The organism is Pseudomonas sp. PA27(2017) (assembly GCF_001945445.1).
GTDB lineage: Bacteria > Pseudomonadota > Gammaproteobacteria > Pseudomonadales > Pseudomonadaceae > Aquipseudomonas.
Window position 1 is genome coordinate 1 of record NZ_MSXW01000012.1, and the last position, 57671, is coordinate 57671.

General features: G+C 63.8%; 49 protein-coding genes, 2 tRNA genes and 2 pseudogenes (1 of these 53 running past the window's edge). 19 read left to right on the forward strand and 34 right to left on the reverse strand.

Annotated elements, in window-relative coordinates; translation table 11 throughout:
- Positions 1-727: 727 nt before the first annotated feature.
- On the forward strand, positions 728-1489 hold the full coding sequence (locus BVH06_RS05345; protein ID WP_075932408.1) for an SDR family NAD(P)-dependent oxidoreductase: 762 nt from the start codon (positions 728-730) through the stop codon (positions 1487-1489).
- A 24-nt stretch (positions 1490-1513) separates the two neighbouring features.
- Here the strand turns inward: BVH06_RS05345 and BVH06_RS26230 are convergent, their stop codons facing one another.
- Positions 1514-2353 (reverse strand): methyl-accepting chemotaxis protein, encoded by an 840-nt coding sequence (locus tag BVH06_RS26230; protein ID WP_371915268.1) that lies wholly within the window; start codon positions 2351-2353, stop codon positions 1514-1516.
- Between the two features lie 273 nt (positions 2354-2626).
- Positions 2627-3508 (reverse strand): annotated as a pseudogene (locus BVH06_RS26235) (cache domain-containing protein); the annotation flags it as partial.
- A gap of 184 nt (positions 3509-3692) precedes the next feature.
- Between BVH06_RS26235 and BVH06_RS05355 the strand changes: the two are divergent.
- Both BVH06_RS05355 and BVH06_RS05360 read left to right on the forward strand, forming a co-directional pair.
- On the forward strand, positions 3693-4211 hold the full coding sequence (locus BVH06_RS05355) for a GNAT family N-acetyltransferase (protein WP_075932406.1): 519 nt from the start codon (positions 3693-3695) through the stop codon (positions 4209-4211).
- Complete coding sequence (locus BVH06_RS05360; protein ID WP_075933458.1) at positions 4208-4738, forward strand: GNAT family N-acetyltransferase; 531 nt, start codon at positions 4208-4210, stop codon at positions 4736-4738. The genes BVH06_RS05355 and BVH06_RS05360 overlap by 4 nt, the downstream gene beginning before the upstream one ends.
- Here the strand turns inward: BVH06_RS05360 and BVH06_RS05365 are convergent, their stop codons facing one another.
- From BVH06_RS05365 to BVH06_RS05375, 3 genes are all read right to left on the reverse strand, one after another.
- On the reverse strand, positions 4739-5005 hold the full coding sequence (locus tag BVH06_RS05365) for a DksA/TraR family C4-type zinc finger protein (protein WP_075932404.1): 267 nt from the start codon (positions 5003-5005) through the stop codon (positions 4739-4741). It lies immediately after the preceding gene.
- Positions 5006-5134: 129 nt separating this feature from the next.
- A complete protein-coding gene (locus BVH06_RS05370) occupies positions 5135-5998 on the reverse strand; it encodes an oxaloacetate decarboxylase (RefSeq protein WP_075932623.1) in 864 nt (287 codons plus the stop codon).
- Between the two features lie 186 nt (positions 5999-6184).
- On the reverse strand, positions 6185-6943 hold the full coding sequence (locus BVH06_RS05375; protein WP_075932403.1) for an ABC transporter substrate-binding protein: 759 nt from the start codon (positions 6941-6943) through the stop codon (positions 6185-6187).
- A 270-nt stretch (positions 6944-7213) separates the two neighbouring features.
- On the opposite strand from BVH06_RS05375, the gene BVH06_RS05380 reads away from it, so the two are divergent.
- The 5 genes from BVH06_RS05380 (at position 7214) to BVH06_RS05400 (ending at position 11695) form a co-directional block, all read left to right on the forward strand.
- On the forward strand, positions 7214-7942 hold the full coding sequence (locus BVH06_RS05380; protein ID WP_075933459.1) for a VC0807 family protein: 729 nt from the start codon (positions 7214-7216) through the stop codon (positions 7940-7942).
- 12 nt (positions 7943-7954) lie between these two features.
- Complete coding sequence (locus tag BVH06_RS05385) at positions 7955-8395, forward strand: YqaA family protein (protein WP_075933460.1); 441 nt, start codon at positions 7955-7957, stop codon at positions 8393-8395.
- Between the two features lie 190 nt (positions 8396-8585).
- A complete protein-coding gene (locus BVH06_RS05390) occupies positions 8586-9557 on the forward strand; it encodes a YbhN family protein (RefSeq protein WP_075932400.1) in 972 nt (323 codons plus the stop codon).
- A gap of 67 nt (positions 9558-9624) precedes the next feature.
- The gene (locus BVH06_RS05395) at positions 9625-10890 is read left to right on the forward strand and encodes an Hsp70 family protein (RefSeq protein WP_075933461.1); all 1266 of its coding nucleotides are present in this window, start codon (positions 9625-9627) and stop codon (positions 10888-10890) included.
- Between the two features lie 79 nt (positions 10891-10969).
- On the forward strand, positions 10970-11695 hold the full coding sequence (locus BVH06_RS05400; RefSeq protein ID WP_075933568.1) for a bifunctional 2-polyprenyl-6-hydroxyphenol methylase/3-demethylubiquinol 3-O-methyltransferase UbiG: 726 nt from the start codon (positions 10970-10972) through the stop codon (positions 11693-11695).
- Between the two features lie 154 nt (positions 11696-11849).
- Here the strand turns inward: BVH06_RS05400 and BVH06_RS05405 are convergent, their stop codons facing one another.
- Positions 11850-14168, reverse strand: a complete 2319-nt coding sequence (locus tag BVH06_RS05405; RefSeq protein ID WP_075933462.1) for a YgiQ family radical SAM protein — start codon at positions 14166-14168, stop codon at positions 11850-11852.
- A 198-nt stretch (positions 14169-14366) separates the two neighbouring features.
- Here BVH06_RS05405 and BVH06_RS05410 point away from each other — a divergent pair, with 198 nt between their 5' ends.
- Complete coding sequence (locus BVH06_RS05410) at positions 14367-16217, forward strand: diguanylate cyclase domain-containing protein (protein ID WP_075932397.1); 1851 nt, start codon at positions 14367-14369, stop codon at positions 16215-16217.
- Positions 16218-16221: 4 nt separating this feature from the next.
- Here BVH06_RS05410 and dnaB read toward each other — a convergent pair whose 3' ends face one another.
- From dnaB to rnr, 7 genes are all read right to left on the reverse strand, one after another.
- Complete coding sequence (gene dnaB / locus BVH06_RS05415) at positions 16222-17616, reverse strand: replicative DNA helicase (RefSeq protein WP_075932396.1); 1395 nt, start codon at positions 17614-17616, stop codon at positions 16222-16224.
- Between the two features lie 121 nt (positions 17617-17737).
- Positions 17738-18184 carry a 50S ribosomal protein L9 gene (gene rplI, locus BVH06_RS05420; protein ID WP_013793171.1) on the reverse strand — a complete coding sequence of 149 codons (447 nt, stop codon included), beginning with the start codon at positions 18182-18184 and terminating at the stop codon, positions 17738-17740.
- Between the two features lie 21 nt (positions 18185-18205).
- Complete coding sequence (locus BVH06_RS05425; RefSeq protein ID WP_075932395.1) at positions 18206-19099, reverse strand: hypothetical protein; 894 nt, start codon at positions 19097-19099, stop codon at positions 18206-18208.
- Positions 19100-19135: 36 nt separating this feature from the next.
- Positions 19136-19366 (reverse strand): 30S ribosomal protein S18, encoded by a 231-nt coding sequence (rpsR, locus tag BVH06_RS05430; protein WP_003246847.1) that lies wholly within the window; start codon positions 19364-19366, stop codon positions 19136-19138.
- 28 nt (positions 19367-19394) lie between these two features.
- Complete coding sequence (gene rpsF / locus BVH06_RS05435; RefSeq protein ID WP_042553836.1) at positions 19395-19817, reverse strand: 30S ribosomal protein S6; 423 nt, start codon at positions 19815-19817, stop codon at positions 19395-19397.
- Between the two features lie 203 nt (positions 19818-20020).
- Entirely contained in the window at positions 20021-20770 is a 750-nt protein-coding gene (gene rlmB / locus BVH06_RS05440; protein ID WP_075932394.1) for a 23S rRNA (guanosine(2251)-2'-O)-methyltransferase RlmB, read from the reverse strand.
- Entirely contained in the window at positions 20767-23262 is a 2496-nt protein-coding gene (gene rnr / locus BVH06_RS05445; protein ID WP_075933463.1) for a ribonuclease R, read from the reverse strand. Before rnr ends, rlmB begins: the two co-directional genes overlap by 4 nt.
- A gap of 202 nt (positions 23263-23464) precedes the next feature.
- Here rnr and BVH06_RS05450 point away from each other — a divergent pair.
- Positions 23465-23551, forward strand: a tRNA-Leu gene (locus BVH06_RS05450).
- An 83-nt stretch (positions 23552-23634) separates the two neighbouring features.
- Positions 23635-23721, forward strand: a tRNA-Leu gene (locus tag BVH06_RS05455).
- Between the two features lie 94 nt (positions 23722-23815).
- On the opposite strand, the gene BVH06_RS26240 is transcribed toward BVH06_RS05455, so the two are convergent.
- From BVH06_RS26240 to BVH06_RS05515, 13 genes and pseudogenes are all read right to left on the reverse strand, one after another.
- Entirely contained in the window at positions 23816-24700 is an 885-nt protein-coding gene (locus BVH06_RS26240; RefSeq protein ID WP_371915269.1) for a methyl-accepting chemotaxis protein, read from the reverse strand.
- Positions 24674-25378, reverse strand: a pseudogene (locus BVH06_RS26245) (HAMP domain-containing protein); the annotation flags it as partial. The gene BVH06_RS26240 and the pseudogene BVH06_RS26245, both read right to left, overlap by 27 nt.
- Before the next feature lie 546 nt (positions 25379-25924).
- Positions 25925-27217 (reverse strand): adenylosuccinate synthase, encoded by a 1293-nt coding sequence (locus BVH06_RS05465; RefSeq protein ID WP_075932391.1) that lies wholly within the window; start codon positions 27215-27217, stop codon positions 25925-25927.
- Between the two features lie 79 nt (positions 27218-27296).
- Entirely contained in the window at positions 27297-28481 is a 1185-nt protein-coding gene (locus tag BVH06_RS05470) for an ATP phosphoribosyltransferase regulatory subunit (protein ID WP_075932390.1), read from the reverse strand.
- 347 nt (positions 28482-28828) lie between these two features.
- Positions 28829-29698 (reverse strand): protease modulator HflC, encoded by an 870-nt coding sequence (gene hflC / locus BVH06_RS05475; protein WP_075933464.1) that lies wholly within the window; start codon positions 29696-29698, stop codon positions 28829-28831.
- Positions 29698-30888, reverse strand: a complete 1191-nt coding sequence (gene hflK / locus BVH06_RS05480) for an FtsH protease activity modulator HflK (RefSeq protein WP_075932388.1) — start codon at positions 30886-30888, stop codon at positions 29698-29700. Before hflK ends, hflC begins: the two co-directional genes overlap by 1 nt.
- Before the next feature lie 97 nt (positions 30889-30985).
- Positions 30986-32287: a ribosome rescue GTPase HflX gene (hflX, locus tag BVH06_RS05485; protein WP_075932387.1), complete on the reverse strand. Its 1302-nt coding sequence runs from the start codon at positions 32285-32287 to the stop codon at positions 30986-30988.
- A 14-nt stretch (positions 32288-32301) separates the two neighbouring features.
- Positions 32302-32562, reverse strand: coding sequence for an RNA chaperone Hfq (gene hfq / locus BVH06_RS05490; protein WP_013793183.1), 261 nt, complete (start codon positions 32560-32562; stop codon positions 32302-32304).
- Between the two features lie 111 nt (positions 32563-32673).
- Positions 32674-33630, reverse strand: coding sequence for a tRNA (adenosine(37)-N6)-dimethylallyltransferase MiaA (gene miaA / locus BVH06_RS05495; protein ID WP_075933465.1), 957 nt, complete (start codon positions 33628-33630; stop codon positions 32674-32676).
- 226 nt (positions 33631-33856) lie between these two features.
- Positions 33857-35731 (reverse strand): DNA mismatch repair endonuclease MutL, encoded by a 1875-nt coding sequence (gene mutL / locus BVH06_RS05500; protein WP_168172888.1) that lies wholly within the window; start codon positions 35729-35731, stop codon positions 33857-33859.
- On the reverse strand, positions 35728-37158 hold the full coding sequence (locus BVH06_RS05505) for an N-acetylmuramoyl-L-alanine amidase (protein WP_218189125.1): 1431 nt from the start codon (positions 37156-37158) through the stop codon (positions 35728-35730). Before BVH06_RS05505 ends, mutL begins: the two co-directional genes overlap by 4 nt.
- Positions 37159-37166: 8 nt before the next feature.
- Positions 37167-37634, reverse strand: coding sequence for a tRNA (adenosine(37)-N6)-threonylcarbamoyltransferase complex ATPase subunit type 1 TsaE (gene tsaE, locus BVH06_RS05510; protein ID WP_075932383.1), 468 nt, complete (start codon positions 37632-37634; stop codon positions 37167-37169).
- Positions 37622-39121, reverse strand: a complete 1500-nt coding sequence (locus tag BVH06_RS05515) for a bifunctional ADP-dependent NAD(P)H-hydrate dehydratase/NAD(P)H-hydrate epimerase (protein ID WP_075933467.1) — start codon at positions 39119-39121, stop codon at positions 37622-37624. Before BVH06_RS05515 ends, tsaE begins: the two co-directional genes overlap by 13 nt.
- A 58-nt stretch (positions 39122-39179) precedes the next feature.
- On the opposite strand from BVH06_RS05515, the gene queG reads away from it, so the two are divergent.
- Entirely contained in the window at positions 39180-40250 is a 1071-nt protein-coding gene (queG, locus tag BVH06_RS05520) for a tRNA epoxyqueuosine(34) reductase QueG (RefSeq protein ID WP_075933468.1), read from the forward strand.
- Here queG and orn read toward each other — a convergent pair whose 3' ends face one another.
- Complete coding sequence (gene orn, locus BVH06_RS05525) at positions 40251-40793, reverse strand: oligoribonuclease (protein WP_075933469.1); 543 nt, start codon at positions 40791-40793, stop codon at positions 40251-40253.
- A gap of 27 nt (positions 40794-40820) precedes the next feature.
- Positions 40821-41612 (reverse strand): class I SAM-dependent methyltransferase, encoded by a 792-nt coding sequence (locus tag BVH06_RS05530; protein ID WP_075933470.1) that lies wholly within the window; start codon positions 41610-41612, stop codon positions 40821-40823.
- 383 nt (positions 41613-41995) lie between these two features.
- Between BVH06_RS05530 and rsgA the strand changes: the two genes are divergently transcribed.
- On the forward strand, positions 41996-43027 hold the full coding sequence (rsgA, locus tag BVH06_RS05535; RefSeq protein WP_075933471.1) for a small ribosomal subunit biogenesis GTPase RsgA: 1032 nt from the start codon (positions 41996-41998) through the stop codon (positions 43025-43027).
- 28 nt (positions 43028-43055) lie between these two features.
- On the opposite strand, the gene motB is transcribed toward rsgA, so the two are convergent.
- On the reverse strand, positions 43056-44096 hold the full coding sequence (motB, locus tag BVH06_RS05540; protein ID WP_075933472.1) for a flagellar motor protein MotB: 1041 nt from the start codon (positions 44094-44096) through the stop codon (positions 43056-43058).
- 5 nt (positions 44097-44101) lie between these two features.
- Positions 44102-44953, reverse strand: coding sequence for a flagellar motor stator protein MotA (gene motA, locus BVH06_RS05545; RefSeq protein ID WP_075932376.1), 852 nt, complete (start codon positions 44951-44953; stop codon positions 44102-44104).
- Positions 44954-45074: 121 nt separating this feature from the next.
- Here motA and BVH06_RS05550 point away from each other — a divergent pair, with 121 nt between their 5' ends.
- From BVH06_RS05550 to BVH06_RS05570, 5 genes are all read left to right on the forward strand, one after another.
- Entirely contained in the window at positions 45075-46586 is a 1512-nt protein-coding gene (locus tag BVH06_RS05550) for an HDOD domain-containing protein (RefSeq protein ID WP_075933473.1), read from the forward strand.
- A 66-nt stretch (positions 46587-46652) separates the two neighbouring features.
- Complete coding sequence (locus BVH06_RS05555; RefSeq protein WP_075933474.1) at positions 46653-47468, forward strand: rhodanese-like domain-containing protein; 816 nt, start codon at positions 46653-46655, stop codon at positions 47466-47468.
- A gap of 57 nt (positions 47469-47525) precedes the next feature.
- Entirely contained in the window at positions 47526-48383 is an 858-nt protein-coding gene (gene asd, locus BVH06_RS05560; protein ID WP_168172890.1) for an archaetidylserine decarboxylase, read from the forward strand.
- Positions 48384-48512: 129 nt separating this feature from the next.
- Positions 48513-50309 carry a molecular chaperone gene (locus BVH06_RS05565; protein WP_075933475.1) on the forward strand — a complete coding sequence of 599 codons (1797 nt, stop codon included), beginning with the start codon at positions 48513-48515 and terminating at the stop codon, positions 50307-50309.
- A gap of 64 nt (positions 50310-50373) precedes the next feature.
- The gene (locus tag BVH06_RS05570) at positions 50374-52437 is read left to right on the forward strand and encodes an EAL domain-containing protein (protein ID WP_075932371.1); all 2064 of its coding nucleotides are present in this window, start codon (positions 50374-50376) and stop codon (positions 52435-52437) included.
- Between the two features lie 286 nt (positions 52438-52723).
- Here BVH06_RS05570 and serB read toward each other — a convergent pair whose 3' ends face one another.
- Entirely contained in the window at positions 52724-53932 is a 1209-nt protein-coding gene (gene serB / locus BVH06_RS05575) for a phosphoserine phosphatase SerB (RefSeq protein ID WP_075933476.1), read from the reverse strand.
- A gap of 179 nt (positions 53933-54111) precedes the next feature.
- Between serB and BVH06_RS05580 the strand changes: the two genes are divergently transcribed.
- Positions 54112-55644 carry an AhpA/YtjB family protein gene (locus BVH06_RS05580; protein WP_075933477.1) on the forward strand — a complete coding sequence of 511 codons (1533 nt, stop codon included), beginning with the start codon at positions 54112-54114 and terminating at the stop codon, positions 55642-55644.
- A gap of 320 nt (positions 55645-55964) precedes the next feature.
- Here the strand turns inward: BVH06_RS05580 and BVH06_RS05585 are convergent, their stop codons facing one another.
- The 3 genes in view from BVH06_RS05585 to ssuC are tightly spaced (at most 51 nt apart) and all read right to left on the reverse strand, a layout consistent with a single transcriptional unit that may run on beyond the window.
- Positions 55965-56180 carry a molybdopterin-binding protein gene (locus BVH06_RS05585; RefSeq protein ID WP_013793202.1) on the reverse strand — a complete coding sequence of 72 codons (216 nt, stop codon included), beginning with the start codon at positions 56178-56180 and terminating at the stop codon, positions 55965-55967.
- 51 nt (positions 56181-56231) lie between these two features.
- Entirely contained in the window at positions 56232-57044 is an 813-nt protein-coding gene (gene ssuB / locus BVH06_RS05590) for an aliphatic sulfonates ABC transporter ATP-binding protein (protein ID WP_075932368.1), read from the reverse strand.
- A protein-coding gene (ssuC, locus tag BVH06_RS05595) for an aliphatic sulfonate ABC transporter permease SsuC (RefSeq protein ID WP_075932367.1) crosses the window boundary here: on the reverse strand, positions 57041-57671 show its 3' portion. It continues 161 nt past the right edge of the window; only the last 631 of its 792 coding nucleotides appear in the window; its start codon lies beyond the right edge, outside the window; its stop codon occupies positions 57041-57043. The genes ssuB and ssuC overlap by 4 nt, the downstream gene beginning before the upstream one ends.

Consider the following 57671-nt stretch of genomic DNA (forward strand, 5'->3'; position numbering starts at 1 on the left):
CTTAGCGGATGAGTGTGGAGGGGCGCAGCGCAATCTACGTCGCAAGCTCAAGGCTTAAGGGTGGACACGGCTTGCAGCTCCTCCCCCCGATGATCAGTCGGGAACCATAACCTCACTGAAAGGCTGTAGTCGAGATACAAGGGTGGACCGGGTCGCGTAGACGACGCTTCACCTACGCGGCCCGCCCCGTCCACCGCCCCGTGATCGCAACGGTGGATGAAAAGAGCGTCAGCTACGCGCCCCGATCCACCCTACGTAGCGAACGGCCGCTTCTGCCTTGTAGTTGCCGCTTCATGCGCAGATAAGACTTTGAACAGGCTCTGAGAACTTGGCCCGTTTTTGTGGGAGCCGCGACCTCGCGGCGAATTAGTCAGGCACCGCCGATAGGCGGTCAGGCTGCAATCGTTTCGCCCCGAGGTCGGGGCTCCCACAGGTTGGTTTGAGTTGCCGCTTCTGCCTTGTAGCTGCCTCTTCATGCGCATACAAGACTTTGAACAGGCTCCAAGAGCCTGTTCAAAGTGGTAAAAGGCCGCCACTGTACCTACGCGGCAGCTGCCCAAGCCGGTTATTCTTACCGCCCGCCCACCCCACTTTCACCTGCCGGCCAACCCGCAGGCGCCAGGGTGGCGACGATCCGCGTCGACGAGCCCACTCCGGCAGTCGATCAGCACGAATCGCCCAGGCCACTGGCCGGCGGTGTTCACTGACGACAGACAAGAGGCAGAACATGACCCAGGTAGTTTTCATCACCGGCGCCACTTCCGGCTTTGGCCGCGCCACCGCTCGCCGCTTTGCCGAGGCCGGCTGGGCGCTGGTGCTTTCCGGCCGCCGCCAGGAGCGCCTGGAGGAACTCAAGGCCGAGCTACAAGGCAAGGTGCCTGTGCATATCGCCACCCTCGACGTGCGCGATGCCACTGCCGTGCAGGCCCTGGTCGACAGCCTGCCGGCGCCGTTCGACAAGATCCACGCGCTGATCAACAACGCCGGCCTGGCCCTGGCGCCGGAAGCCGCGCAGAAGGTGGCGCTGCAAGACTGGCACACCATGATCGACACCAACATCACCGGCCTGGTCAACGTCACCCACGCGGTGCTGCCCAAGCTGCTGGAAACCGGCAAGGGCGCCAGCATCATCAACATCGGTTCGGTAGCCGGCGAGTGGCCGTACCCGGGCGGCCACGTGTACGGCGCCAGCAAGGCATTCGTAAAACAGTTCAGCTTCAACCTGCGCTGCGACCTGGTGTCCACCGGCGTGCGCGTCACCGACATCGCCCCGGGCATGGCGGAAACCGAGTTCACTCTGGTGCGCACCAAGGGCAACCAGGCGGCCTCCGATGCGCTGTACAGCACCACCACGCCATTGAGCGCGGAAGATATCGCCGAGCAGATCTTCTACGTCGCCACCCTGCCTGCCCATATCAACATCAACCGCCTGGAAATCATGCCCAGCCGTCAGGCCTGGGGCCCGTTCGCGGTCGACCGCGACAAGTAAGCGATTGACGGGCTCGCCTGCCCGTCACTTGGACCCCTGACTCATCCGCGCGAGCCGCTGGGACAGCTCCTCGATGGCCCGGCCCAGCTCGCGCAAGGTTCCGGAATCCCGTGCGCCCTCTTCGCTGGCGCCGTGAATACGCACGGCCAGCTCGCTGATTTCCTGGGTCACGTGGCTTTGTTCCTGGGCCGCGACGGCGATCTGCTGGGCGCGCTGCACGATATCCTCGAAGCCATTGACCGTGCCTTCCAGGGTGACCGCGACGCCATTGGCCTGCTCGACCGCTTCGTGGGTACGTCGCACGCCTGCCTGCATGGTGGCGACGGTCTGGCCCGACGCATCGCGCAGTTGGCCGATCATCACCTGAATCTCGTTGGCGGACGCTTGAGTACGGCCGGCAAGGGTACGCACCTCATCCGCCACCACGGCGAAGCCGCGCCCCTGCTCCCCGGCGCGCGCCGCCTCGATCGCCGCGTTGAGTGCCAGCAGGTTGGTCTGCTGGGAAATCGAAGTAATCACCTCGAGCACGCTGCCGACCCGCTCGATGTCGCTGCCTAGACGGCCAATAGCCGCTTCGGCCTGACCGATCTCCTCCGCCAGCGCCTGAATCGACGCGCTGTTACTGCTCACGTTCACCTGGCCTGCACGCGCCGACAGCAGGGAGCGGTCTGCGGTATCCGAGCAATCTGTGGTATTGCCGGCCACTTCCTGGGCACTGGCCGACATCTCGGTGATGGCGGTAGCCAACAAGGCATTGTCTTCACGCTGGGTTTCGGCCCGCTCGGCGATGGCCTGCGACAGGCTCGCCAGCTCGGCAGCCTGGCGCTCGAGCACGCGCGATTGTTCCGATATATCGAGCAGCATGTTGCGCAGCGAACCGGCATAGCGATTCACCGCCGAGCGCAACGCACCGATTTCGTCACTTCGACCGACGGGCAACTCGCTTCCACCACCCTCACCGAGCTGCTCGATCTGCGCGGTGGTTTCTTCGATCTGCGCCAGCAAACGACGCCCGGCGAGCCACGCCAGGCCAAGCAGTACGGCCAGCAAAGGCAGCAGGAAGAGCAGAAGTTCTCCGGTCAGGCGGTCACTCAGGCCAGCGACCTGGCCCTCGGGCGTGACGAGCCCGAGCTGCCAGCCAGTATCCCCCAAGGGCGCGAAGCTGACGTAGGAGCGGCCCTGTAGGCGCACGTCGAAATCGAGCATGCTGGTCGTTGTGCCGCCGCGCGCGGCCTGCAAGGCAGCCTGCAACGGTGCGATCGCAGAATCGCGCTCCACCAGCCCGGCCAGTGTCGGCAGCCCATCGGTGGCCTTGGCACCCGGGAAGAACAGCAGGTTACCGGCCTGATCGACCACGAAGGCATAGCCGCCGGTGACGTTGCCGCGCTCACTCAGGAAAGTGGCCAGGCCGTCGAGGCGCAGATCCACTGTCGCCACGCCGGCAAACTTTCCAGCCAACTGATAGGGAACGCTGCAGGTGGTCATCGCCACACTGGTCACCGGGTCCAGATAACCGTCGGACCATACGCAGCGACCGGGTGCAGACGAGCGCGCCGAGCTGTACCAAGACTCCTGCTGATAGGGCGGCGCGGAGGCGGCGTTGTAATCGTCACTGTACTCGAGGCCGCCGCTCGCACTGCGCGCCCAGAAGAAGCTGCGCAGCGCCACGCCGCTCTCGAAGGCACCCGGTTCGGGCCACAGGCCGCCACCGGCGATGGCGGCATTACCCTGGCTGTCGATCACCCCCGGCAGCACGCCTCGCACCAACTCGGCATCGCGCGGCAACGCCTCGGCCAAATGCGCCAGGCCAGCCGTGGTGCCCTGAATTTCGCTGAGCTGCAGTGCCAGCTGACGCGCCAGCGCGGCGGCGGCCTGCTCGGCGGATGTCACCCCGACCGCCATCAGCTGTGGCTTGCCACGCAGCGCCATGACCGAGTAAACCGCCAGGGCAGTCAGGCTTAGCAACAGCAGTACACCTACGGTCATCCGCTTGGCCACAGTCACCGGAAACAATGCCATGTCGTTCTCCGCTGTTATCGGATCGGGGCGTTTCACCAACCTGCACGATTATTCATACTAGGCGATCTGCCATTACAGCAAGCGGTTTCGGCGACGAACCGCTCAAGCGCAGGCAATTCACGTTTGCCTACGGCGAGCTTGTCGCACGATACTGACCGCCACGACATACACTCCGAGCCTGCCCATGTCCCTTGCGATACGTAACGCCGTTGCAGACGACCTGCCCGCCCTGCTCGCCATCTACAACGATGCCGTGCTCAATACCACGGCCATCTGGAACGAGCGCCCCGTGGATCTGGCCAACCGCCAGGCCTGGTTCGATGCGCGTGCCGCACAGGGCTATCCGATTCTGGTGGCGGTCGACGAGGCACAACAGGTGCTGGGCTACGCCTCGTTCGGCGACTGGCGGCCCTTCGAGGGTTTCTGCAACACGGTCGAACACTCCGTGTACGTGCGCCACGACACTCGCGGCCAGGGCCTCGGTCCGCTGCTGATGCAGGCGCTGATCGAGCGGGCTGGGGAGGTCGGCAAGCACGTGATGGTCGCCGCCATCGAAAGCGGCAACGCCGCCTCGGTGCGCCTGCATGAGCGTCTGGGTTTCAGCATCACCGGGCAGATGCCTCAGGTCGGCTGCAAGTTCGGCCGCTGGCTGGACCTGACCTTCATGCAGCTGATCCTGACTCCACAGCGCAGCACGCCATGAGTCTGCAGATTCGCCAGCTCGACGAGGCCAGTTTCGACGCCTGTCGCCAGGGTCTGATCGCCCTGTTGCTCGATGCGGTGGCCAGCGGCGCCTCCGTCGGTTTCCTGGCCGATATCGACACCCAGCAGGCGGACGCCTACTTCGACGACGTGCGCCGCGCGCTTTGCAGCGGCGCGTTGGCGATCTGGGTCGCTGAAGAGGATGAAAAAGTGCTGGGTTCGGTGCAGCTTAGCTTGTGCCTGAAACCCAACGGTTTGAATCGCGGCGAAGTGCAGAAACTGCTGGTGCTGGGCAGCGCGCGCCGCCGCGGTATCGCCCGCTTCCTGATGCAGCAGCTCGAAGCCCATGCCGGGCAGTTGCAGCGCGGCCTTCTCTACCTGGATACCGAGGCTGGCAGCGACGCGGAGAATCTCTATCGCGCCCTGGGCTACACCAGCATCGGCGGCCTGCCCGATTACGCCTGCGGGCCGGACGGCCAGTACCGGGCCAACGCCATCTACTACAAGACCCTTACTCGACCCAGCTGACTACCGCAGCTGGCTGTCCTTGCTGCCGCGACGGTTGAAACCTCCGGCCTTGGCCTGTTCCTGATCGGCCTGGGCCTGGCAGTTCACGCACAGTCGCACGCCGGGAACGGCCTGGCGTCGCGCTTCGGGAATCGGCGCCTCGCATTCTTCGCAATGGGTCAGGCTTTCGCCTTTGGGCAGTTGACTGCGCGCGCGCTGCACGGCGTCTTCGATGGTGCTGTCGATCTGTTCCTGCACGGCGCCGTCTTGCGCCCAACCGGTGGCCATGTCGCTCTCCCGAAAAAAGGTGCTGATCGGAAGATAGGAGCGCGCGGGCGGGGTTGGCAAGGGGCAGCCGACGGCGGACGAATCGGCTCGCGTTGCGCGGCCGCTGTCCGGCGTGGCAGGTGAAGCGGGTTACTCCTTGACGTTCATGAACTCGTCGGCCCAGGCCACGTAGTCCTCGGGCTGGGTGTACTTGTGCGCGAGCTCCGAGGCACTCAGGTCACTGGCGACGGCGTTGCGCTGCTCGCGCAGGCAGTCGTAAGTGGCCTTGATGGCCGCGAAGTAGGCCGCATGGCCGTTGACCACGATGCGCACGCCCAGCTTGGCGAGGCGCTCATTGTCGCGCAGCTTGGGATTGCCGTAGGTCACCAGCATCAGCGGTACGCTAAGGTGCTCGGCGATCTTCTCCAGGTGCTCGAAATCCTCGACACCGACCATGCAGATAGCGTCGGCACCAGCCTTCTGATACGCCACGGTCCGCTTGATGACTTCCTCGACGCTGAGCACACCGGCGTTGGTACGGGCGATGATCGCCAAGTCCGAATCGACCCGTGCTTCCAGGGCAGCACGTACCTTGCCGACGCCTTCGGCAACACTGATCAGGTCGGTCGACTTGCGGTTGAATTGGGCAGGCAGCAGGGTGTCTTCGATGGTCAGCGCGGAGATACCGGCGCGCTCCAGTTCGACCACGGTGCGCATCACGTTCAGGGCGTTGCCGTAGCCGTGGTCAGCGTCGGCGATCACCGGCAGGCGAGAAACCCGATGGATGCGGGTGGCCTGCTCGACGAACTCGCTCAGGGTGATCAGCGCGAAATCCGGCGCTGCCAGCACCTGCAGCGAGGCGACCGAGCCGCCGAGGATACCGACCTCGAAGCCGAGGTCGCCGGCGATGCGCGCGGACATCGGGTCGAAAACCGAGGCGGTGTGGTAGCAGGCGCCCGAAGCCAGCAGGGTGCGGAAGGCGCGCCGCAGTTCATGATGGGAAGCACGTTGCATGTTGGTCATAGGCATTGTCCAAACGTCGAATGAATCGGGTGCCCGACGGCCTTGTCCCCTGCCGTCTGAAGCGAATTCTTGTGTCGTGCTGCGACCGATGGGCCAGGTGCCGGCAACTGCGCAGGCTGCCGCGCGGGTGCGTCGGCCTTCGGCTGATGCAGGCGTCGCAGCAAATTTCCCGCCAACTCAGCGCAGGGCGGTAGGTGGCTCTACATCGGGCAGCCACTGGCGGAAAATCGCCGAAAAGCTGCCATCTCGGCGCATTTCCGCCAGCGCTTCCTGCCAAGCCGCCACGATGGCCGGGTCGGTATCGCGGGAAAACGCGATGTAATACGACGACTCCATGAACACCATCTGCGGCTGCACGTCCGCCGGTTCGAGACCGGCCGGGGCGAGCATGTCACGCAGCAGGATGTCCTCGAGCAAAATCAGGTTACCGCGGCCATGGGCGAACAGCGTGACCATGGTCTGCGGCGTCGGCACGCCGTACAGGTTCTGCAGCCCCCTGGCCTGCAGCGCCTCGTAGCTGTACCACTGTTTGGGTACCGCCAGCGGGCCGCTGGCCGCCACATCGTCGAGGCTGTCGACCTGCATCCCACTCGACTTAAGCGAGTAGAAGCGCACCTTGCCGTGCAGGATCGGCCCAACCCAATGGAAGCGCGACTCACGCTCGGGCGTGCGCACCATGGCGAACAGCGCCACGTTCGGGCCACGCTGGGCCAGGGTGTAGGCGCGGGTCCAGGGCATCATCTCGATCTGCGCAGTGGCACCGGTTCGCTTGATCAGCTCACGCACCACATCGACACCGAAGCCGCGTAGCTCGCCATCTTCCATGAACGCCGTGGGCGGGCCCGGCTCGGTGAGGATGCGCAGCTCGGCGTTTGCGCGTGCGCACAACAGCAGCAACGCGAGAAACAGAACACCATGGCAACGCAGCGGGCCCATCTGGCCATCCCCATGAACGCTTCAACAAAATCGGCTGCCGGGCAGTAAAACAGCACCGGCGGGTCGCCGCCGCTCACCTTGCAACTAAAGTGGGCAATTTTACCCCAGTGACCGGCCAATTTCAGCAAGCAGCGATGCCATCGCGGCACTGATCGGTCAGTTGCCTCGCCCGACCAGCGAAGAACTTTGTGGTGGTTGCACCGACAATCGGGCTGGCGCCAGCGCCCCAGTCAGGCGATCATCGGCGCTCGCCCATTTACGCGCATCGACATGACCGACACCACGCAAACACCTGCAGCACCGCACAAACCCCGCCCGTTCATCGACCTGCTGATCAGCATCGTGATCCCGTCGCTGATCCTCATGAAGCTCAGCGGCGAAGCCCGCCTGGGCCCGGATGGCGCGCTGGTGCTGGCCCTGGCATTCCCGCTGGGCTGGGGTGCGTTCGAGCTGGTCAAATACCGCAAATTCAACTTCGTCGCCCTGCTCGGCCTGGTCAGCGTGATCCTCACCGGTGGCATCGGCTTGCTGCACCTGGACAACCAGTGGCTCGCCATCAAGGAGGCAGCGATTCCCGGGCTGATCGGCATTGCCGTGCTGGTATCGACGCGAACCCGCTACCCGCTGATCCGCACGCTGCTGTTCAACAAGACGGTACTCAACGTCGACAAGATCCACGACCGTCTGGAGCAGGGCGGCCATACCGGGCGCTTCGAAGCACGCCTGCTGCGCGCCACCTACTGGCTCAGCGGCACTTTCTTCTTTTCCTCGGCGATGAACTATGTACTGGCCAAATGGATCGTCACCAGCCCGGCCGGCAGCGAGGCCTTCAACGACGAACTGGGCCGCATGACCCTGCTCAGCTACCCGATGATCGCCATTCCGTCGATGATCATGCTGATGGCCATCTTCTACTACCTGTGGCGCACCATCCATGACCTCACCGGCCTCAAGCTGGAGGAGATCATGGCCAACGCCGAAGCAGACAAGAAGCCCTGACAGCCCATAGCATTGCCGGATTTATACGCCTATCTCGGGCTGTTCGCCGCCGCCTTCGGTGCGGCGACACTACTGCCCCTGCAGTCCGAGGCACTTCTCGTGGCGCTGTTGCTCGGCGGCGCGCAGCCAGCCTGGATGCTGGTACTGGTCGCCAGCCTGGGCAACGTGCTGGGCTCGCTGGTCAACTGGTGGCTGGGCCGCTACCTGGAACGTTATCGCAACAGGCGCTGGTTTCCGGTCAGTGATCGGCGCCTGCAACAGGCACAGCAATGGTACGGCCGCTACGGGCGCTGGTCGCTCCTGCTAAGCTGGCTGCCGGTGATCGGCGATCCACTGACCCTGGTCGCCGGTATCATGCGTGAACCACTGTGGCGCTTCACGCTTATCGTCACTCTGGCGAAAACCCTGCGTTATACCCTGTTGACCGCGGCCACGCTGGGTTTGGTGCTGTAACAAGAAACACTCGGTAACGGGCTGCAAAACGGTGCCAGTTGAGCAACCGGCCCGCCTCCGGGATACTGCGCACCCTGTACGACCACAACCTACCAGGTCTTACCTCAGGGAAAGGGTCTGAACGATGGATGCGACAGCTCATCGAATGCACAATCGACTGCTCGCAAAGACGTGAAACAGGGGATCGCCGTTGCAAGGTACAAAACCCACGATAAAACGCAGTGACCTGATCTGGACGCTGATCGGGTTGTGCGCCGTGGTCGGGTCCTGCTTCCTGCTCTACCGCGAAGTGCGCAACATTTCCCTCGACGAAATCGCCGGCAGCCTCAGGGCCATTCCGCACCTGAACTGGATTCTCGCAGCCGCCGCCACCCTGGGTGCCTACTCGGCGCTCGCCTGGTACGACCGCATCGCCATCGCCCACCTGGGCAAGAAGATCTCCTGGCGCTTCATCACCCTGTGCTCCTTCACCACCTACGCCCTGGCCCACAATATCGGCGCGTCGGTGTTCTCCGGCGCCGTGGTGCGTTATCGCGCCTACCGCACCAAGGGCCTGACGCCCCATGAAATCGGCATCCTGATCGTTTTCTGTTCCTTCACCTTCGCCCTCGGCACCCTGCTGGCCAGCGGCTGCGTGCTGGTGCTGCAGCCGGATCTGATCCACCGCGTGCTGGACGTCACCCCGCTGGTCTCGATAGCCGTCGGCGGGTTCCTGTTGCTGCTGGTAGGCCTCTACGTGCTGGGCTCGTGGCTGCAGTTCAAGCCCTGGACGTTCGGCAAGCTGCATGTCGAGTACCCGCGCCTGCGCATCGTTGGCCGCCAGTTGCTGGCAGGCCCGCTGGAGCTGGCTTGCGCCGCGGCGATCATCTATTTCGCCCTGCCCGAAGCTTACAATCCCGGCTACATGGTGGTGCTCGGCGTATTCCTGGCGTCCTTCTCCCTGGCCCTGCTGTCCCACGCACCGGGTGGCCTGGGTGTACTGGAGGTCAGTTTCCTGGCAGCCCTGCCGGAAATCCCTGCCTCGGACGTGCTGGCGGCGCTGATCGTGTTCCGCGGCTTCTACCTGCTGCTGCCCTTCGCCCTGTCGCTGATCGTCGTACTGGGCTTCGAATGGGGCCAATGGCGCGAGCGCCGCGAAGTGCAAAATCCGCCACTGCCCTGACGAAGCGGCAGCGCTGCACGATCATTTCGCCTAGAATGCGCGGCCGTTTTTTCAGGAGCCGCGCGACATGCCACTATCCACCCCTGCCCGCGCCTGCGGTATCGACTTCGGCACCTCCAACTCCACCGTCGGCTGGCTGCGCCCGGGCGGCGAGACGCTGATCCCGCTGGAAGACGGCAAGATCACCCTGCCCTCCGTGGTGTTCTTCAACCTCGAAGAGCGCCGCCCCGTCTACGGCCGCCTGGCCCTGCACGAGTACCTGGAAGGCTACGAAGGCCGCCTGATGCGTTCGCTCAAGAGCTTGCTCGGTTCCAAGCTGCTGAAGAGCGAAACAGCGGTGATGGGCAGCGCCCTGCCGTTCAAGGACCTGCTCGGTTTCTTTATCGGCGAGCTGAAAAAGCGCGCCGAAGCGGTCGCCGAACGCCCCTTTGAAGCCGTGGTACTGGGCCGCCCGGTGTTCTTCGTGGATGACGACCCGCTGGCCGATCAGGAAGCCGAAAACACTCTGACCGCCGTGGCGCAGAAGCTCGGCTTCAAGGACGTGTCCTTCCAGTACGAGCCGATTGCCGCGGCCTTCGACTACGAATCCACCATCGAGCGCGAAGAGCTGGTGCTGATCGTCGACATCGGCGGTGGTACCTCGGACTTCTCCCTGGTGCGCCTGGCACCGGAGCGCCGCCAGCTCGTTGAGCGTCAGGGCGACATCCTGGCTACCGGCGGCGTGCATATCGGCGGTACCGACTTCGACAAGCAGCTCAGCCTGCAAGGCGTGATGCCGTTGTTCGGCTATGGCAGCCGGATGAAGAGCGACGCGCTGATGCCCACCAGTTTCCACCTCAACCTGGCGACCTGGCACACCATCAACGTCGTCTACTCGGCTGCCTCGCAGCGGGCGCTGCAGAACATGCGCTATGACATCGTCGACCCGACCGGCATCGACCGCCTGTTCAAGCTGATCGAGCAACGCGCCGGCCACTGGCTGGCGATGCAGATCGAAGAAAGCAAGATCGCCCTGACCGAGCAACAGCAACACCTCATCGACCTGCAGCGTATCGAGGCGGGCCTGAGCGCCGAGCTGACCCGCGGGCTGTTCGAGGACAGCATCTCGGCACTGCTCGAACGCATCCGCGGTAGCGTGACCACGCTTCTCAGCGATGCAGGCGTGGGCCTGGAGCAGGTCGACACGGTGTTCTTCACCGGCGGCTCCAGCGGCGTGCCGGCCCTGCGCCAGAGCGTCGCTGCGCTGCTGCCCAACGCCAGGCATGTGGAAGGCAACACCTTCGGCAGCATCGGCAGCGGCCTGGCTATCGAGGCCAAGAAACGTTACGGCTGACACAGGTCGGCAACGTGCCGGTACCGACGAGGATGGAATGCTTTATATTTCCATACCTCATTTCCAGGGAATGGTCATCATGCACACGCTAGAACGCATTTACCCGCTGAAGATGGATGAGCGCTTGGCTGCCGACCAGGCAACCCTCGACCTGCACCTGCAGCGTTACGGGTTCGCCAGCCGCTCCCTGCGGGGTCAGCGGGTGCTGGATATGGCCTGTGGTTGCGGCTACGGCAGCGCCATGCTGGCCGAGCAGCATCCGGACAAGCAGGTGGTCGGCATCGATATCGACCCCGAAGCGATCGCTTACGCCCAGGCCAACTATCAGCGCGAGAACCTGCGTTACCAGTGCGCCAATGCAGAAACCTTCGCCGACGACGCGGGCTTCGACAGCATCGTCAGCCTGGAAACCATCGAGCACCTGCCCAGCCCGCAACGCTTGATCGGCAATTACGTACGGCTACTGGCCAAAGGTGGGGTAATCATCGCCTCCGTACCGACCACACCGACCCTGGACGGCAATCCCCATCACCTGCATGACTTCAGCCCGCGCAGCTTCTTCGCCCTGTTTCGCCGCCATGGCCTGCGGCCAGGGGCACGCTTCGAGCAGATCCAGCGCTGGGAGTTTTCCGGGCTGTTCAAAAAACCGCAGAAAGCGGCTCGCGAGCATCGCTCCGAAGGAGTCGGCAACGCCGTACTGGCTTACTACCGTCGGCACCCGCTGTACCTGTTCAAGCGCCTTTTCTCGATCCTGCGCTACGGCCTCAGCAACCGCTACCTGACTTGCCGGTTCAGTGCCGACTAGTCAGGGCTGAACAAGAAGGTAAGTGACGAAAGCTGTCCCTAACCCACTTGTGGGAGCGGGCGGGGACGCCCAGTCCATGCCGCGAAAAAGTCACGGGCATGGCCCGTTCCCACAGGCAAAAGCAACAATGCCTGCTTTTGCCTTGAACCGCCCTTTAACGCGGTACCGCAGGCTTCTTCGCCGGTTTCTTGCTCTTGCCTTTGCCAGCCCCTGCACGCTCGCGGGCAGCCTGCTGGTTACGTGCTTCAGCGGCGGCCTTGGCCTGCTCGCGCTTGTCCCAGGGTTTGCTGCCATCACTACCACGCGGCGGCAGGCCGGTGTGCTGGGTGAGAATGCGTCCACCCGCCGGTTTGCCGCCGCCATTGCCAGCGACCTTCTTGCTACCGGCCGGCGTGGAGTTCTTGCGCCGGGCACTCTGGTACTCATCGGCCTTCGGCTGATAGGTCGGGATCAGCTGATGCTTGCCATCACCGATCAGATCCGCACGGCCCATGCGCTGCAGCGCCTCGCGCAACATCGGCCAGCCTTTTGGATCGTGGTAGCGCAGGAACGCCTTGTGCAAACGCCGCTGCTCTTCGCTCTTGACGATGGTCACCGCGTCGCTCTTGTAGGTGACCTTGCGCAGCGGGTTCTTGCCTGAGTGGTACATAGCCGTGGCCGTGGCCATCGGCGACGGGTAGAACGCCTGCACCTGGTCAGCACGGAAGCCGTGCTCCTTGAGCCACAAGGCCAGGTTCATCATGTCTTCATCGGTAGTGCCGGGGTGGGCTGCGATGAAATAAGGAATCAGGTACTGCTCCTTGCCCGCTTCCTTGGAGTACTTCTCGAACATGCGCTTGAACTTGTCATAGCTGCCAATGCCCGGCTTCATCATCTGGTTGAGCGGACCTTCCTCGGTGTGTTCCGGGGCGATCTTCAGATAACCACCGACGTGGTGGGTGACCAGCTCCTTGACGTACTCCGGCGACTCGACGGCCAGGTCGTAACGCAAGCCCGACGCGATGAGGATCTTCTTCACGCCCGGCAACGCACGGGCACTGCGGTACAGCTGGATGAGCGATGAGTGATCGGTGTTCAGGTTCGGGCAGATGCCAGGGAACACGCAAGACGGCTTGCGGCACGCGGATTCGATTTCCGGACTCTTGCAGGCGATGCGATACATGTTCGCGGTCGGGCCGCCCAGGTCGGAAATGACGCCTGTGAATCCAGGCACCTTGTCGCGAATTTCCTCGATCTCACGAATGATCGACTCTTCGGAACGGTTCTGGATGATGCGACCTTCGTGCTCGGTGATCGAGCAGAAGGTACAGCCGCCGAAGCAGCCGCGCATGATGTTCACCGAGAAGCGGATCATGTCGTAGGCCGGGATCTTTTCCTTGCCATACGCCGGATGCGGAATGCGCGCATAGGGCATGCCGAACACGTAGTCCATTTCCTCGGTGGTCATCGGAATGGGGGGCGGGTTGAACCACACGTCGATTTCGCCATGCTTCTGCACCAGCGCACGGGCGTTGCCCGGGTTGGTTTCCAGGTGCAGCACGCGGTTGGCGTGAGCGTAGAGCACCGGATCGTTGCGCACCTTTTCCATGGACGGCAGACGAATCACCGTCTTGTCGCGGGTCATCTTCGGGCTGGCGAGAATCTGCACGACCTTGGCTTCGTTCGGGTCCTCGACCTCCCCCTTCTCCTGCTCGATGGCGCAGGCCTGGGTGTCCTGGGTATTCACGTACGGGTTGATGATCTTGTCGATCTTGCCCGGGCGGTCAATGCGCGTAGAGTCGACTTCGTACCAGTCCTTCGGCGTATCACGGCGAATGAACGCGGTGCCGCGCACATCGGTGATGTCTTCGATCTTCTGGCCGTAGGACAGGCGCTGGGCAACCTCGACGATGGCTCGCTCGGCATTGCCGTAGAGGAGAATATCGGCAGCTGCGTCGATCAGAATCGAGTTGCGCACGCGATCCTGCCAGTAGTCGTAATGGGCGATGCGGCGCAACGATGCCTCGATGCCACCGAGCACGATCGGCACGTGCTTGTACGCTTCCTTGCAGCGCTGGCTGTACACCAGGCTGGCGCGATCCGGACGCTTGCCCGCCAGGCCGCCCGGTGTATAGGCGTCGTCGGAGCGGATCTTCTTGTCCGCGGTGTAGCGGTTGATCATCGAGTCCATGTTGCCGGCCGCCACGCCGAAGAACAGGTTCGGCTCGCCGAGCTTCATGAAGTCGTCTTTGGACTGCCAGTTCGGCTGGGCGATGATGCCCACGCGAAAGCCCTGGGCTTCCAGCAGACGGCCGATGATCGCCATGCCGAACGAAGGATGGTCGACGTAGGCATCACCGGTAACGATGATGATGTCGCACGAATCCCAGCCGAGCTGATCCATCTCCTCCCTGCTCATCGGCAGGAAAGGCGCCGGGCCGAAACACTCGGCCCAGTATTTGGGATAGTCGAACAGCGGCTTGGCGGCTTGCATGGCGGTAACCGTTTTTGATCAGGAATTTCACGGGGCGCGGAATATAGCACAAATTTTAACCAAACCCGACTGCCACGCTAGGTTGTACCGGGCATCCGATAGCAGGTATCGCGCTTCGCTTTGGTCATTCAAAAGCACAGCGTTCGGTGTACGCTTAGGCTTACACAACAAGACCCGCTCGCCTCCAGGAGCCCCCGCTTGCAGCGCCTAGCCACATTCCTGTCGCAGATCCTGATCCTGGCGACCCTGAGCCTTTCGGCGCAGGCCGAGGTCATCAGCCTGACGGCCAGCAGCAGCGGCCAGAGTCTCAACGGCCAGGTGGAATTGCTCGAAGATCCCGGCGCGGCGCTGAGCATCGACGACATGGCCGACCCGGCCGTGCAGCAGCGCTTCACGCCCGCCAACGGCAAGGCCAGCGTTGGCCAGAACCCCAACCCCTGGTGGGTCAAGGTGACTCTGCGCGCAGAGACCATGGCGCCCAGCCAGTGGTGGCTGGAAGTCGCCTCGGTCACCCTGCTCGACCTGCAGTTGTACTTTCCAGACGGCCAGGGAGGCTGGCAAAAGCGCCAGTCCGGGGAGAAGGTGAGTTTCGCCGAGGGTCGCGACCATCCCCACCGCCGCATGCTGTTGCGCCTGCCAGAACTGGGCGAGCAGCCACTCACCTTTTACCTGCGCAGCTATGACCCGGCCGGCAACTCCTTTCCGCTCAAGGTCTGGCAACTGGACGACTTGAAAACGCAGGCCGCCGGGGAAAATCTCTGGCTCGGCGTGATCTACGGCGTGATCACTGCGCTGCTGCTCTACAACCTGTTCATCTTCCTGGCACTGCGTGACAGCGCCTACTTCTGGTACGTGGTGACCACCGCCGGCGCGCTGTTGATGATTCTCGGCATGACCGGCCATGGCTTCCAGTACCTGTGGCCCGGCTCGGCGGTGCCCTTCTGGCTCGATCGCATCAGCGTGCCGGCACTGTGGGGCTTCGGTGCCTGCCGCTTCACTCAGAAACTGCTGCAGACCCGCCGTTTCCTGCCCTGGGCTCATCATTTGCTGACCATCAGCTGTGCCCTGTACCTGACCGCCGTCGCGGCCGACGCCTTTGGTCTGCGCGCGGTTGGCGCCTGGATTTTCGTGCTGCTGGCGATCACCACCATCCCCACCGCCATCTGGGCTTCGCTGAAGCGCTGGCGCCAGGGCTACTTTCCGGCCTGCCTGTACTTCTGCGGGTACGGCATGATCCTGGCGAGCGTCAATCTGCTGTTGCTGCGCGCTACCGGCATCATTCAGCCAGCGGCCTGGAACAGTTATGTGTTTCCGGTCGCGGTGGCGCTGGAGTCGATCTTGTTCTCGTTCGCCCTCGCCTACCGCATCCAGTTGCTGAAGAACCAGCGGGCTGAAGCGCTGCAGCGCGCCGACGAGGAAAAAGGCGCGCGCCTGGCCCAGGTACAGGCCAGCGCCGATGATCTGCAACTGGCCGTGGACCGGCGTACCGCCGAACTGAAAAGCGCCAACCTGCAACTCTCCCAGCAGAAGCAAGAATTGCGGCATGCCGCCTTTCACGATGCCCTGACCGACCTACCCAACCGCCGCCATCTGGTGGAGCAGTGCGAGAGCGCCTTGCGCGGTGCGCGGCAGAGCGATGAAAACCTGGCACTGCTGCTGATCGACCTGGATCACTTCAAACCGATCAACGACCAGCACGGCCACGATGCCGGCGACATGCTGTTGCAGCACATCGGCCGAAGGCTGCGCGAGCATGTGCGCGGCAGCGATACGGTGGCGCGCCTGGGCGGGGATGAGTTCGCGGTATTGATCGGCGGCGCCGATGCCCAGCACTACGCCAGGGATGTCGCCGAACGCCTGCTCGCCGAACTGGCTCGGCCAGTGGACTATGCCGGCCACGCCCTGACCGTCAGCATCAGCATCGGCGCGGCGTTCTATCCCCAGCATGCCGAGCAGTTCGCCGGCCTCTACAAGGCAGCCGACCAGGCGCTCTATCAGGCCAAGGCAGCCGGCCGCTCGGGTTACGCGGTGTTCCAGCCGGCCGGCTGAGCCGTCACTCGTCGTCGAACTGGTAGCTGCCGGGCGCCAGGTTCTCGAAACGCGAGTACTTGCCGAGGAAGGCCAGGCGCGCGGTCCCCAGGGGGCCGTTACGCTGCTTGCCGATGATGATTTCGGCGACGCCCTTGTACTCGGTCTCCGGGTGGTAGACCTCGTCCCGGTATACGAAAAGGATGATGTCGGCGTCCTGCTCGATCGCCCCGGATTCACGCAAGTCGGAGTTGATCGGGCGCTTGTTGGGCCGCTGCTCCAGACCCCGATTGAGCTGCGAGAGGGCAATGACCGGGCAGTTGAATTCCTTGGCCAGCGCCTTGAGCGAGCGCGAGATCTCGGAAATCTCGTTGACCCGGCTATCACCGCTGGAGCCGGGAATCTGCATCAGCTGCAGGTAGTCGACCATGATCAGGCCGATCTCGCCGTGCTCGCGGGCCAGACGCCGGGTGCGTGCGCGCATTTCGCTGGGCGAGATACCGGCGGTGTCATCGATGAACAGTTTGCGGTCATTGAGCAGGTTGACCGCCGAGGTCAGCCGCGGCCAGTCGTCATCGTCCAGGCGGCCGGCACGCACTTTGGTCTGGTCGATGCGACCGAGGGACGCCAGCATACGAATCACGATGGATTCGGAAGGCATCTCCAGGGAATATACCAGGATCGACTTGTCGCTGCGCATCAGCGCGTTTTCCACCAGGTTCATGGCGAAGGTGGTCTTACCCATCGACGGACGACCGGCGACGATGATCATGTCGGCCGGCTGCAGGCCGCTGGTCAGGTTGTCCAGGTCGGTGAAGCCAGTGGACAGGCCGGTGATCGCGTCACCGTTGTTGAACAGCTCGTCGATGCGGTCGATGGCCTTGACCAGGATGTCGTTGATGCCCACCGGGCCACCGGTCTTCGGTCGCGCTTCGGCGATCTGGAAGATCAGCCGCTCGGCCTCGTCGAGAATTTCCTCGCCGGTACGGCCTTCGGGTGCGTAGGCACTGTCGGCAATCTCGTTGCTGATGCCGATCAGTTTGCGCAGAGTGGCGCGCTCGCGAATGATCCCCGCGTAGGCCTTGATGTTGGCCACCGACGGCGTGTTCTTGGCCAGCTCGCCCAGATACGCCAGGCCGCCGACCTGCGACAACTGCCCTTCCTTGTCGAGCTGCTCGGACAGGGTAACCACGTCGAACGGCTGGTTGCGCTCGGCGAGCTTGAAGATGGCGCGAAAGACCAGGCGATGGTCATGGCGATAGAAGTCGCCATCGGACACCTGATCCAGCACGCGCTCCCAGGCGTTGTTGTCGAGCATCAAACCACCGAGCACCGCCTGCTCGGCCTCGATCGAGTGCGGAGGCACCTTCAGGGCTGCGGTTTGCAGGTCGTACTGTTCGGGGATGCTGATGTCGTTCATGGGCGCCTGGAAAGAATGCTTGCGGTGAAAAACAAAGGGCACGGTACCGCTTTCGCAATACCGTGCCCGATGTTAGCGGGAAGGCACCTGAGTGCAAACCCGCTAAGCAGTTCGCTGAGAATTAAGCAGCGACTACGACAACCTTGACGGTTGCTTCGACGTCGCTGTGCAGGTGCACGGCTACGTCGTACTCGCCAACCTGGCGAATGGTGCCGTTCGGCAGACGCACTTCGGCCTTGGCCACTTCAACGCCGGAGGCGGTCAGGGCGTCAGCGATGTCGTGGGTGCCGATGGAACCGAACAGCTTGCCTTCATCGCCAGCGGTAGCGGTGATGGTGACTTCCAGCTCAGCCAGCTGAGCAGCGCGAGCTTCGGCGGACGCCTTCTTCTCGGCAGCAGCTTTTTCCAGCTCGGCGCGACGTGCTTCGAAAGCAGCGACGTTGGCTTCGGTGGCAGCGGTAGCTTTGCCTTGCGGCAGCAGGAAGTTACGGCCGTAACCGGCTTTAACGTTCACTTTATCGCCCAGGTTGCCCAGGTTGGCGATTTTTTCCAGCAGGATGACTTCCATTTGGGTGTTACCTCTTAACTTTTAACCTTCACCGTTGGCGGGACCCGAACCGGGCTTGTCCGCCAGACGACCACGAAAATCAAACAGACTGTCGACGATGGCTAACACCACCAGCAAGGGAAAGGTCAGCTGCATGAACAGCAGCAGCGTGATGTACATACCGACCAGCCAGAACTTCGACAGTCGGCCCTTGGCAACCAGCCCGTGCAACAGGGCGACGCCTGCGAACGCCAGCGGAACACTGCACAACGGTGTCAGCATGGCCATCTCGACACCCAGACTGGGCCCGAGCAGCATGCCGACCAGCAGCAACATCGCCAGCATCGGCGGAAATCTCAGCTCACGAAACTCGGAGCCGAAACCTCCAGGGTTGTACAACGCCGCTTGCCAGAACCGCCCAAGCATCAGGCTCAGCAAGCTGACCACCTGCAGCAACGCTGCCAGCAATCCGGTCAGGATCGGTGCAATGAGACTCTGCAGAAGCGCCTGATCGTCCACCGACATCTGCTGGTGAACCCCATCGAACATCTGCGGCAGCAGCTTGCTCAGCTCCTGCGCCATGGCTTCGATGGGCTCGCGGAACGTCGCCCCCAAAACCAGTCCATACACCAGGCCCAGCGCGATGCTGAACAACAGCACCCGCCTCCAGGACGGATTGGCGCGCAGCACGCACGCCAGCCCCAGCGCGCCCAGCAGCACCAGCAAGGTGCGCGGTTCGCCGAAGTACCACCAGCCAATGGCCGGCAGCAACGCCCAGGCGAGGATGCCGATGGCATCACTCAGGCCGCGCCGCAGAAGCACCAGGCTTCCCGCGGCGGCACTCAACCAGAACAGCAGCGGCAAAGCTGCAGAACCGACCACCACGAGGGTGGCCTGCATACGGCCGCGCATGATGAATTCTGCCAAGGCGCGCATGCGATATATCCCTTACTACTTGTCGAACGTCAGATCTTAACGGCCGTGGCTGTCGGTGTAGGGCAGCAGGGCCAGGAAGCGGGCGCGCTTGATAGCGGTAGCCAGCTGACGCTGATAACGAGCCTTGGTACCGGTAATACGGCTAGGAACGATTTTGCCGGTTTCCGAGATGTAGGCTTTCAGAGTGTTGAGATCTTTGAAATCGATCTCTTTCACGTCTTCAGCGGTGAAACGGCAGAATTTACGACGACGGAAGAAACGTGCCATGGGATTGGCTCCTCAATAGATCCGGTGATTACTCGTCAGCGTTGTCGCTGTCGTTGTTGTCGCTGTCATCGCCGTCGTTGGACTCGGCGTTTTCAGGACGTTCACGACGCTCACGGCGCTCACTGCGGTTTTCTTCGGCCTTGAGCATCTCGGATTGGCCGGTAACGGCCTCTTCGCGACGGATGACCAGGTTACGGATCACGGCATCGTTGTAGCGGAAGTTGTCTTCCAGCTCGGCCAGGGCCTTGCCGCTGCACTCAACGTTCAGCATCACGTAGTGAGCCTTGTGAACGTTGTTGATGGCGTAGGCCAGTTGACGACGGCCCCAATCTTCCAGACGGTGAATTTTGCCGCCGTCTTCTTCGATCAGCTTGGTGTAACGCTCGACCATGCCGCCGACTTGCTCGCTCTGGTCCGGGTGAACCAGAAAGATGATTTCGTAATGACGCATGAATGCTCCTTACGGGTTGTAGCCTGCCGCGAAATGCGGTCAGGCAAGGAGTGAATGACACTGTTGACTTGCTGAAACGCAGAGGCGCAAAAACGCCTGCCATGACAGCAAGGGGCGACATTCTAGAGAAGCCCCCTGGTGCACGCAAGGCGATTTGGCGATTTTTTGAACAGCTGATCGCCGACGCTGTGTCGGCGATAGTTTCAGCCTTTGCCCGAGCGACGCTGGCGCAACGCCTCGAACAGACAGATGCCAGTGGCGACCGACACGTTGAGACTGCTGACACTACCCGCCATGGGCAGTTTGACCAGGTAATCGCAGTGCTCGCGGGTGAGGCGGCGCATGCCTTTGCCTTCGGCGCCCATGATCAGCACCGTAGGGCCGGTCATGTCCTGCTGGAACAGCTCCTGCTCGGCTTCACCAGCCGTACCGACGACCCACAGGCCACGCTGCTGAAGTTTTTCCAGGCTGCGCGCCAGGTTGGTCACCGCAACCAACGGGATCACCTCCGCAGCCCCGCAGGCGACCTTGCGCACCACCGGAGTGAGGGTGGCCGACTTGTCCTTGGGCACGATCACCGCCAGCGCACCTGCCGCATCGGCGGTGCGCAGGCAGGCGCCGAGATTGTGCGGATCGGTCACGCCGTCGAGCACCAGCAGCAACGGCGGGCCTTCACAACGGTCGAGCAACTCCTCGAGCATCGCCTCGCCCCACACCTGGCTCGGGCTGACCTCGGCGACCACGCCCTGGTGCACGCCCTCGACCCAGGCATCCATTTCACGGCGCTCGCACTGACCGACGGCGACTCGCGCCTGGCCGGCCAGTTCGAGCAGCGGCTGCACACGCGGGTCACTGCGACCATCGGCCAGCCAGATCTGCTTCACACGCTTGGGGTGATGACGCAGTAACGCCTCGACGGCATGCACGCCGTAGATCTTTTCCAGCTGACTCATGACTTGGCCTTGCCTTTCGACGGCCCCTTGCGGTGGCGGCTCGGCTTGCCGCCCCTGTCCGTCGTCTTGCCGCCTCCTTTCTTGCCGGAGGTCTTGGACTCGTCGAGCAACGCCTTCTTCACGTCACGGCTTTTCTGCACGTCGGTGTTGCCAGCCGGCGCATTGCGCGAGCCCCGGCCACCGCGGCTGTCGCTGCCGGTTTCGCGGCGCTTGCGGGCAGCAGGCGCCTGCTCGACGCCTTGAGCCATTTCGAAATCGATCTTGCGCTCGTCCAGATCGACGCGCATCACGGTGACCGACACGCTGTCGCCCAGGCGATAGTTGCGACCGCTGCGCTCGCCGGCCAGGCGGTGGTGCACCGGGTCGAAGTGGTAGTAATCCGCCGGCAGCGCGGTGACGTGCACCAGGCCTTCGACATAGATGTCCTTGAGCTCGACGAACAGGCCGAAACCGGTCACGGCGGTGATCACGCCCGGGAAGGTTTCACCGACGCGGTCCTTCATGAACTCGCACTTGAGCCAGTTGACCACGTCACGGGTGGCTTCATCGGCACGCCGCTCGGACATCGAGCACTGCTCGCCGAGCTGCTCGAGCATCGGCTCGTCGTACGGATAGATGCGCGCCTTGGGCATGCTCACGGCACCGGCACGCTCGACGTGCGGCGTGTCCTGCTTGGAGCGGATCACGCTGCGGATCGCGCGGTGGATCAGCAGATCCGGGTAGCGGCGAATCGGCGAGGTAAAGTGCGCGTAGGCGTCGTAATTGAGGCCGAAGTGCCCCTGATTGTCGGCGCTGTACACCGCCTGGCTGAGCGAGCGCAGCATCACCGTCTGGATCAGGTGGTAATCCTCGCGACCGCGGATGCTTTCCAGCAGCGCCTGATAGTCCTTGGGCGACGGGCCGTCCTTGGACTTGCCACGGTGCAGGGAAAGACCCAGCTCGCCGAGAAACGCCTTGAGCTTTTCCAGGCGCTCCGGTGGCGGACCATCGTGCACGCGGTACAACGCCGGAATGCCGTGCTTCTGCATGAACGCGGCGGTGGCCACGTTGGCGGCCAGCATGCATTCCTCGATTAGCTTGTGGGCATCGTTGCGCTGGGTCGGGCGGATCTCCGCGATCTTGCGACCCGAGCCGAAGATGATGCGCGTCTCCTGGGTTTCGAAGTCGATCGCGCCGCGCTCGTGGCGCGCGGTGAGCAGCACCTGATAGAGCGAATACAGTTGCTTGAGGTGCGGCAGCACGTCCTTGTACTCGCTGCGCAGGGCCTTGCCTTCGCTGCTCTTGGGCTGCTCGAGCATGGCACTGACCTTGTTGTAGGTCAGGCGCGCATGGGAGTGGATCACCGCCTCGTAGAACTTGTAGTCGGTCATCTTGCCGGTCTTGGAGATCGAGATCTCGCAGACCATGGCCAGGCGATCGACTTTGGGGTTCAGCGAGCACAGGCCGTTGGACAGTTCTTCCGGCAGCATGGGAATGACCCGCTCGGGGAAATACACCGAGTTGCCGCGCACCTGGGCTTCGGCATCCAGCGCCGAGCCGACCTTCACGTAGTGGGAAACGTCGGCGATGGCCACGTAAAGCTTCCATCCGCCGGAGAACAGGCGCCAGTTGCCGCCATTCTTCTCGCAATACACCGCGTCGTCGAAGTCCCGGGCATCCTCGCCATCGATGGTGACGAAAGGGATATGCCGCATGTCGACGCGGTTTTCCTTATCCTTCTCCTCGACATCGGGCTTGAGCTTACGGGCTTCCTTGAGCACCGCCTCGGGCCAGACGTGGGGAATGTCGTAGCTGCGCAGCGCCACGTCGATTTCCATGCCCGGCGCCATGTAGTTGCCGACCACTTCGGTCACGTCGCCCTGGGGCTGGAAGCGCGGCGTCGGCCAGTGGGTGATCGTCACTTCGACGAACTGACCCTGCTTGGCGCCGCCGTTACGGCCAGCGGTGACCAGCACTTCCTGCTGGATCTTCGGATTGTCGGGAATCACGAAGCCGATGCCGCTCTCTTCGTAATAACGGCCGACGATGGTCTCGTGACCACGGGAAATCACTTCGACGATGGCGCCTTCGCGACGACCACGACGGTCGAAGCCGGAAACCCGCGCCAGCGCGCGGTCACCATCGAACACCAGGCGCATCTGCGCCGGGCTGAGAAACAGGTCGTCGCTGCCGTCATCGGGCACCAGAAAACCGAAGCCGTCGCGGTGGCCACTGACGCGACCGAGGATCAGATCCAGCTTGTCCACCGGCGCATAGGTGCCGCGGCGGGTATAAATCAGTTGGCCGTCGCGCTCCATGGCGCGCAGCCGGCGGCGCAGGGCTTCGATCTGCTCGTCGGTGGTCAGCCCGAATTCGTCGACCAGCTCTTCACGACTGGCGGGCGAGCCGCGATCAGCCAGCTGCTGAAGAATCAGCTCGCGGCTGGGAATGGGGTTGTCATACTTTTCCGCTTCTCGAGCGGCCTCGGGATCGAGGGATTGCCAATCGGCCATTAGAAACTGTTCACCTTATCTATAGAGTCGGTTTTTGCCATGTGTGTATTGAAGCGCGAAAGCGCCCTCCGGGTCAGCTTTCACCGAGAATAATTTTTCGACGTCAGGGGTTTACAAGGTAAAAGCACGACCGTATAGTTCGCGCCCACAGCGTCGAGCAGACGTTGTAACACGGAACAGATGAGCAATCATCAGTTTCAGTGCCCAGGTGGCGGAATTGGTAGACGCGCTGGTTTCAGGTATCAGTGATCGCAAGATCGTGGAAGTTCGAGTCTTCTCCTGGGCACCAAATTTCGTGAAGCAGCTTGATAACCTGCTTTGCAAATAACGGACGTAATGATCCGTGTCGGTAACGACGAACATTACTGCAGTGCCCAGGTGGCGGAATTGGTAGACGCGCTGGTTTCAGGTATCAGTGATCGCAAGATCGTGGAAGTTCGAGTCTTCTCCTGGGCACCAAATTCAAAAAAACCGAGCCGATGGCTCGGTTTTTTATTGCCTGCAATAAAGTGACCTGCAAGGCCTGGCAATCACCAGGCCCGCGCCACCCTCCTCACACCTTGAACTGGCCCAGGCTGCCCTTGAGCTGCCCCGCCAGACCATCGAGCACCCGACCGCTGTCGGCCGTCGCCGCCACAGCCTCAGCCGCACGCTGGGCTTCGGCATGGATCACCTCGACCCGACCACGCACCGCATCGGCACCTTCGGCCTGATGCGCCGCCGCCTGAGTGGCGGCATTGATGGCGCCGTGCACGTCCTCGACCGAGCGCTGCACCGCTTGCTGGATTCGCGCACTTTCACGAAGCGCCGCCAATCCCTGATCCGCCTGCTGGCCTGCCTGACCGATCGCCCCGACCGCCTCGCGAGCGCCCTGTTGCAGGGCGACGATATGAGACTGAATATCGCCGGTCGATTGCTGGGTTTTGCTGGCCAGCGCGCGCACCTCATCCGCTACCACCGCGAAACCGCGGCCGCTTTCGCCAGCCCGCGCCGCCTCGATGGCCGCGTTGAGGGCCAGCAGGTTGGTTTGCTCGGCGATCGAGCGAATCACCGTGAGCACCACTTCGATCTGCTCGCTCTGCTTGGCCAGACGCTCGATGACCGCCGAACCGGCGCCGACCCGCTGTACCAGCTCTTCGATGGAGCCGCCGACACGATTGGCGATCGCAGCGTTCTCCTGGGTCGACTGGCGAATGGCCTCGACCCGCTGCAGCGCCTCCTGCATGGCCCGGCTCTCGGCCTGGGCCTCGTCGGCCATCGCCGCCAGCGCCTGCAGGCTGGCCGCCACCTCGTCGCGCTGGCGCTCGGCGGCCGACTCCGCCGCCGCACTGCGAGCGCTCAGGGCGCTGATTTCCTGCCCGGTTCGCACCGCCACTTCACCCGCTTCGCGAACGATAGGCTGCAGCTTGGCGACAAAACGGTTGACCGCCGAGGCCATCTCCCCGACCTCGTCGCGGCTGTCGATCTCGATACGGCGAGTCAAGTCGCCCTCACCGGCAGCCAGGTCATCGAGTGCTGCGATCAAAGTGCGCAGGCGCACCACCACACGGCGACCCAGCACGATGGCCAGCGCCAGCAAAACTCCGAACCCGACTACAGCGAGGCCCAGCCCAATGCGCCAACGCAGATTCGAGGCAGCAGCGTCGACCGCCGCACCGGTATTGGTCGCCATGCCCTGAGCTGCCTGCTGCGCCGAAGCAAGGCGCTGCGACAGCGCCTTGGCGCTATCCGTCGAGGCGCCAGCCAGGCTATCGGCGACGAGCTGCCCACCACTGGCCAGCAAGGCTTCGAAACGCTTGTCCACAGCCGCCAGCTCGGCATCGATGGCAGCCGTGGACACCCCCATCAGCACCTTGCCGATTTCCACATCGTTGGGGCTGATGCTGGCTTCGACGAAATATACGGTCGGGTCGGTCTTGGCTGCATTGACCACCTTGTCCAGCGCACGCTCCCCCTCACCCTTGTCGAGCATATTCTTGATCTGCTCGTTCTGGCGATTGAGATAACGGGTCAGATGGTTACCCTCGGCATCGTCGTAGATCACGAACAACACGTTGGGGTTACGCTGCGCACGGCGGGCGAATTCCGACAGCGCGGGAATATCGGAATCCCACATGGCGCGCGGCGCCACGGCGGCGAGCAACTGCGCCAGATCATTGGCAGAGTCGCGAAGGCTGCGCTCGAGGCTGGCGCGAATCTGCACGCGCTCCTCGCTGAGGCGGCTCGAAAGGCCAGCCGAAAGGCTCTCGCGGGTGCGCACGGAAAGACTACCCAGGCTCGCTGAAACGTCCTGATTGGCCTGCTCCAACTCGTCCGCCAGACGCTGGGAATCACTGCCCAGCTGACGCTCCAGGTCGGTCACCAGACCATCCACGGTACTGCGGGTCAGGGCCAGCACCAGCAGCACCTGCACGAACAAGGCCACCCCCAGCGCGATGAACACGGGCAACAGCAGGCGACTACGCAACAGCGACAAGACAGCGATCACGGGCAAATCCTCCGACCGCCAGAGGAGCGGCAACTTCAGGGTAGGATCAAGTCAAAGCAAGGCGCGTGCCGAGTAGAGGCACATCGCCAGATTGCGCCCAAGCGTCGTGGCTCGTCAAACGAAAACGGGCCACCCAAAGGCGACCCGTTTCCTTTACCGACCTGCGGTTACCGCTCAGGCGAATGGATGACGCAGCACGATGGTCTCGTTGCGATCCGGCCCCGTGGAGATGATGTCGATCGGCGCACCGACCAGCTCTTCCAGGCGCGAGATGTAGGCACGGGCGTTGGCCGGCAGTTCTTCCAGGGTCTTGGCACCCAGGGTCGACTCGCTCCAGCCCGGCATTTCCTCGTACACCGGCTCCAGGCCGATGTAGCTGTCGGCATCGGTGGGCGCATCGATGACCGCACCGTTCTCGTTCTTGTAGCCCACGCAGATGCGGATGGTCTCCAGACCATCGAGCACGTCCAGCTTGGTCAGGCACAGGCCCGAGATGCTGTTGACGTCGATGGCGCGACGCAGGATCACCGCGTCGAACCAGCCGCAACGGCGGGCACGGCCGGTGGTGGCGCCGAACTCGTGGCCGCGCTTGGCCAGGAAAGCACCGATATCATCGAACAGCTCGGTAGGGAACGGGCCGGAACCGACGCGCGTGGTGTAGGCCTTGGTGATGCCGAGGATGTAGTCGATGTACATCGGGCCAACGCCGGAACCGGTGGCGATACCGCCAGCGGTGGTGTTGGAGCTGGTGACGTACGGGTAGGTGCCGTGGTCGATGTCCAGCAGCGAGCCCTGGGCGCCTTCGAACATGATGTCCTTGCCAGCGCGACGCAGGTTGTGCAGTTCGGCGGTGACATCGAGCATCATCGGCTTGAGCTGCTCGGCGTATTCCATGCACTGATCCAGGGTTTCCTGGAAGTCGATGGCCGGCTCCTTGTAGTAATTCACCAGCTGGAAGTTGTGGTAATCCAGCAGCTCGCCAAGCTTGGCGGCGAAACGCTCGCGGTGGAACAGGTCACCGATGCGCAGACCACGACGGGCGACCTTGTCTTCGTAGGCAGGGCCGATGCCACGACCGGTGGTGCCGATCTTCAGCTCACCACGGGCCTTCTCGCGCGCCTGGTCCAGCGCCACGTGGTAGGACAGGATCAGCGGGCAGGACGGGCTGATGCGCAGGCGCTCGCGCACCGGTACACCCTTCTCTTCCAGCTTGTTGATCTCGCGCAGCAGGGCGTCAGGAGCGACCACCACGCCATTGCCGATCAGGCATTGCACGCCCTCGCGCAGTACGCCCGACGGAATCAGGTGCAGTACGGTTTTCTCACCGTCGATCACCAGCGTGTGGCCGGCATTGTGACCGCCCTGGTAACGCACGACGGCGGCGGCATGTTCGGTCAGCAGATCGACGATCTTGCCCTTGCCCTCATCACCCCATTGGGTGCCCAGGACGACGACATTCTTACCCATGATACTTGTCCTCTTCGCGCAAGCTTGAGCCGGTCACGGCCGGCGAAAGTAAATCAGAATAGACGACCCCGCGGGCCGCTCAGTCCAGCGCCAGCACCTGCCAGCGACCGTCACGCAATACCAACTGGCGATCGCAGCGCACCTGCGCCGCCTCGCCTAGCTCCTGACCGGGCAGCGCCTGTACCACGCGCTCGCCGTCGGCACGCAGGCGGCGAACCGCCTGCCACAGGTAAACGTCATGGCTGTCCGGCGCCCAGATACCAGCCGGCTCTTCGCCCAGCGGCATGCGGCCGAGCGTCACCAGGGTTTTCAGGTCGGTGGAAAAGCCGGTAGCCGGCCGGGCACGACCGAAGTCGGCGCCGATGTCGTCGTAACGACCGCCCTGGGCGATGGCCTGCCCTACGGAAGGTACGAACGCAGCGAACACCACGCCGGTGTGATAGTGATAACCACGCAGCTCGCCCAGATCGAAATACAACGGCAGCTCCGGATAGCGCAGCTCCAGCGCATCGGCGATGGCCACCAGCTCATCGAGAGCGGCATGCACATCATCCGGCGCGTCGACCAGGCAGGCTTGGGCCAGATCCAGCACGTCACGACTTCCGCACAGCTCCGCCAGGGCCCGCAGCATGCGGCGCAGCGAGTCAGGCAGCGCCTCGGTCAGCGCATCGATCTCATCCATGGCCTTGCGCTGCAGGGCATCGAACAGCTGCTGCTCGACCTCGCCGGAAAGCTCGGCGGCACGCACCAGGCCGCGGTAGATACCGACATGCCCCAGGTCCATGTGCACGTCCGGCACTTCGGCCAGCTCGAGGGTATCGACCAGCAGGCTGATCACCTCGACATCGCTGGCCGGGCTGGCGTCGCCATACAGCTCGGCGCCCAGTTGAATCGGGCTGCGCGACGTGGTGAGCGCCCGCGGCTGCGCATGCAGCACGCTGCCGGCGTAGCACAAGCGGCTCGGGCCTTCACGGCGCAGGGTGTGCGCATCGATACGCGCGACCTGCGGCGTGATGTCGGCACGAAAGCCCATCTGCCGGCCGGACAGCGGATCGGTCACCTTGAAGGTACGCAGATCCAGGTCCTGGCCCGCGCCGGTGAGCAGCGACTCCAGATACTCGATATGGGGCGTAACCACGAATTCGTAACCCCAGCGCTGGAACAGATCCAGCACCTGGCGACGCGCGATTTCGATGCGCGCCGCTTCCGGGGGCAATACTTCTTCGATCCCATCTGGCAGCAGCCAGCGGTCTACCGTTGCCATTTCGCCATTTCCCTCTTGATTCGGGCGGCACAAGCCTTCAGTGAAGCGGATGGGAAGCCGAGCCCGGCAACAGGCCGGTCGACTCCAGGAACGGGCATCGAAGCGATCAGAGATTTGATTGCACGAAGCCCCCACGCCAGCGGCGCGGAAAGGGGCAAGGTCAGGGACCTTGGAAGACAGAACGTAACGCTCAGTTCGTGCCGCATGATTCCCACAGGCGTAAAAAAGCCGGGATTTTCCCGGCTGCCGCATCATACCACGTCGAAAGCCTCAAGCCGCAAGCTTCACACGACAAGCGAGCACTCGGCATCGGCTTGCGGCGTTTGGCCTGCGGCTCAGGGCCGCGGTTATGGCTTGGACTTTTCCAGGTAGCGGAAGAAATCGCTGCTCGGATCCAGCACCAGCACGTCACGCTTGTCGGCGAAACTCTCGCGATAAGCGTTCAGACTGCGGTAGAACGAGTAGAACTCCTGATCCTGGCCATAAGCCTTGGAGTAGATGGCAGCGGCCTGGGCGTCACCCTCACCACGTAGCTCCTCGGCCTGGCGATAAGCCTCGGCGAGAATCACGCGCTGCTGACGATCAGCATCGGCACGAATACCTTCTGCGAGCTCCTTACCTTTTGCACGATGCTCACGGGCCTCGCGCTCACGCTCCGAGCTCATGCGGTCGAAAACGCTGCGATTGACTTCCTTGGGCAGGTCGATGGCCTTGACGCGAACGTCCACCACCTCGATACCCAGCTCACGCTGCGCCGCACGGTTGAGCGAAGCGGTCACGTCAGCCATCAGCGCATCACGCTCGCCGGACACCGACTCATGCAGGGTGCGCTTACCGAACTGGTCACGCAGCGATGCTTCGAGACGGCGCGACAGACGCTCGTCGGCAATCTGCTTCATGCCCGAGGTGGCGGTGTAGTAACGCTCGGCATCCAGCACGCGCCACTTGGCGTACGCATCGACCATCAGCGCTTTCTTCTCGAGGGTCAGGAAGCGCGAATTGACGGTATCCAGAGTCAGCAGGCGAGCATCGAACTTGCGTACCTGGTTGACGTAAGGAATCTTCATGTGAAGACCCGGCTGCACGTCCGCCTCGACGATACGACCGAACTGCAGCAATACCGCCCGCTCGGTCTGCGCCACGATGTAGAAGCTGCTCCAGGCCACCAGGGCCAGCACGACGCCCGCGATCAGGGTCACCAGTGATTTATTGCTCATCAACGGCTCTCCCTTGTACGCACATCGGATTGCCCGACGTTGTTACCAACGCGTGCACCGAGATCGGCCGCGCCAGCACCGGCAGCGCTAGAAGACGCATTGCTACTGCCGCCACGGCTGTCGATCATCTTGTCCAGCGGCAGATAAAGCAGGTTGTTCTGCCCCTTGTCGCCGGTGACCAGCACCTTGCTGGTGTTGCTCATCATCTGCTGCATGGTGTCCAGGTACAGACGCTCACGGGTGACTTCCGGGGCCTTGCGGTACTCGGCTACCAGCGCGGTGAAACGATCCGCCTCACCCTGGGCGCGGGAGATCACTTCATCGCGGTAACCGCTGGCATCCTCGATCAGGCGCTGGGCCTGACCACGGGCTTCCGGCACCACGCCGTTGGCGTAGGTTTCCGCCTGGTTCTTCTCACGCTGCTCGTCTTCGCGGGCACGAATCACGTCATCGAAGGCTTCCTGCACTTCACGCGGCGCCGCAGCGCTCTGCAGGTTCACCTGGGTCACGGTGATACCGGTCCGGTAGGTGTCGAGGAAACGCTGCAGACGCTCACGCACATCGCCAGCCATCTGCTCACGACCTTCGGTCAGCACCTGGTCCATCTCGGTGGAGCCCACCACATGGCGCACGGCGCTGTCGGTGGCGTGTTGCAGACTGGTTTCAGGCATGTCGACGTTGAGTACGAAATCCTGCAGGTTGCTGATCTTGTACTGAACGGTCAGTGGTACTTCGATGATGTTCTCGTCTTCGGTCAACATCTGCCCCTGCTTGCTGTATGCACGCTCGCGGGTGACGTTTTCCTGAAACTTGCGATCGATCGGCGGGAAGTAGATGTTCAGACCCGGGCCGACCGTCTCGTGGTACTTGCCGAAACGCAGCACGACGGCCTGCTCCTGCTCATCGACCACATAAATAGCGTTGTACAGCCAAAAAGCGCCCACGACGGCCAACGCAACGAACAGCAGGCCGAAACCGCCACCCTTGCCTCTGGAACCATTGTTGTCACTGCCGCGTTTGTTGCCGCCACCGAACACCCCATTGAGTTTGTCCTGTAGCTTGCGGAAGGCTTCGTCAAGATCCGGTGGTCCCTTGCGGTCGCCGCCGCCACCGCCGCCGTTACCACGACGGCCGCCGCCACCCCAGGGATCCTGATTGTTCGAGTTGCCACCCGGCTCATTCCAAGCCATAGCGCTCTCCATACTGATAAAGCAAAGACGCGCCAACGGCGCGCCCACCAATGCTACAGAATGCCTGCTTCCAGCGGCAAAATCACCGTTGCGGGCTTTATTGCAAAGTGTGTTGCTCGATGAACTCGAGTGGCTGCAAGCCCTCGCGGCTTACCAGACGGTTGAGTTCGACCCGCGGAATGCGCACCTGTAGCAGGCTGCTGCCGTCCTCCGTGTAGGACTCCTGCAGCACGGCACCCAGTTCAAAGAATTGCGCCCGCAAGCGCGCCAGGCGCTGCGGCAACTGCAGTGTGGCAACGAACAGGTCGTCACCGAGCAGTTCGGCAACGGCCTGCTTGAGCAAGGGCAGACCGCGACCATCACGCGCCGACAACCAGACCCGCTCGGGGCGCCCGTCGGCATTGCGCTGAATCTGCGGCTCTACGCCTTCGAGCAGGTCGAGCTTGTTGTACACCTCGAGCACGGGCAGATCCTGGGCACCGATTTCACCGAGCACCTCGAGCACCTGCTCGATCTGTGCATCGCGCTCCGGCTCGTGGGAGTCGATCACGTGCAGCAGCAGGTCGGAATTGCTCGATTCCTCGAGGGTGGCACGAAACGCCTCGACCAGCTTGTGCGGCAGGTGACGGATGAAGCCCACGGTGTCGGCCAGCACCACTGGCCCCAGGTCGTCGAGCTGCAGACGGCGCAAGGTCGGGTCGAGGGTGGCGAACAGCTGATCCGCCGCATAGACCTCGGATTCGGTCAGGGCGTTGAACAGCGTGGATTTGCCGGCGTTGGTATAGCCGACCAGGGATACGGACGGGATATCCGCACGCTTTCGACCACGGCGCGCCTGCTCACGCTGGCTGCGCACCTTCTCCAGCTTCTGCTTGATCTGGCGAATGCGCACGCGCAACAGGCGGCGGTCGGTTTCCAGCTGGGTTTCACCCGGGCCACGCAGACCGATACCGCCTTTCTGCCGCTCGAGGTGAGTCCAGCCACGCACCAGGCGCGTGCTCATGTGATCGAGCTGAGCCAGCTCGACCTGCAACTTGCCTTCGTGGGTACGGGCGCGCTGGGCGAAGATGTCGAGAATCAGCCCGGTACGATCCAGGACGCGACACTCGAACATGCGCTCGAGGTTACGCTCCTGACTGGGCGTTAGGACGTGATTGAAAATGACCAGATCGGCCTCGTGGGCCTTGACCTGGTCACGCAGCTCTTCCACCTTGCCGCTACCGATGAGGAACTTCGCCGTGGGCCGGCTATTGGGCACACTGAAGAACGCCACGGTATCGGCACCGGCGGAAAGCGCCAATTCGTGAAACTCCTGGGGATCCTCGCTCGCCTCGGTGTTCTGACTATCCAGATGAACCAGGATGGCCCGTTCACCTCCTTCATGGCGCTCGAAGAACAATGCGACCCCCTGGGTTAAACGTTGCCGGGCTCGGATTCAGCCTGATCGGACTCGGAAGCACTTGGCAGACGAACCGGACGGCTCGGCACCACGGTGGAGATCGCGTGCTTGTAGACCATCTGGCTGACGGTGTTCTTCAGCAGGATGACGAACTGGTCGAAGGATTCGATCTGGCCCTGCAGCTTGATGCCGTTGACCAGGTAGATGGAAACCGGGACGCGCTCCTTCCGCAGGGTATTGAGGTAAGGGTCTTGTAGCGAATGCCCTTTTGACATGTGCCGCACTCCTAAATGAATCGATAATTGAATAGTTTTTGAACGGTTTGCTTAGCCTGTGAACGGCTTTGGCACGCCTTCCCCCAAGGATAGACGGCCCGCGGCAAGGTCTCAGCTCAATATGGAGACCGTCGCCATGTATTTCAAGGCACGTGGCAGATTGTCGCAATCGAGACTGTCGAGCCAGTGCACATTTTCCCAACTGCGTAACCAGGTGAACTGCCGCTTGGCCAACTGGCGGGTAGCGATGATGCCGCGCTCGCGCATCTGCGCAGCGTCGAGTCGCCCTTCCAGATGATCCCATACTTGCCGGTATCCCACCGCCCTTATAGATGGCATTTCACCGTGCAAGTCACCTCGGCGATGCAGGCGTTCGACCTCGGCGACGAAGCCCTGTTCCAGCATCAGATCAAAACGTTTGGCGATTCGTTCGTGGAGAATCTGCCGCTGCGCCGGCGCTATCGCCAACTGCACGACAGTATAGGGCAAGCCGCCACCCTCAGAGGCCGCTTCACTCTGCTGCGCACGCAATTGCGTCATGGTCACGCCACTGACCTGGAACACTTCCAGGGCCCGGACCAGACGCTGGGGATCGTTCGGGTGGATGCGCGCAGCCGATTGCGGATCCACCGCCTGCAGCTCGGCGTGCAGCGCCGCCAGGCCGTCGCGCTCGGCACGCGCCTCGAGCTCCGCGCGTACATCGGCATCGGCGCCTGGCATATCGGCCAGCCCTTCGAGCAGCGCCTTGTAATAGAGCATGGTGCCGCCCACCAGCAGCGGGATACGCCCGCGCGCGGTGATATCCGCCATGGCTGCCAGGGCATCACGCCGAAAATCGGCCGCCGAGTAGGCCTCGGCAGGGTCGCGAATATCCACCAGATGATGGGGGAAAGCCTCGAGGGTGGCGCGGTCCGGCTTGGCCGTGCCGATGTCCATGCCGCGATAGACCAGTGCCGAATCCACGCTGATCAATTCGCAGGGCAGCACGCGCGCCAGGGCCAGGGCCAGGTCGGTCTTGCCGGACGCGGTCGGGCCCATCAGAAAGATGGCGGGAGGTAAGGAGGACATCGGCACGACTCGAAGGAACGGCGGCCCATTTTCCGGACATGGGCCGTATGCCGCAAGCGTGGCGCCGGATTAGCAGGCCACTGAAAGACGTAGGCGAGGCAGGCAAGACAATACCGAAGGCGGCCCCGCAAAAACAGCCGAAAAGCGCAGTTTACGTGTTGTAAATGAGCATTTTTAGGCCGGTCTTACGCAGTATTGCCAACGCAGGTAGTTTTTCAGCGGTCTGTTACTGGCCACGCAGGAACAACTTATCCAGTTGGTCGAGACTCATCTGCGTCCAGGTCGGCCGCCCATGGTTGCACTGGCCACTGCGCTCGGTCTGCTCCATGTCACGCAGCAGGGCGTTCATTTCCGGCAGGGTCAGGCGGCGGTTCGCGCGCACGGCGCCATGGCAGGCCATGGTCGCCAGCAACTCGTTGAGGTGCGCCTGGATGCGGTCGCTGGTGCCGTACTCGAGCAGGTCCGAGAGCACGTCACCGACCAGGCGCGTCGCCTCGGCCTGCTTGAGCAGCGCCGGAATCTGGCGGATCGCCAGGGTTTCCGGTCCCAGACGCTGCAGCTCGAAGCCGAGCTTCTGGAACCACTGGCCATGCTCTTCGGCGCAGTCCGCTTCGCGCTGGCTCACGGCGATGGACTCGGGCACCAGCAGCGGCTGGCCACGCAGGCCTTCACTGGCCATCGCCACCTTCAGGCGCTCGTAGGTGATGCGCTCGTGGGCCGCGTGCATGTCCACGACCACCAGCCCATGAGCGCTCTCGGCAAGAATGTAGATCCCCTTGAGCTGCGCGATGGCGTAACCCAGCGGCGGGATATCGCCCTGTGCCTGGGGCAGCGCGGCAGGCGTGCTGCCCGTGGCCAGCGGCGCATAGAACTCGCGATACACGCCCTGCGCCTCGGCGGCTGGCAGCTGAGATTCGCTACGCGGCGCCTGGTAGCCGGCGCCAGGCGACCGCCAGACGGATTCGGCAGGGCGTTCGAGCACGCTGGCGGAAAGGCCCATCTCGCCCTGGGGGCCGAACTCTCCAGCAGCCAGGCCGGTAGGCCGCAGCACCGTCTCGGCGGCAGCCGGGGTAGCTAACTGATCCTCGGGGCGCACCTCACCAAGCGCGCGGTGCAGGGTGCCATACAGGAAGTCATGTACCGTGCGACCTTCACGGAAGCGCACTTCATGCTTGGTCGGGTGCACGTTGACGTCGACGGCGGTCGGGTCGATTTCCAGGAACAGCACGAAAGTCGGGTGGCGACCGTTGAACAGCACGTCGCGATACGCCTGGCGTACTGCATGGGCGACCAGCTTGTCGCGCACCATGCGGCCATTCACGTAGAAATACTGTAGGTCCGCCTGGCTGCGCGAGAAGGTCGGCAAACCCACCCAGCCCCACAGGTGCAGACCGTTGCGCTCGATATCGATGGGCAGCGCCTGCTCCAGAAACCCGGCACTGCACACGGAGGCGACACGCCGGGCGCGACTCACGTCATCGTTGGCTTCATGCAGGGTCAGCACGTTCTTGCCGTTGTGACGCAGATGGAAAGCCACGTCGAAACGCGCCAGTGCCAGACGCTTGATGACTTCCTGCAGGTGGTCGAACTCGGTCTTCTCGGCCTTGAGGAACTTGCGCCGCGCCGGCGTGTTGAAGAACAGGTCGCGGACTTCCACCGAGGTGCCGACCGGGTGGGCAGCCGGCTGCACCCGCGGCTGCATGTCGCGGCCTTCGGTTTCGACCTGCCAGGCCTGGTCGGCCTCAGCGGTGCGCGAGGTCAGCGTCAGCCGGGCCACCGAGCTGATCGACGCCAGCGCTTCGCCCCTGAAGCCCATGCTCATCACCTGCTCGAGGTCTTCGAGCTCGCGAATCTTGCTGGTGGCATGACGTGCCAGGGCCAGAGGCAGGTCATCGGCAGCGATGCCGCGGCCGTCGTCACGCACGCGCAGGAGCTTCACGCCGCCCTGTTCGACATCCACTTCGATGCGCTTGGCGCCGGAGTCCAGGCTGTTCTCCAGCAACTCCTTGGCCACCGATGCCGGGCGCTCGACCACCTCACCGGCGGCAATCTGGTTCGCCAGCCGCGGGCTGAGCAGTTGGATACGTGTCATTTCACTCATGGCTGGGCAGCCAGCGAGGTCGCCGGAATGTGCAGCGTCTGGCCGACCTTGATCACATCGGACTTCAGCGAATTGGCAGTACGCAGGCTGGCCAGGCTGACCTGATAGCGCTGAGCGATCAGCGCCAGGCTTTCCCCGGAGGCGACCCGGTGCTCGCGCGGGCCCTGGGCGATCTTGCCGTTGTCACGCAGCCAGGCGATGTAGGTACCGGGCGGCGGGTTCTGCTCGAAGAACTGTTTGACGCCGGTGACGATGGAGCGCGACAGGCTCTGCTGATGGCTGGCCGAATGCAGCTTGCGCGCTTCGCTGGGGTTGGAGATGAAGCCCGTCTCCACCAGGATCGACGGAATATCCGGCGACTTCAGCACCATGAAGCCAGCCTGTTCGACGCGGCGCTTGTGCAGCGGCGTGACCTGGCCCATCTGGCCGAGCACCTTTTGCCCGACGTTGAGGCTGGAGGACAGCGAGGCGGTCATCGACAGGTCGAGTAGAACGCCGGCGAGCATACGGTCCTTGTCTTCGAGGCTGACGTTGCCGGCACCGCCGATCAGATCGGACTGGTTCTCGGCATCCGCCAGCCAACGCGCGGTTTCCGACGTGGCGCCGCGATCGGACAGCGCGTAAACCGAGGCGCCGAAGGCCGCTGCCCGTGGCGCAGCATCGGCGTGAATGGAGACGAACAGATCGGCGCCCTTCTTGCGGGCGATTTCCGTACGCTTACGCAGCGGAATGAAATAGTCGCCGGTGCGCACCAGTTCGCCGCGGAAGCCCTTCTGCGCGTTGATCTGGCGCTGCAGCTCCTTGGCGATGGACAGGGTCACGTTCTTCTCGAACTGGCCCTTGGTCGGTCCCAGTGCGCCGGGGTCTTCGCCACCATGGCCGGCGTCGATGGCAATCACGATATCGCGCTTGCCGCCGGGCACCGGCGCCAGCTTGGGCGGTGCCTGGGTCGGCGTGACGGGCACTGGCGGCGCACTGGCGGTGGTGGTGGATGGCAGGCTGGGCGCCGCATCCGAAGCCTGATCGAACAGATCGACGACCAGGCGATTGCCATACTGCTGATTGGGCGCCAGGGTGAAGCTCTTGGGTGTGACCTGGGCCGACAGGTCGATGACCACGCGCAGGTCATCCGGTGTGCGCTGCGCCGAGCGAACGGCGGTGATCGGCGTATTGCTCAGGGCGAGCTTGTCCAGCGAGGTGACCAGCTTGGCACCGCTGATATCGATGACGATGCGATCCGGAGCCGTCAGGGTGAACACGCTGTGCTGCACCGGTCCGGAGAGGTCGAAGACCAGCCGCGTGTTGTCCGGTGCGCGCCACAGACGAACACTGCGCACATCCGACGCGGCCCACACGTCGGCAGCCATGACCGCCAACATCAGCCCGACCGCGATCATTCGCGCGCCTATGCGCATACCCGCCCCCACTCTATCGTTCATGCTCCGGGTGCCAAAACGGCACACCAGTGTTCACCCTTCGCGCTATGGCTGCGAAGCAGCAGCGACCGGCCACCCGCTCGCGGGCTAATGGTAATGTCAAGGTCGGCCTTTGGCAAAACGCCGGTACCGCGCTGGGGCCACTCGATCAGGCACAGGGCGTCACCTTCGAAGTAATCGCGGATGCCGAGAAACTCCAGTTCCTCCGGGTCGACCAGACGATACAGGTCGAAATGAAAGGCCCTGACTTCGCCGATCTCGTAGGGCTCTACCAGGGTAAAAGTGGGGCTCTTCACCGCACCGCGGTGCCCAAGGCCTTGCAGGATGCCGCGTGACAGCGTGGTCTTGCCGGCGCCCAGGTCGCCTTCCAGGTAAATCACGCCGCGCCCGCCAGTGGCAGCGGCAATGCGCGCGCCGAGCGCCAGCATGGCGTCTTCATCGGCGGCGAACAGTTCTATTTCCGACAAGCGGCTCGCTCCTGTAACAAATGGCGGATAGCGTCGCACAGATCGCTGGCCGCCAGACCATTTCCTTTATTTGCCAAAGATTCGCCCGCCCGGGCGTGCACCCACACACCAAGGCTGGCCGCCTCCCACGTACTGCAACCCTGGGCGATCAAGGCGCCGATCAAGCCGGCCAGCACATCACCCAGCCCGGCGCCGGCCATCACCGGATCACCTCGGTCACACACCAGCAGGCGACCAGCCGGATCAGCGACCAGGGTACCGGCACCTTTAAGTACGCAGACCACCTCGAAACGCTGGGCCAGCGCCCTGGCCGCGGCCGGGCGATCGGCCTGCAGCGCCGATGTGGAGATGCCTAGCAGGCGCGCGGCCTCGCCGGGGTGCGGGGTGATCACACTGCCGGGCGCGATACGCGCCGCACTCGCCGCCAGCAGATTGAGCGCGTCGGCATCCCATACCTGGGCGCCTCCGGCGGTGGCTGCTGCCGACAGCAGACTGCGCCCCCACGCGCCCTGCCCGAGTCCGGGCCCGACGACCCAGACCGAGATCTTGTCGCCCAGCCCATGCAGTTGATTCGCCGAGGCGACTGCAAGGCTCATGACCTCGGGCAGGCGCGTTTGCGCGGCGCCGACGTGTTCGCCACGGGTCGCCAGCGACACCATGCCAGCCCCACTGCGCAGCGCGCTCTGGGCCGACAGCAACGCCGCGCCGCCTGTGCCCTGATCGCCACCGACCACCAGCAGATGGCCAAGCTGGCCTTTATGGGTGGTCGGTTGCCGGGCGGGCACCCTCGGCAGAAGAACGCCGGCCAGGCGTTGCGCCGCATACGGCTGGCTCGCCACGATGTCTTCATCAGCCTGCAAGTCATCGAACACCAGGCACCCGACATGATCGAGCGCCTGGCCCACGAATAACCCGATCTTCAGGCCGATCAGGGTCACGGTAAGCTGCGCGACCACCGCAATGCCCAGTACCTGCCCCCTGTCGGCACAGATGCCGGAGGGAATGTCAGCGGCCAGCACGGGCTGGCCGCTGCGGTTGATCCAGTCGATGGCCGCGGCATAAGGTTCGCGCACCTCGCCTGCCAGGCCGGTGCCGAGCAACGCGTCGACCAGCACGCCCCGGGGCTCGGAATCCGCCTGCCAATTCAGGATCTCGACACCGGCTGCACGGGCCTCATCACGGGCCAGGGCGGCATCGCCCTGCAAACGCTGGGGCTCACCAACGGCCAGCACCCGCACCTGCCAACCGGCGCGCTGGGCCAGAGCCGCCACCAGATAGCCGTCACCCGCATTGTTGCCGTGCCCGGCCAGCACGGTCACCGCGCTAGCGTTCGGCCATTCGCGACGCAGCGCCCGCCAGATGGCATGGGCCGCGCGCTGCATCAGCTCGAAACCTGGCGTGCCGGCAGCGATCAACGCTGCATCCAGCGCCCGCACCTGGGCGGCACTGTAGAGCGCGAGAGGAAGATCGTCTGATGAATGCCGCATGCCTGAGCTCCGATGTCTGGCAGAATTATACGCCGCCTACTGCAGATTCCCGCCCAGCATGACCGACGCCACCCTCGACCTCACCAGCCTCGCCCAGTCCATCAAGGACTGGGGGCGTGAACTGGGCTTCCAGCAGGTGGGCATCAGCGGCCTGGAGCTGGGCGAGCACGAGGCGCACCTGCAGCGCTGGCTGGATGCCGGCTACCAAGGCGAGATGGACTATATGGCCGCACATGGCCGCAAACGTTCACATCCCGACGAGCTGGTGCCCGGCACCCTGCGCGTGGTGTCGCTGCGCATGGACTACCTGCCCGGCGACACGCAGATGGCCCAGCGCCTGCAGGAGCCGGAAAAAGCCTACGTGTCGCGCTACGCCCTGGGCCGCGACTACCACAAGCTGATCCGCAAACGTCTGCAGCAGTTGGCCGAGCGTATCCAGCAGGCCATCGGCCCCTTTGGCTACCGTGCATTCGTCGACAGCGCGCCGGTACTGGAGAAAGCCATCGCCGAACAATCCGGTCTTGGGTGGATCGGCAAGAACACCCTGGTGCTCAATCGCAAGGCTGGCAGTTACTTCTTTCTCGGCGAGCTGTTCGTCGACATCCCGCTGCCCGAGGACGCGCCCCACGGCAGCGAACACTGCGGGCGCTGCAGCGCCTGCCTGGACATCTGCCCGACCGCCGCCTTCGTCGGTCCCTACGTGCTCGATGCGCGGCGCTGCATTTCCTACCTGACCATCGAGCTCAAGGGGCCGATTCCGGAAGAGTTGCGCGCGCCCATCGGCAACCGCGTGTTCGGCTGCGATGACTGCCAGATGGTCTGCCCCTGGAACCGCTTCGCCAAACCTACCGAACAGTTTGATTTCCAGCCACGGCACAGCCTCGACAATGCCGAACTGGCCGAGCTGTTTCGCTGGAGCGAGGAGGAGTTTCTCAGCCGCACCGAAGGCTCACCGCTGCGCCGCGCCGGTTACGAGCGCTGGCTGCGTAACCTGGCCGTCGGCCTGGGTAACGCGCCGTCGAGCATCCCGGTACTGGAAGCACTGGAGGCCCGCCGTGAATATCCCTCGGAGCTGGTGCGCGAGCATGTGCAGTGGGCGCTGGAGCAGCACGCCCAACGCCAGGGGTGATCAGACCTTGAGCAGGTGCTGGCGGTAGTACTTGAGCTCGGCGATGGACTCGCGGATGTCATCCAGCGCCTGGTGAGTGCCGGTTTTCACGAAGCCTTCCTTGATGCCGGGCGCCCAGCGCTCGGCAAGAATCTTCAGGGTCGACACATCCAGGTAGCGGTAATGGAAGTAGGCTTCCAGCGCCGGCATGTACTTGTAGAGAAAGCGACGATCCTGGCCGATGCTGTTGCCGCAGATCGGCGACTTGCCTTTCGGCACCCACTTTTCCAGGAAGGCAATGGTCTGCGCCTCGGCTTCGGCCTGGCTGATCTTGCTGTCACGCACGCGCTGGGTCAGGCCGCTCTCACCGTGGGTGCGCGTGTTCCACTCGTCCATCGCCGCGAGGCGCTCGTCGCTCTGGTGCACGGCGATCACCGGGCCTTCGGCCAGCACGTTGAGTTCGGTATCGGTGACGATGGTCGCCATCTCGATGATGACGTCCGTTTCGGGATCGAGACCGGTCATTTCCAGGTCGATCCAGATCAGATTCTGTGGGTTCTGCATGCTGCGCTCCTCTTTGGGTTCGTCATTCTAGCCAATCTCCCAGAGCAGCAGGCGTGAATCGCGCCAGTCCTTGAGTTCGACCACGCGCTGCGGCGCCACGCCGGGAATCTCGAAGGTATTGCTGATCAGCCAGGCGCCTTTCGGCAGCTCGTCTCGTGCCTTGTCCCAGAGTGCCGGCATCGGCGCAGGTGACAGGAAGCAGTAGGCGATGTCGATGGCGCTCAACTCGGTGCGCCACAGGTTCTGATAACGAATCCGGCAGTTGCGCCGGCCGAGGCAACGCAGCCAGGCAATGGCGAAGGACAATGGCGCGGTTTCCACGCCGGTGAACTGCGCCTGTGGAAAACGCCGCGCCAGCCACAGCAAGGTGCCGGCCGGGCCGCAGCCCAGGTCGACGAAGCTGAAGTGCTGGCCGCGGCCTTCAAGCAGGCGCGCCAGCTCCTTGCGCGTACCGACGCCGGTCAGGTAAAGCGGCACGCGCTCGCCGAAGCTGTTCCAGTTGAGCAGCAGCAACAATAGAAACCCGAGCAGAAACAGCCAGGACGGCAGGGGCGCGCCACTGGCCAGCAACAACCCCGGTACGAACAGCAGGTTCAGCCACCACCACCAGCGAGACAGGCCTAACCAGCGAGCCAGACAGGCACAGAGCAGGCCATGCAACAAACCGGCGACCAACGGGCTGGCGCGCCAGCCGAACAGCCGGGCAGCAGCAATGATCGCCACGCCCATGGCCAGGGTGATCACCAACTGGATAAGCAGCGCCAGGAGGGCCGGGTAGCGCTCACCCAGGCGGTGCAGCGCGCGGTAGGAAGCAGCCATGCCGACAGGCTCATAGAAAAAGGTTGGCCAGTCTAGGGTCTGTTCCCGTTTCAGCGCGAGCCGCGTTGCTGCGAGAAATGGCCTCCGATTAGGCGCAGGACGCAGGGAATGGTTGTTCCCTTGCCAAGTCCTGCAACGACAGCGGAGGTCATTTCCCGCGCAACCCGGAGGGCCGGGCCAGTTCTTGCGCGAGGCGGCGTTACTCGATGGCTCATTTGGCCTGCCAAACTTCGCATCTCGTGCCTTGCCTCGCGCAAGAATTGGCTCCGGCGCGGCCGTGCGTGAAACGGGAGCAGACCCTAGCGCCGGCCTCGACAAATTGCCGCCCCATCAGCCGTGCTAGAATCGCTGCCACTTCAAGCGCAGCAAGACTCGGAAGCCCCATGGCCAAACGCCAACTCAACCGCCGGCAAAACTGGCGCATCGAAAAGATCCAGGGTGAGCGCGCCGCACGCGCCGCCAAGCGCGAATCCCGCGTGGTGGAAACTCTGGAAGGCGGCGACCTGGGCCCGGAGCAGACCGGCCTGGTGATCGCCCACTTTGGCGTTCAGGTGGAAGTCGAGGCCACCGACGGCGAACTGAGCGGCCAGGTGTTCCGCTGCCATCTGCGCGCCAACCTGCCGACGCTGGTCACTGGTGACCGCGTGGTGTGGCGGCCGGGCAACCAGGGCATCGGCGTGATCGTCGCCCAGCTGCCGCGCGACACCGAGCTGTGCCGCCCGGACACCCGCGGCCAGCTGAAGCCGGTGGCGGCCAACGTCGACTTGATCGTCATCGTTTTCGCGCCGCTACCGGAACCGCACGCCAACCTGATCGACCGTTATCTGGTCGCCGCCGAGCACGCGGGCATTCGCCCGCTGCTGCTGCTCAACAAGGCCGACCTGATCGATGCACAGAACGAAACCGCGCTGAACGCGCTGCTCGATGTCTATCGCCAGTTGGGTTATCCGCTGCTGGAAGTCTCGGCGCTGGAAGGCGACGGCATGGAGCAGCTCAAGAAGCAGCTCGACGGCAACATCAGCGTCTTCGTGGGCCAGTCGGGCGTCGGCAAATCGTCGCTGGTCAACAGCCTGCTGCCGGGCGTCGACACCCGTGTCGGCGCGCTTTCAGAACTGACCGGCAAGGGCACCCACACCACCACTACCGCCCGGTTGTTTCACTTCCCCGGCGGCGGCCAGTTGATCGACTCACCGGGCATCCGCGAATTCGGCCTCGGCCATGTCAGCCGTGACGATGTGGAGGCGGGCTTCATCGAGTTCGCCGACCTGCTCGGCCATTGCCGCTTCCGCGACTGCAAGCATGACCGCGAACCCGGCTGCGCCTTGCTCAAGGCGCTGGAAGAAGGGCGTATCCAGCCGCAGCGGATGAACAGCTATCGGCACATTCTGGCCAGCCTGCCAGAGCCGGAGTATTGAGCGACCTGTAAGCTGGGGTGCCGGCCGATCACTCGGTCGGCTGATCCATCTTCAGCGTGCCGTCCTCGAAGATATTCAGCTTCTCGCGCACCTGATCATTGGAGAGCGGCTCGGCACCAGGCGCTGCGCCTGAGCCCCCGCCAGCGCCAGCGCCACCTAAAGGCGAACCCGGCGCGGGATCCGGCGCCAGCGCGCCACCACCCTGCTCGCCCTCGATGTCGCGTTGCGCTTTCTTGGTCAGCACCACGATATCGATGCGGCGGTTCACCGGGTTGAACGGATCCTCGCGGTCGAACAGCGCCGACGAGGCGTAGCCGACCACCCGCGCCACCTGGGCATCGTCGTAGCCCGCCGCGATCAGCACGCGCCGCGCCGCATTGGCACGGTTGGCCGACAGCTCCCAGTTGCCAAAACCACCGGCGCCGGCGAACGGCTTGGCATCGGTATGGCCGCTGATGCTGATCTTGTTGGGTACTGCTTTGATGGTGTCGGTGAGGGCGAACAGGATATCCTCGAAGTACGGCTGCAACTGCGCGCTGCCCAGGGCGAACATCGGCCGGTTCTCGGCATCGACGATCTGGATGCGCAGGCCGTCCTGGGTGATCTCGAACAGGATCTGGTCCTTGAAACGCTGCAACTGCGGATCCTGCTCGACCTTGTTCTGCAACTCCTGCAACAGCAGCTCCAGGCGCTCGCGCTCGACTTCTTCGGCCTTGGCCTCGGCCTGCTCGGCATCCAGCTCGGCGGGATCCTTCGGATCGGTGTCCGCTTCGTCTCCCGGCGACTCCTGAGGCTGCTCGTTGAGAGTGCGGTCCGGCGACGGTGTCGGCGAGCCACCGAGGTCGATCACATAGGGGCTGGCGCTTTCGGAGAAGCCGATGGGGTCCTTGAAGTAGCCGGAGATCAGTTTCTTCTGCTCGGGGGTGGCCGAGGACATCAGCCACATCACCATGAAAAAGGCCATCATCGCCGTGGCGAAGTCGGCGAAGGCGATCTTCCAGGCGCCACCGTGGTGGCCGCCGGCAACCTTCTTGACCCGCTTTACGATGATCGGCTGGTTGTTTTCCATGGTGCTTAGTTTCCGCGCATGGCCTGCTCAAGCTCGCTGAAGCTCGGGCGGTGCGCCGGGTAAAGGGTCTTGCGCGAGAACTCGACGGCCAGTGACGGCGGCATGCCGGATGCCGAGGCGACCAGGCCGGCCTTGATGGCTTCGTAGACGTTCAGCTCTTCCTTGGCATCGTGTTCGAGCGCAGCGGAGAGCGGGCCGAAGAAGCCATACGAGGCGAGAATACCGAGGAAGGTGCCGACCAGCGCGGTACCGACCTTCTCGCCGATCTGCGCGTTGTCCGCCTCAGCAAGAATCGACATGGTGATCACGATCCCCAATACCGCGGCGACGATACCCATCGCCGGCATGCCGTCGGCGATCTTCGCCACGGCATGGGCCGGATGATCGAGTTCTTCCTTGAGGCCGACCAGTTCCATGTCGAACAGGCCTTCGAGCTCGTGGGGCGCCATGTTGCCGGAGGACATGATGCGCAGGTAGTCGCAGATGAACGCGACCATACGCTCGTCGCCCAGCACCGCCGGGTACTTGCTGAAGATCGGGCTCGCGGCCGGGTCCTCGAGGTCGGCCTCGATGGCCATCATGCCTTCGCGGCGCGCCTTGTTGAGAATTTCATAGAGCAGGCGCAGCACTTCCAGGTAGTAGTCGTGGGTGAAGCGCGACTTGAACATCTTCAAGGATTTCTTGAAGACGGTCATGAACATGCTGCCCGGGTTGGCCTGCAGGAAGGCGCCCAGCGCCGCACCGCCGATGATCAGCACTTCGAAGGGATGCACCAGGGCCATGAGATGGCCACCCGACGCGACGAAGCCGCCGAAGACGCAAGCGAATACAACGATGATGCCGATGATTTTGGCCATAGAAAGAAACTTGAGCAGGTGAAAAGAAAGGGCGACCGCGCGAATCCCCTTCTACTTATCGGAAGAGATGCGCCAGACTATAGTCAGTTAAGTCTAAAAAAAGCCATTTTGGCACAGCCCCATGGTCGCAAGCACGCCGTTACCGCGCACTCTCGACGCCTGGCTCAAGCAGCTGGACGGTCAGGTGCTGCCCATCGCAGCCGATCATCACCAGCAGGTTCGCCGTGCATTGGGCGACAGCCGCCGCTCGTTGCGCGAAATCGCCGACCTGATGCAGGACAGCCCGGCACTGGTGCTCAGCGTGCTGCGCGAGGCCAACAGCAAGGGCAGCAGCCTGGGTGAAGCGGCGGAGAGCCTGGAGACGGCACTCACCCGCCTGGGCCTCAAGCGCGCCGAAGAGCTCCTCGCCCGCCTGCCTGCGCGGGCACTGGCCGACATTCCGCCGTCGCTTCGGCAGATCCAGCTGATCAGCCAGCACGCGGCCTATCAGGCCAACGGCCTGTTCGCCGCGCGCCTGGCGCGTCTGTGGCAGGAAATCCACTGGGGCAGCCTGCTGTTCCTGTCGCCCGTATGGGCCCTGCTGGCCGCCCATCCCCATCTGTTCGAAGCCTGGGAACAGCGGGTGCTGATAGACGGCGAACCGGCAGTCAAGGTCGAGCGCGACATGCTGGGCGTACCGCTGTTCGACCTGTGCCTGGCGCTGGCCGAGCGCTGGCGCCTGCCGGCCTGGATCCTCCAGGGCTATCGCTTGTTGATCGATGATCGCCGCCTGCTCGGCAAGGCGCTGCACATCGCCCGCCGTCACGACGATCCACTGCACCAGCAGCAGAAGCTGGACGCCGACCCGACGCTGCAGCGCTGGCTTACCCAGCCTGCCAACAGCATCCTGCTCGCCAACGTGATCGCGGTGTCGGCGCATAGCGCCTGGAGCGGCAGTCATACCCGGCGCTGGCAACGGCTCAACAGTCTTTACCTGCAGCTACCGCTGGCCGAACTGCAGCAGCAGATCCACCAGAATGCGGCGCACAGCGCTCGGCAATTGGACACCGCCGGCCTCTGGCACCCTGCCGAGGCCCTGCTGTGGCCATGGAATGCTCGTCACTTTCAACCGCGCAAAACAGCGCCAGCACCGCAGGTCAGCGATTGGCGACAACTGTGCACTCAGTTGCTCGCCCAGCCTTCGGCATTCAGCAACGTCCAGCAGCTCACCACCTGCGCCCGCCAGGCCGTGCAGGCCGCCGGTCTGTCACGGGTGGTGATGCTGCTCGCTGACCGCACCCACACGCGCCTGCAATTGCAGCAACATGCCGGCGTGGCAGCCAGTGCCAGTGGCCTGACCCTCGACCCGGCGCAAAGCCAGGTGCTGCGCCGTCTGCTACAAAAGCCTGCGCAATTGCGCCTTACACCGGCCAACATCGCACAGTTCTCCGCCCTGCTGCCCGGCGACCTGAAGGCCCTGCTGCCCAGCGAACACCTGCTGATCCGCTCCCTGGCCAGCAACGAACGGGTGGTGATGCTGCTGTTCGCCGACCAGGGCGGCCAACCGATCGACGACACCATCGTGCAGGCCTTTACCAAGACCACGCAATGCATCGAGCGCGCGCTGGACACCTTCAGCAAACGTAAGCGCTGAGCGCCGCCGCTTTACGGCATTCTTCTGCGCTACAATCGCCCTCTTAACTCCGCCAACGAGGCCTGTATGACAGCCTTCGACGAACTGCCGCTGGTCATCGAACCGGCGGATCTCGCCACACGACTGCACGCGTCCGACCTGATCCTGGTCGACCTCAGCAGCCATCAGCGTTACCTGAACGGGCACATTCTCGGCGCCCGCTTCGTCGACGGCAAACGCACCCAGGCGAGTGCGCCAGCGGCCCCCGGCCTGCTACCGGAAAAAACGCAACTCGAGCAACTGTTCAGCGAACTTGGCCACCACCCGCAGGCCACCTACGTGGTGTATGACGACGAGGGCGGCGGCTGGGCCGGTCGTTTCATCTGGCTGCTGGATGTCATCGGTCATGGGCGCTATCACTTTCTCAATGGTGGCCTGACGGCCTGGCAAGCCGAAGGCCTGGCACTGAGCCAGGATGCTCCTGCGCCAAAGCACGCGACGGTTTCACTGACCCTCAGCGATGCGCCTACCGCCAGCGCGGATTACCTGAAATCGCGCCTGGGCGCCGCCGACCTGGCCATCTGGGATGCCCGCTCGGCCGAGGAATACCGCGGCGAAAAGGTGCAGGCCGCACGGGGTGGCCACATCCCCGGTGCCATCCACTTCGAATGGACCGCGGGCATGGACCCCGCACGTGCCTTGCGCATTCGTCAGGACATCGCCGAGCAGCTCGAACAGCGCGGGCTGAGCGCCGACAAGGAAATCATCACCCACTGCCAGAGCCATCGCCGCTCCGGTTTTACCTATCTGGTCGCCAAGGCCCTGGGCTATCCGCGGGTCAAGGCCTACGCCGGCTCCTGGGGCGAGTGGGGCAACCTGACCGACACACCTGTCGAACGTTGAACTCGACCTGACTGTCCACTCTCATATGCCCGGCATGCACGGCCGGGCAGCCAAGGAATAAAGATGAAAGAACGCCTGTTTATCCTCAGCCAGCACCTGACTCCGCACCACCTGCTCTCGCGCCTGATCGGCTGCGCCGCGCAGTGCCGTGCTGCCTGGTTCAAGAACCGCCTGATCGGCTGGTTCGCCAAGCAGTACCAGGTCGACATGAGCGAAGCGCAGGTCGAAGACCTCACCGCCTACGAGCACTTCAACGCCTTCTTCACCCGTGCGCTCAAGGAAGGCGCCCGCCCGCTGGACAACCAGCCCGGCGCCGTTCTCTGCCCCGCCGATGGTGCGATCAGCCAGTTGGGCCGCATCGAACATGGCCGAGTATTTCAGGCCAAGGGCCACAGCTACAGCGTGACCGAGTTGCTGGGCGGTGACAGCGAGCGAGCTGCGCCCTTCATGGGCGGCGACTTCGCCACCGTGTACCTGTCGCCCAAGGACTACCACCGCGTGCACATGCCGCTGGCCGGCACCCTTCGAGAGATGATCTACGTGCCGGGCCGGCTGTTCTCGGTAAACCAGACCACCGCGGAAAACGTGCCCGAGTTGTTCGCCCGCAACGAGCGCGTGGTGTGCCTGTTCGATACCGAGCGCGGGCCCATGGCCGTGGTGCTGGTCGGCGCGATGATCGTCGCCTCCATCGAAACCGTCTGGGCCGGGCTGATTACCCCACCCAAGCGCGAACTGAAAACCATCCGTTACGACGAAGCCGCCCGCGCACCGGTCAGCCTGGAAAAAGGCGCTGAGCTGGGCCGCTTCAAACTCGGCTCCACGGCCATCGTGCTGTTCGGCCCAGAGCAGGTTAAATGGGCTGAGGAACTGGGCGCCAACAGCCCGGTGCGCATGGGCCAATTGCTCGGCCAGTGAGCCGATGGGGCGTCGCGCAGCCTTGGCCCGCGGCGCCGCAAAGGCTGCGACGATGGCAAGATGCTGCTAGAGTCGCTTAAACCTGACCAATCAGTCGATCGAATGCTGGCGCTGGAGTAACGAAGCTAGATGGATAAACAGAGCCCCCACCTTTTGCTCCGCGTCCCGACGCCGACCAAGCAGGGCCTGACTTTCTGCGACGCCACGCCACGCGACCTGAAACGCTGGATCTCCGGCCTGCCCAAGGCCAACATCGGCGAAACCGCCCGTCAGCTGTATCAGGCGCTGATCGAACTCAACCAGTTGCTGACTCCTTCGGACAATCGCATACAGCTGCTCGAGCTGTTGCGCCCGGAAGTGTATTTCGTCTGCCAGCATCTGGAGCGCCACTTCCTCAACCAGGCCATCGTGCTCGATGAGCGCCCGCGCAAGGTCGCCAACCTCTGCCAGGCACTACAGAACCACCTGGCCATCGGTTACAAACTGATCATCTCGCGCCTCGCCGCGCAGGCCAGCCGCGAGCGCAACGCGCTGCTCGGTACCGCACTGCAACGCGCGGTGCACAGCCTCAACGGCCCGCTGATCCGCACCAGCCAACTCTATTGCCCGGTGCCCGAAGGCCTCTGGCTGGAGCTGCACCAACTCTACCTGATCGCCCGTCGTCACGAACTGCACAAGGTGGTGATCCGCGACCCGCTGGCTCGCCACACCCAGGGGCTGAGCGTCGAGCAGGGCTATATCGTCGCCCTGCTGATCGGCTGCTCGCGCTGCAACCAGATGCGCCAGAGCGCCATTGCCCGCCTCGCCGAAGCGCTGGAAGCGTGGAGCACACTGGTCAACCTGCAGCCCGGCGGCCAGCCGAACAGCATCTTCGCCGTCGCGCCGCAACTCGACGGCCCGCCCCGCTACACGTCGCTTTTCCAGCCGAGCGAGCTGCAGGGCGCGCTGGGCATCGATCCGACCCCGCTGGTCGACGCCATCAAGGATCACCTGGCGCTGACGCCCGAGGAGCGCTCCCGCTCGCGCCTGCAGGTGCCCGACGGTTTCACCGTGGACATGCTGCAGCATGCTGCCGCCGCCTGGGGCGACATCTCAGAGCGCACCTTCCAGCGCACCCAGGGCACCGGCAGCATGACCCTGTGCATCGGCATGAGCGCGCTGAACTACTATCTGGCCAATGGCCGCGTGTTCAGCGAGATCCTCAAGCAGCAGGTCGACACCGCCGCTTCGTTCAAACCACGCAGCGGCGAGCCCGATGTGTGGGCCAACGCCCCGGATGCACGCCGCAACGAATGGGAAAACGGTCTTTCCTTCGAGGAAATCGAATACCCCAAACCCGCCAGCGAGCAGCAAGCGCCGTCCGGCGCTGGGGAAAGCTTCCCGACCTTCATGCTGGCCATCGTCAACCACAGCCCCGGCGGGTACTGTCTGTCGTGGCCCAAGGAAGTGCCCAGCCAGTTGCAGGCCGGCGAGATCCTCGGCATTCGCGACAATCCCCAGCAGGGCTGGAGCGTCGCGGTGGTGCGCTGGATCCGCCAGGTACGCGGCGGTGGCACGCAGATGGGCATCGAGCTGATCGCACCCCACGCACAATCCTGTGGCCTGCAACTGGTGCGCAAGGCCGAGCAGAACAGCCAGTACCTACGCGCCCTGCTGTTGCCGGAGATCGCCGCCATTTCCCGACCGGCGACGCTGATCACCCCGCGTCTGCCGTTCCAGGAAGGCAGCAAGGTGCTGATCAACATCAACGGCAAGGAACGCCGCGCGGTACTCAGCCAGAAACAGGTCAGCACCAGCAGCTTCAGCCAGTTCGAGTACCACGATCTGGAGCACAAAACCGCGGATCACGCGACCTCCGTCACAGCCTCCGGTACCCAGCGCCCAGCCGGGGAGGAAGACTTTGACTCACTCTGGAAGTCGCTGTAGATTGCCGGGAAACCCTTAATTCCCCGCCCTCTTCTGCTGTTTTATCGCAGATTCGACTTCGCTAATGGCCATCGAAAAGAAAACCATCCGCCTGCTGATTCTCGAAGACTCGCAGAACGAGGCCGAGCGTCTCGTCAGCCTGTTCCGCAATGCCGGTAATGCCACCCGCGTACACCGCCTGATCTCCAGCGAAGACCTGCTCGAAGCCCTCAAGCACAACTGGGATCTGATGATCTGCTCGCCAGCCAGCGACTGCCTGGAGCCGCACGATGCGCTCGCCTGCATCCGCCGTGAGGGCAAGGACATCCCGGTGATCCTGCTGCTGGCCGACAACGAGCCGGACAGCGTCACCGAAGCGCTGATGCTCGGTGCCCAGGACGCACTCCCCCAGGGCGAGGACGAGCGCCTGGTGCTGGTCGCCCGCCGCGAACTGGTCAACCTCGAAGAGCGCCGTGCCCGCCGCGCTGCCGAAGTGGCGTTGCGTGAGGCCGAGAAACGCTGCCAGTTGCTGCTCGACAGCTCGGTCGACGCCATCGCCTACGTCCACGACGGCATGCACATCTACGCCAACCGTGCGTACCTGGAGCTGTTCGGCTTCGACGACGCCGAGGAGCTCGAAGGCCTGCCGATGATCGACCTGATCGGTGCCAGCGATCAGGCGGCATTCAAGGATTTCCTGAAGAACCATCAGCAGATGGACAACCACGAACTCGGCTGTGCTGGCGTGCGCACCGACGACAGCAACTTCCCGGCGCGCATCACCCTGTCGCCGGCGGCCTACGACGGCGAACCCTGCATTCAGGTGGTGATCCGCGCCGAGACCGCCAATGCTGAATTGGAAGAGAAGCTGCGCGAGATCAGCAGCCTGGACCTGGTCACCGGCCTGTACAACCGCCCCCACTTCCTCGAGCTGATGGACAACGCCGCTCACCGCGCCGTGCATGACGAGCAGCTGGCCAGCCTGGCCTATATCCGCGTCGATCGTTACGCCGCGCTGCTCGCCGATATGGGCCTGGGCGCCATCGACCTGTTGCTCACCGATCTGGCTGCCCTGCTGCGCGCCCATTTCCCCAAGGATGCGCAGCTGGCGCGCTTCGGCGACGACGTGTTCGCCGTGCTGCAGACCGGGCTGTCGCCGCAGCAGCAACGCCCGCTGCTCGAAGCGCTGCTGAAGAAAGCCGAAGCCCATCTGTTCGACATCAATGGGCGTACCGCTCAGACCACGCTGTCCATCGGCGTCGCCGGTCTCAACGACACCACGCCAAAGGCCGGCGAAGTCATCGACCGCGCCCAGCGCTGCGCCGATCAACTGGACGAGCCCGGCACCCTCAAGCTGTTCGACCCGGCCGAAGAGCTGGCAGCCGCCGCCAACCGCGGCAGCGTGGTGGCCATGGTGCAGCAGGCGCTGGAACAGAACAGCTTCCGCCTGCTGTTCCAGCCGGTGATCAGCCTGCGCGGCGACGAACACGAGCACTACGAAGTATTGCTGCGCCTGCTCAGCCCGTCCGGGCAGGAAGTGCCGCCGGATGAATTCCTGGCAGTTGCCAGGGAGTCGGGGATGGGCGAGAAGATCGACCGCTGGGTGATTCTCAGCTCGATCAAGCTGCTTGCCGACCACCGCGCCAAGGGCCACGCCACGCGCCTGTTCGTGCATCTGTCCAGCGCCAGCCTGCAGGACCCGACCTTGCTGCCGTGGCTCAGCGTCGCGCTGAAAGCTGCACGGCTGCCCTCCGACGCTCTGGTATTCCAGCTCAGCGAGCCGGACGCGATCACCTACCTGAAGCAGGCCAAGGCACTGGTCCAGGGCCTGAAGGACCTGCACTGCCATATCGCGCTCAGCCAGTTCGGCTGCGCCCTGAACCCGTTCAATACGCTGCGCCACCTGCCGGTGGACTTCGTCAAGGTGGATGGCTCGTTCACCAAGGAGCTGAGCGATCCGGCCAATCAGGAAACCCTGAAGACCATGCTGGCCAGCCTGCACAGCCAGGCCAAGCTGACCATCGTGCCGTTCGTGGAGTCGGCCAGCGTGCTGGCCACCCTGTGGCAGGCGGGTACCAACTACATTCAGGGTTACTACCTGCAGGGCCCGAGCCAGTCGATGGACTACAACTTCTCGTCAGACGACTGATCGGCGGGGCAGCCCGGCTGCCACGCTCCCGCCTCAAATACCTGGGAACCTGGTCATGATCTTTCAGCCCAGGTTCGTCGATTTTGGCAGCTAAGTGGCGGGAGCGGCCGTTATCCGATCCATTGTGGGAACCGCGACCTCGCGGCGAATCGCTCAGGCACCGCCGAAATAGGCAGTCAGGCTGCAATCGTTTCGCCCCGAGGTCGGGGCTCCCACAGGTTGGCTTGAGTGTCTGCTCCTGCCTTACAGTTGCCGCTTCAGGCGCATAAAGATCGTTAACAGGTTCTTAGCGCTGCAGATCGCGCTCGCGCACACCCAGCAAATACAAAACGCCATCCAGTCCAAGGGTCGAGATCGCCTGCCTGGCCGATTGTTTGACCAGCGGTTTGGCGCGGAACGCCACGCCCAGGCCGGCAATCGCCAGCATCGGCAGGTCATTGGCGCCGTCGCCCACGGCGATGGTCTGCTCCAGCTGCAGGCCTTCCTTCTGCGCCAGCTCACGGAGCAGATCAGCCTTGCGCTGGGCGTCGACGATCGGCTCGACGGCGACACCTGTGACCTTGCCATCGACCACCGCCAGCTCGTTGGCGAACACGTAGTCGATGCCCAGCTTGGCCTGCAACTGCTTGGCGAAATAGGTGAAGCCGCCAGACAGGATGGCGGTCTTGTAGCCCAGGCGCTTGAGCTCGGCGAACAACCGCTCGGCGCCCTCGGTCAGGCGCAGCGAGGCGCCGATCTCGTCCAGTACGCCGACATCCAGGCCTTTGAGCAGCGCCAGGCGCTCTTTGAAGCTGGCGCGGAAATCCAGCTCGCCGCGCATCGCCCGCTCGGTGATGGCCGAAACCTTGTCGCCGATACCGGCAGCCTTGGCCAGTTCGTCGATCACCTCGGCTTCGATCAACGTCGAGTCCATGTCGAACACCGCCAGGCGACGGTGGCGGCGCTGCAGCGAATCGACCTGAAAGGCGATATCCATGTTCAGCTCGTCGGCCACGCGCAGGAAGTCGGCGCGCAGGCCGGTGGCATCACCCGGCTCGCCGCGCAGAGAAAACTCGACGCAGGCGTTGCCCGGCTGCGCATCCAGTGCCACCGGCAGCGACAGCCGCTCGATACGTTCGATGCTCAGCCCCTGTGCGGCGGTCAACGCGCTGACGCGCTGCAATTGCTCGGCGGTGACCTGGCGGCTCAGCAGGGTGACGATGTGGCGTTCGCTGCCCTGCCCGTCCACCCAGCGCCGGTAATCGGCTTCGTCGAGCTGGGTGAAACGGGCCTGCTGCCCCAGCGCCTGGGCGGCAGCCAGCACGTCCTTGGATAGCACCGGCAGCGAAGCGCCATCGGCCATTTCGATCAGGATGCCCAACGAGGCGCCGCCATGTACGACGGACTGGGTGATGTCGAGGATGTTGACGCCAGCCTGGGCCAGCACGCCGCTAACGGCTGCCGTGAGGCCGGGCCGATCTTCACCGGTAACGTTGATCAGGACGATTTGGCGCAAGGCGTACTCCGGGGCTCGCAGGACTATGAACGGTCTGCCGAACGGCAATGTGCAGCAGGGCCGGTGAAAAAACGCACATTCTAACCATTTCGGCACCCCGCGGGCACGCGCGGCGCTTTGCCCTGTGCGGGCCGCTCGCTATACTGCGCGCCACTTCCAGTCAACGAGAGCCGAGCTCTGTGAACCGGCCCGCCCCCGTAAAGCCCGACAATTTCTTCCTCCTGCTCTTCCGTGCACTGCGTCAACGTCGCGTGCCGCTGGCATTGCGCATCGTCAGCCACAGCCTGTTGCTGGTGGCCATGGCGCTGGTGATCTATGCCTGGGTGATCGGCATGCAGTTCAAGCAGGCCATGCAGCAGCAAGCCGAAGCGCTGGGCAGCAGCCTGATTACCCAGACGGCTGCCTCGGCCACCGAGCTGTTGGTGTCCAACGACATCCTCAGCCTCAACGTACTGCTCAATAACCTGGTGAAGAATCCGCTGGTGGCCCACGCGGCCATTTATAGCGTGGATAACCGCATTCTCGCCGAAGCTGGCACGCGCCCGAGCAAAAGCATGCTCGGTGAAACCGAAGGCCTGTATTCGACGCCCATCACCTTTCAGGAGGTGATGGCCGGGCAGTTGCGCATCAGCCTGGACATGCAGCAGTTCGAACAGCCGATGACCATCAGCCTGCAGAGCATGGGCATTCTCAGCCTGATTCTGCTGGCCCTGACCCTGTCGCTGAGCCTGCGCCTGGGCCGGCAGATTTCCACGCCGTTGATGCAAATGCGCGTATGGCTGCGCGATCCGGACGACTACGCCCCAGGCGGCAACCGTCAGGACGAGATCGGCGATCTGGCGCGCCAGCTACAGGCGCGCCTGGCCCCCGAAAAACCGCCGGAGCCTGAGCCGGAATTCGACGATTTTGATGAGCTGGGCGAGGATTTCCTCGACGACGAGCACGAAGACGACCGCGATGAGCGTGACGAGCGCCCCGCTCCCAGCTTCGCGATGCGTGACCTGCGCGACACCCGCTTCGACAGCGAGGACGACTACGACCCGCCGAGCCGCCGTCGCGACGAGCACGACGACGATGCCTTCGCCGACCTGTACGACGATGAAGACAGCCCGGCCGCGCCTGCACCAGCGGCGCCGACGGCCCCTCGCAAGAGTGCCGTACTGGCCGTTCAGCTGGGCGCGCAGGAACAGCTGCGTCGCCTACCGCGCACGCGTCTGATGGAGCTGCTGGAAAGCTATCGCGGCTGCCTGGACAAGGCGGCGACGCTCTATAAGGCCGAACTGCACACCCTCAACGATGGCAGCAGCCTGATGCTGTTCCACCACGAGGCCAGCGGGGACGACTACCTGACCCACGCCATCTGCTGCGGCGAACTGCTGCGTGCTCTCGGCCACGCCCTGCAGATCGAGGTGGCCGACAGCGGCATCACCCTGCACCTGCAACTGGGCCTGACCCTGGGCGAAGGCCTGAAGGGCCTGAGTCAGGGCGACCTGCTGCTCAGCGAAACCGCCCAGGATGCCCTGGCGTTGTCGCAGCACAGCCGCAACCTGCTGCTGGTCGAGCGCCGCGTCGGCGAAGATGCCACCCTGCGCCAGCGTGCGCGCATCCGCGCCATTGCCAGCCCCGAGGGCGCCAGCTGCGTCGAGCGTCTGCTCGATCCGTATCCGGCACTGCTGGAGCGGCAGATGGCCAAGCTGCGCGAAGAGCACTAGCGATTCAGCAGTGGAAATGAGAAAGGCCGGCGTATATGCCGGCCTTTTTTATGCGTGGCCCATTTGCAGTCGATTTGAGAGCGTGGCGTGGGCGTTTTTTCGCGGGCATGGACTACGCGCCCCCGCCCGCTCCCACGGTTGTTGTATCAGCCAGCAATGCCCTTTCCATGGAGCAGCTTTGTAGCCTGGTTTAAGCGCCAACTTACGAACATCCGAGGAGGACGCAGACGGTGAAGCCACAACCTGTGGGAGCGCGCCATGCGCGCGATTTCGCAGGCACGGCTCGCTCCCACGGGTTGCGAGTGAACGACGCAGCGCGATCAGAGCTTGGCGATCGACACTTCGGTGGATTTCACGAAAGCGATCACTTCGCTGCCAACGCCCAGTTCCAGCTCGCGCACGGAACGGGTGGTGATCACCGAGGTGACGATGCCGGCGGCGGTCTGCACGTCGATTTCCGACAGCACGTCGCCTTCGACGATTTCCTTGATGGTGCCTTTGAACTGGTTACGAACGTTGATGGCTTTGATGGTCATGGCTGAATCTCCTGGGGTTGTAAGTTGCCCACAAAGGGCATGAAGTCAGGGTTAGAGCGCCCAGCGCAGCTGGGTCGGTAGGGGTGAAACCGGATCGGGTTCGGCAGGCAGCGCCGGTATCTGCAGCACACGGTTGAGCACGTCGGCCTCCAGGGCCGCCAAGTGGGCGGAGCCGCGATTGCGCGGGCGCGGTAGGTTCACTTCGATGTCGAGGCCGATCTCGCCGTCCTCGATGAGGATCACCCGGTCCGCGGTGGCTACCGCTTCGCTGACATCGTGGGTGACCAGCAGCACGGTGAAGCCGTGCTTCTGCCACAGGTTTTCGATCAGTTGCTGCATCTCGATGCGGGTCAGCGCGTCGAGAGCGCCGAGGGGTTCATCGAGCAGCAGCAGGCGTGGTTCGTGGATCAGCGCGCGGGCCAGGGCGACACGTTGCTTCTGGCCACCGGACAGGGACGCCGGCCACTCATTGGCGCGATCGGCCAGACCCACTGCTTCGAGCACCTGCTCAGCCTTGGGCCGCCAGTCGCCCGTGAGGCCAAGGCCGACGTTGTCGATCACCCGCTTCCAGGGCAGCAGGCGCGCCTCCTGGAACATCAGCCGGGTATCCTCGCGGGTCGCTGCCAGTGGCCCGTTGCCGGCCAGCAGTTCACCGCCCGTAGGCGCATCGAGCCCGGCGAGCAGACGCAGCAAGGTACTCTTGCCGCAACCACTGCGCCCCACCACGGCGACGAACTGACCGGACGGGATGCGCAGGTCGATATCCCTGAGCACCTGGCGCTCACCGAAGGATTTCTGTATGCCGCGAATGGTCAGCGGCGTGCCTCGCTTGAGGTTATGTAAAGCGTTCAATGGAGCATTCATTTCGCAGCCGCTCCCTGATAAGCCGGGTGCCAGCGCAGCCAGGCACGTTCGAGGCCGCGTGCAGCGACGTCGGCCAGCTTGCCGAGCACGGCGTAGAGCAGAATGGCCAGCACCACCACGTCGGTCTGCAGGAATTCGCGGGCGTTCATCGCCAGGTAACCGATGCCACTGCTGGCGGAAATGGTCTCGGCGACGATCAGTGTCAGCCACATCAGGCCAAGGGCGAAGCGCACACCGACCAGGATCGACGGCAGCGCGCCGGGCAGGATCACCTGACGGAACAGCGCGAAGCCGGACAGGCCGTAGCTACGCGACATTTCCACCAGCGCCGGGTCGACGTTGCGAATGCCGTGGTAGGTGTTCAGGTAAATCGGGAAAAGGGTGCCGAGGGCGACCAGGAAAATCTTCGCGCTCTCGTCGATACCGAACCACAAGATCACCAGAGGAATCAGCGCCAGATGCGGCACGTTGCGGATCATCTGCACCGAACTGTCGATCAGACGCTCGCCCCACTTCGACAAACCGGTGATGAAGCCCAGCGCCAGGCCGATGCCACCGCCGATGGCGAAACCGACGCCGGCACGCCAGCCACTGATCGCCAGGTGCGTCCAGATTTCGCCGCTGGAC

What these genes read in the sequence shown, in the direction of transcription:
- BVH06_RS05570 (WP_075932371.1), top strand. Translation starts at nt 50,374, where the DNA reads ATGGCCATCGAAAAGAAAACCATCCGCCTGCTGATTCTCGAAGACTCG.
- BVH06_RS05380 (WP_075933459.1), top strand. Translation starts at nt 7,214, where the DNA reads ATGACCGACACCACGCAAACACCTGCAGCACCGCACAAACCCCGCCCG.
- rnr (WP_075933463.1), bottom strand. Translation starts at nt 23,262, where the DNA reads ATGGCCGATTGGCAATCCCTCGATCCCGAGGCCGCTCGAGAAGCGGAA.
- BVH06_RS05375 (WP_075932403.1), bottom strand. Translation starts at nt 6,943, where the DNA reads ATGGGCCCGCTGCGTTGCCATGGTGTTCTGTTTCTCGCGTTGCTGCTG.
- BVH06_RS05425 (WP_075932395.1), bottom strand. Translation starts at nt 19,099, where the DNA reads ATGCGCGCCTTGGCAGAATTCATCATGCGCGGCCGTATGCAGGCCACC.
- miaA (WP_075933465.1), bottom strand. Translation starts at nt 33,630, where the DNA reads ATGTCCTCCTTACCTCCCGCCATCTTTCTGATGGGCCCGACCGCGTCC.
- BVH06_RS05370 (WP_075932623.1), bottom strand. Translation starts at nt 5,998, where the DNA reads ATGCAACGTGCTTCCCATCATGAACTGCGGCGCGCCTTCCGCACCCTG.
- BVH06_RS05530 (WP_075933470.1), bottom strand. Translation starts at nt 41,612, where the DNA reads ATGGCTGCTTCCTACCGCGCGCTGCACCGCCTGGGTGAGCGCTACCCG.
- BVH06_RS05550 (WP_075933473.1), top strand. Translation starts at nt 45,075, where the DNA reads ATGGTCGCAAGCACGCCGTTACCGCGCACTCTCGACGCCTGGCTCAAG.
- BVH06_RS05400 (WP_075933568.1), top strand. Translation starts at nt 10,970, where the DNA reads ATGCACACGCTAGAACGCATTTACCCGCTGAAGATGGATGAGCGCTTG.
- BVH06_RS05515 (WP_075933467.1), bottom strand. Translation starts at nt 39,121, where the DNA reads ATGCGGCATTCATCAGACGATCTTCCTCTCGCGCTCTACAGTGCCGCC.
- BVH06_RS26240 (WP_371915269.1), bottom strand. Translation starts at nt 24,700, where the DNA reads ATGGCCTCGGCGGTCAACCGTTTTGTCGCCAAGCTGCAGCCTATCGTT.
- hflK (WP_075932388.1), bottom strand. Translation starts at nt 30,888, where the DNA reads ATGGCTTGGAATGAGCCGGGTGGCAACTCGAACAATCAGGATCCCTGG.
- BVH06_RS05585 (WP_013793202.1), bottom strand. Translation starts at nt 56,180, where the DNA reads ATGACCATCAAAGCCATCAACGTTCGTAACCAGTTCAAAGGCACCATC.
- hfq (WP_013793183.1), bottom strand. Translation starts at nt 32,562, where the DNA reads ATGTCAAAAGGGCATTCGCTACAAGACCCTTACCTCAATACCCTGCGG.
- BVH06_RS05365 (WP_075932404.1), bottom strand. Translation starts at nt 5,005, where the DNA reads ATGGCCACCGGTTGGGCGCAAGACGGCGCCGTGCAGGAACAGATCGAC.
- BVH06_RS05355 (WP_075932406.1), top strand. Translation starts at nt 3,693, where the DNA reads ATGTCCCTTGCGATACGTAACGCCGTTGCAGACGACCTGCCCGCCCTG.
- ssuB (WP_075932368.1), bottom strand. Translation starts at nt 57,044, where the DNA reads ATGAATGCTCCATTGAACGCTTTACATAACCTCAAGCGAGGCACGCCG.
- BVH06_RS26230 (WP_371915268.1), bottom strand. Translation starts at nt 2,353, where the DNA reads ATGCTGCTCGATATATCGGAACAATCGCGCGTGCTCGAGCGCCAGGCT.
- queG (WP_075933468.1), top strand. Translation starts at nt 39,180, where the DNA reads ATGACCGACGCCACCCTCGACCTCACCAGCCTCGCCCAGTCCATCAAG.
- BVH06_RS05395 (WP_075933461.1), top strand. Translation starts at nt 9,625, where the DNA reads ATGCCACTATCCACCCCTGCCCGCGCCTGCGGTATCGACTTCGGCACC.
- rplI (WP_013793171.1), bottom strand. Translation starts at nt 18,184, where the DNA reads ATGGAAGTCATCCTGCTGGAAAAAATCGCCAACCTGGGCAACCTGGGC.
- rlmB (WP_075932394.1), bottom strand. Translation starts at nt 20,770, where the DNA reads ATGAGTCAGCTGGAAAAGATCTACGGCGTGCATGCCGTCGAGGCGTTA.
- rpsF (WP_042553836.1), bottom strand. Translation starts at nt 19,817, where the DNA reads ATGCGTCATTACGAAATCATCTTTCTGGTTCACCCGGACCAGAGCGAG.
- rpsR (WP_003246847.1), bottom strand. Translation starts at nt 19,366, where the DNA reads ATGGCACGTTTCTTCCGTCGTCGTAAATTCTGCCGTTTCACCGCTGAA.
- motB (WP_075933472.1), bottom strand. Translation starts at nt 44,096, where the DNA reads ATGGAAAACAACCAGCCGATCATCGTAAAGCGGGTCAAGAAGGTTGCC.
- BVH06_RS05405 (WP_075933462.1), bottom strand. Translation starts at nt 14,168, where the DNA reads ATGCAAGCCGCCAAGCCGCTGTTCGACTATCCCAAATACTGGGCCGAG.
- BVH06_RS05345 (WP_075932408.1), top strand. Translation starts at nt 728, where the DNA reads ATGACCCAGGTAGTTTTCATCACCGGCGCCACTTCCGGCTTTGGCCGC.
- hflC (WP_075933464.1), bottom strand. Translation starts at nt 29,698, where the DNA reads ATGAGCAATAAATCACTGGTGACCCTGATCGCGGGCGTCGTGCTGGCC.
- motA (WP_075932376.1), bottom strand. Translation starts at nt 44,953, where the DNA reads ATGGCCAAAATCATCGGCATCATCGTTGTATTCGCTTGCGTCTTCGGC.
- BVH06_RS05555 (WP_075933474.1), top strand. Translation starts at nt 46,653, where the DNA reads ATGACAGCCTTCGACGAACTGCCGCTGGTCATCGAACCGGCGGATCTC.
- mutL (WP_168172888.1), bottom strand. Translation starts at nt 35,731, where the DNA reads ATGAGTGAAATGACACGTATCCAACTGCTCAGCCCGCGGCTGGCGAAC.
- rsgA (WP_075933471.1), top strand. Translation starts at nt 41,996, where the DNA reads ATGGCCAAACGCCAACTCAACCGCCGGCAAAACTGGCGCATCGAAAAG.
- BVH06_RS05465 (WP_075932391.1), bottom strand. Translation starts at nt 27,217, where the DNA reads ATGGGTAAGAATGTCGTCGTCCTGGGCACCCAATGGGGTGATGAGGGC.
- BVH06_RS05470 (WP_075932390.1), bottom strand. Translation starts at nt 28,481, where the DNA reads ATGGCAACGGTAGACCGCTGGCTGCTGCCAGATGGGATCGAAGAAGTA.
- dnaB (WP_075932396.1), bottom strand. Translation starts at nt 17,616, where the DNA reads ATGAACGACATCAGCATCCCCGAACAGTACGACCTGCAAACCGCAGCC.
- BVH06_RS05360 (WP_075933458.1), top strand. Translation starts at nt 4,208, where the DNA reads ATGAGTCTGCAGATTCGCCAGCTCGACGAGGCCAGTTTCGACGCCTGT.
- orn (WP_075933469.1), bottom strand. Translation starts at nt 40,793, where the DNA reads ATGCAGAACCCACAGAATCTGATCTGGATCGACCTGGAAATGACCGGT.
- BVH06_RS05565 (WP_075933475.1), top strand. Translation starts at nt 48,513, where the DNA reads ATGGATAAACAGAGCCCCCACCTTTTGCTCCGCGTCCCGACGCCGACC.